The 51,488-nt window shown below is 56.2% G+C and carries 43 protein-coding genes, 1 tRNA gene and 1 riboswitch (1 of these 45 running past the window's edge); of the genes, 33 read left to right on the top strand and 11 right to left on the bottom strand.

Annotated elements, in window-relative coordinates; genetic code table 11:
* Both EH55_RS07145 and EH55_RS07150 read right to left on the bottom strand, forming a co-directional pair.
* A protein-coding gene (locus EH55_RS07145; RefSeq protein ID WP_051682729.1) for a DUF4405 domain-containing protein crosses the window boundary here: on the bottom strand, window positions 1-185 show its 5' portion. It extends 541 nt beyond the left edge of the window; only the first 185 of its 726 coding nucleotides appear in the window; the start codon lies at window positions 183-185; its stop codon lies off the left edge, out of view.
* Window positions 186-430: 245 nt separating this feature from the next.
* Window positions 431-1,783 carry an SH3 domain-containing protein gene (locus tag EH55_RS07150; RefSeq protein WP_037976135.1) on the bottom strand — a complete coding sequence of 451 codons (1,353 nt, stop codon included), beginning with the start codon at window positions 1,781-1,783 and terminating at the stop codon, window positions 431-433.
* Between the two features lie 139 nt (window positions 1,784-1,922).
* Between EH55_RS07150 and EH55_RS07155 the strand changes: the two genes are divergently transcribed.
* Genes EH55_RS07155 through EH55_RS07165 form a run of 3 tightly spaced genes read left to right on the top strand, consistent with a single transcriptional unit; the run spans window position 1,923 to window position 4,501 of the window.
* Window positions 1,923-2,795, top strand: coding sequence for a 50S ribosomal protein L11 methyltransferase (locus EH55_RS07155; protein WP_037976137.1), 873 nt, complete (start codon window positions 1,923-1,925; stop codon window positions 2,793-2,795).
* Complete coding sequence (locus tag EH55_RS07160; RefSeq protein WP_051682730.1) at window positions 2,770-3,495, top strand: RsmE family RNA methyltransferase; 726 nt, start codon at window positions 2,770-2,772, stop codon at window positions 3,493-3,495. Before EH55_RS07155 ends, EH55_RS07160 begins: the two co-directional genes overlap by 26 nt.
* Window positions 3,496-3,514: 19 nt before the next feature.
* A complete protein-coding gene (locus EH55_RS07165) occupies window positions 3,515-4,501 on the top strand; it encodes a DUF1848 domain-containing protein (RefSeq protein ID WP_201769355.1) in 987 nt (328 codons plus the stop codon).
* Between the two features lie 127 nt (window positions 4,502-4,628).
* On the opposite strand, the gene EH55_RS07170 is transcribed toward EH55_RS07165, so the two are convergent.
* Genes EH55_RS07170 through EH55_RS07180 form a run of 3 tightly spaced genes read right to left on the bottom strand, consistent with a single transcriptional unit; the run spans window position 4,629 to window position 7,862 of the window.
* A complete protein-coding gene (locus tag EH55_RS07170) occupies window positions 4,629-6,050 on the bottom strand; it encodes an FAD-binding oxidoreductase (protein ID WP_037976140.1) in 1,422 nt (473 codons plus the stop codon).
* A complete protein-coding gene (locus tag EH55_RS07175; RefSeq protein WP_037976141.1) occupies window positions 6,050-7,048 on the bottom strand; it encodes an electron transfer flavoprotein subunit alpha/FixB family protein in 999 nt (332 codons plus the stop codon). Before EH55_RS07175 ends, EH55_RS07170 begins: the two co-directional genes overlap by 1 nt.
* A 1-nt stretch (window position 7,049) precedes the next feature.
* A complete protein-coding gene (locus tag EH55_RS07180) occupies window positions 7,050-7,862 on the bottom strand; it encodes an electron transfer flavoprotein subunit beta/FixA family protein (protein WP_037976145.1) in 813 nt (270 codons plus the stop codon).
* 238 nt (window positions 7,863-8,100) lie between these two features.
* On the opposite strand from EH55_RS07180, the gene nrdR reads away from it, so the two are divergent.
* The 7 genes from nrdR (at window position 8,101) to EH55_RS07215 (ending at window position 13,844) form a co-directional block, all read left to right on the top strand.
* Entirely contained in the window at window positions 8,101-8,577 is a 477-nt protein-coding gene (nrdR, locus tag EH55_RS07185; RefSeq protein ID WP_037976147.1) for a transcriptional regulator NrdR, read from the top strand.
* Window positions 8,570-10,693, top strand: a complete 2,124-nt coding sequence (gene nrdD / locus EH55_RS07190; protein ID WP_081839483.1) for an anaerobic ribonucleoside-triphosphate reductase — start codon at window positions 8,570-8,572, stop codon at window positions 10,691-10,693. Before nrdR ends, nrdD begins: the two co-directional genes overlap by 8 nt.
* A 2-nt stretch (window positions 10,694-10,695) precedes the next feature.
* Window positions 10,696-11,382, top strand: coding sequence for an anaerobic ribonucleoside-triphosphate reductase activating protein (locus EH55_RS07195; RefSeq protein ID WP_037976152.1), 687 nt, complete (start codon window positions 10,696-10,698; stop codon window positions 11,380-11,382).
* A 149-nt stretch (window positions 11,383-11,531) separates the two neighbouring features.
* Window positions 11,532-11,607 (top strand) — tRNA-Asn (locus tag EH55_RS07200).
* A 75-nt stretch (window positions 11,608-11,682) separates the two neighbouring features.
* On the top strand, window positions 11,683-12,513 hold the full coding sequence (locus tag EH55_RS07205; RefSeq protein WP_037976154.1) for a mechanosensitive ion channel family protein: 831 nt from the start codon (window positions 11,683-11,685) through the stop codon (window positions 12,511-12,513).
* 27 nt (window positions 12,514-12,540) lie between these two features.
* On the top strand, window positions 12,541-13,455 hold the full coding sequence (locus EH55_RS07210; RefSeq protein WP_051682731.1) for an NAD(P)-dependent oxidoreductase: 915 nt from the start codon (window positions 12,541-12,543) through the stop codon (window positions 13,453-13,455).
* Window positions 13,456-13,490: 35 nt separating this feature from the next.
* Complete coding sequence (locus tag EH55_RS07215) at window positions 13,491-13,844, top strand: hypothetical protein (protein ID WP_037976157.1); 354 nt, start codon at window positions 13,491-13,493, stop codon at window positions 13,842-13,844.
* Window positions 13,845-13,906: 62 nt separating this feature from the next.
* Here the strand turns inward: EH55_RS07215 and EH55_RS07220 are convergent, their stop codons facing one another.
* The 5 genes from EH55_RS07220 to pepF all read right to left on the bottom strand — a co-directional run bounded on the left by EH55_RS07220 (window position 13,907) and on the right by pepF (window position 19,606).
* Window positions 13,907-14,473, bottom strand: coding sequence for a hypothetical protein (locus tag EH55_RS07220; RefSeq protein WP_037976159.1), 567 nt, complete (start codon window positions 14,471-14,473; stop codon window positions 13,907-13,909).
* Window positions 14,474-15,289 (bottom strand): AAA family ATPase, encoded by an 816-nt coding sequence (locus EH55_RS07225; RefSeq protein WP_037976162.1) that lies wholly within the window; start codon window positions 15,287-15,289, stop codon window positions 14,474-14,476.
* Complete coding sequence (locus EH55_RS07230) at window positions 15,286-16,761, bottom strand: hypothetical protein (RefSeq protein WP_141730515.1); 1,476 nt, start codon at window positions 16,759-16,761, stop codon at window positions 15,286-15,288. The genes EH55_RS07225 and EH55_RS07230 overlap by 4 nt, the downstream gene beginning before the upstream one ends.
* Before the next feature lie 77 nt (window positions 16,762-16,838).
* Window positions 16,839-17,780: an MBL fold metallo-hydrolase gene (locus tag EH55_RS07235; protein WP_037976165.1), complete on the bottom strand. Its 942-nt coding sequence runs from the start codon at window positions 17,778-17,780 to the stop codon at window positions 16,839-16,841.
* On the bottom strand, window positions 17,777-19,606 hold the full coding sequence (gene pepF / locus EH55_RS07240; RefSeq protein WP_051682732.1) for an oligoendopeptidase F: 1,830 nt from the start codon (window positions 19,604-19,606) through the stop codon (window positions 17,777-17,779). The genes EH55_RS07235 and pepF overlap by 4 nt, the downstream gene beginning before the upstream one ends.
* A 139-nt stretch (window positions 19,607-19,745) precedes the next feature.
* Between pepF and EH55_RS07245 the strand changes: the two genes are divergently transcribed.
* The gene (locus EH55_RS07245; protein ID WP_037976168.1) at window positions 19,746-20,939 is read left to right on the top strand and encodes a MalY/PatB family protein; all 1,194 of its coding nucleotides are present in this window, start codon (window positions 19,746-19,748) and stop codon (window positions 20,937-20,939) included.
* 3 nt (window positions 20,940-20,942) lie between these two features.
* Window positions 20,943-21,725 (top strand): fumarylacetoacetate hydrolase family protein, encoded by a 783-nt coding sequence (locus tag EH55_RS07250; protein ID WP_081839484.1) that lies wholly within the window; start codon window positions 20,943-20,945, stop codon window positions 21,723-21,725.
* A 330-nt stretch (window positions 21,726-22,055) separates the two neighbouring features.
* On the opposite strand, the gene EH55_RS07255 is transcribed toward EH55_RS07250, so the two are convergent.
* Window positions 22,056-22,769: a GntR family transcriptional regulator gene (locus tag EH55_RS07255; protein ID WP_037976169.1), complete on the bottom strand. Its 714-nt coding sequence runs from the start codon at window positions 22,767-22,769 to the stop codon at window positions 22,056-22,058.
* 643 nt (window positions 22,770-23,412) lie between these two features.
* Between EH55_RS07255 and EH55_RS07260 the strand changes: the two genes are divergently transcribed.
* From EH55_RS07260 to EH55_RS07360, 21 genes are all read left to right on the top strand, one after another.
* Window positions 23,413-24,396: a TRAP transporter substrate-binding protein gene (locus tag EH55_RS07260; RefSeq protein WP_037976173.1), complete on the top strand. Its 984-nt coding sequence runs from the start codon at window positions 23,413-23,415 to the stop codon at window positions 24,394-24,396.
* Window positions 24,397-24,470: 74 nt separating this feature from the next.
* Window positions 24,471-24,971: a TRAP transporter small permease gene (locus EH55_RS07265; protein WP_051682733.1), complete on the top strand. Its 501-nt coding sequence runs from the start codon at window positions 24,471-24,473 to the stop codon at window positions 24,969-24,971.
* Window positions 24,962-26,233 (top strand): TRAP transporter large permease, encoded by a 1,272-nt coding sequence (locus EH55_RS07270; RefSeq protein ID WP_037976176.1) that lies wholly within the window; start codon window positions 24,962-24,964, stop codon window positions 26,231-26,233. The genes EH55_RS07265 and EH55_RS07270 overlap by 10 nt, the downstream gene beginning before the upstream one ends.
* 7 nt (window positions 26,234-26,240) lie before the next feature.
* Window positions 26,241-27,497 (top strand): lactate racemase domain-containing protein, encoded by a 1,257-nt coding sequence (locus tag EH55_RS07275; protein ID WP_037976178.1) that lies wholly within the window; start codon window positions 26,241-26,243, stop codon window positions 27,495-27,497.
* Window positions 27,498-28,184: 687 nt separating this feature from the next.
* Window positions 28,185-28,919, top strand: coding sequence for an electron transfer flavoprotein subunit beta/FixA family protein (locus tag EH55_RS07280; RefSeq protein ID WP_236617096.1), 735 nt, complete (start codon window positions 28,185-28,187; stop codon window positions 28,917-28,919).
* Window positions 28,920-28,933: 14 nt separating this feature from the next.
* The gene (locus EH55_RS07285) at window positions 28,934-29,947 is read left to right on the top strand and encodes an electron transfer flavoprotein subunit alpha/FixB family protein (protein WP_037976181.1); all 1,014 of its coding nucleotides are present in this window, start codon (window positions 28,934-28,936) and stop codon (window positions 29,945-29,947) included.
* Window positions 29,944-31,380: an FAD-binding oxidoreductase gene (locus EH55_RS07290; protein WP_037976183.1), complete on the top strand. Its 1,437-nt coding sequence runs from the start codon at window positions 29,944-29,946 to the stop codon at window positions 31,378-31,380. Before EH55_RS07285 ends, EH55_RS07290 begins: the two co-directional genes overlap by 4 nt.
* A gap of 293 nt (window positions 31,381-31,673) precedes the next feature.
* Window positions 31,674-31,834: riboswitch (cobalamin riboswitch) on the top strand.
* 314 nt (window positions 31,835-32,148) lie between these two features.
* Window positions 32,149-34,476, top strand: coding sequence for a hydratase (locus EH55_RS07295; protein ID WP_037976186.1), 2,328 nt, complete (start codon window positions 32,149-32,151; stop codon window positions 34,474-34,476).
* Window positions 34,477-34,510: 34 nt separating this feature from the next.
* Window positions 34,511-35,716, top strand: a complete 1,206-nt coding sequence (locus tag EH55_RS07300; RefSeq protein ID WP_037976188.1) for an NADP-dependent isocitrate dehydrogenase — start codon at window positions 34,511-34,513, stop codon at window positions 35,714-35,716.
* A gap of 67 nt (window positions 35,717-35,783) precedes the next feature.
* Window positions 35,784-36,158 carry a citrate lyase ACP gene (locus EH55_RS07305; protein WP_081839485.1) on the top strand — a complete coding sequence of 125 codons (375 nt, stop codon included), beginning with the start codon at window positions 35,784-35,786 and terminating at the stop codon, window positions 36,156-36,158.
* A complete protein-coding gene (locus EH55_RS07310; protein WP_037976190.1) occupies window positions 36,158-37,036 on the top strand; it encodes an HpcH/HpaI aldolase/citrate lyase family protein in 879 nt (292 codons plus the stop codon). The genes EH55_RS07305 and EH55_RS07310 overlap by 1 nt, the downstream gene beginning before the upstream one ends.
* Window positions 37,037-37,040: 4 nt before the next feature.
* Window positions 37,041-38,603 carry a citrate lyase subunit alpha gene (gene citF, locus EH55_RS07315; RefSeq protein WP_037976193.1) on the top strand — a complete coding sequence of 521 codons (1,563 nt, stop codon included), beginning with the start codon at window positions 37,041-37,043 and terminating at the stop codon, window positions 38,601-38,603.
* A gap of 327 nt (window positions 38,604-38,930) precedes the next feature.
* Window positions 38,931-42,464, top strand: a complete 3,534-nt coding sequence (gene nifJ, locus EH55_RS07320; protein WP_037976195.1) for a pyruvate:ferredoxin (flavodoxin) oxidoreductase — start codon at window positions 38,931-38,933, stop codon at window positions 42,462-42,464.
* A gap of 10 nt (window positions 42,465-42,474) precedes the next feature.
* Window positions 42,475-44,019, top strand: coding sequence for a pyruvate carboxylase subunit B (locus EH55_RS07325; protein ID WP_081839486.1), 1,545 nt, complete (start codon window positions 42,475-42,477; stop codon window positions 44,017-44,019).
* Window positions 44,020-44,190: 171 nt separating this feature from the next.
* Window positions 44,191-44,847, top strand: coding sequence for a fructose-6-phosphate aldolase (gene fsa / locus EH55_RS07330; RefSeq protein WP_037976197.1), 657 nt, complete (start codon window positions 44,191-44,193; stop codon window positions 44,845-44,847).
* Between the two features lie 55 nt (window positions 44,848-44,902).
* A complete protein-coding gene (locus EH55_RS07335) occupies window positions 44,903-45,550 on the top strand; it encodes a lactate utilization protein (RefSeq protein WP_037976200.1) in 648 nt (215 codons plus the stop codon).
* Window positions 45,551-45,861: 311 nt separating this feature from the next.
* Complete coding sequence (locus tag EH55_RS07340; RefSeq protein ID WP_051682734.1) at window positions 45,862-46,521, top strand: response regulator; 660 nt, start codon at window positions 45,862-45,864, stop codon at window positions 46,519-46,521.
* On the top strand, window positions 46,514-47,731 hold the full coding sequence (locus tag EH55_RS13490) for a sensor histidine kinase (RefSeq protein ID WP_051682735.1): 1,218 nt from the start codon (window positions 46,514-46,516) through the stop codon (window positions 47,729-47,731). Before EH55_RS07340 ends, EH55_RS13490 begins: the two co-directional genes overlap by 8 nt.
* A 324-nt stretch (window positions 47,732-48,055) precedes the next feature.
* Window positions 48,056-48,697 (top strand): cobalamin B12-binding domain-containing protein, encoded by a 642-nt coding sequence (locus tag EH55_RS07350; protein ID WP_037976205.1) that lies wholly within the window; start codon window positions 48,056-48,058, stop codon window positions 48,695-48,697.
* 52 nt (window positions 48,698-48,749) lie between these two features.
* Complete coding sequence (locus tag EH55_RS07355) at window positions 48,750-50,249, top strand: trimethylamine methyltransferase family protein (RefSeq protein WP_037976207.1); 1,500 nt, start codon at window positions 48,750-48,752, stop codon at window positions 50,247-50,249.
* 353 nt (window positions 50,250-50,602) lie between these two features.
* On the top strand, window positions 50,603-51,488 hold an 886-nt coding region (locus EH55_RS07360), incomplete at its 3' end, for an IS256 family transposase (protein WP_037976210.1).

A 51,488-nucleotide genomic window follows, 5' to 3' on the forward strand; every position in this document is an offset into this window, starting at 1 on the left:
GCAGTCCATATGGTTCTGAGAAGCCCGTAACGTCCTTTGAACAGGGCACGGTACCATTGGCGATTGAGCCATTGGTGCAGCAGAAACAGGGCGAACATCGCCATCCCCAGCCGCTCGTGCGCTTCTTCTCCCGTCACCTGAAACGCCATCAGAAGCAGCAGCAGAAGCGTCATCAGCAGATCCACGATTCTCTTCGTCAGCAGCGTAGTTCACCTCCTATGAATAATGTTCCGGACGTCCGATCAAAGCAGAATTTCTAAATACTCAGCCGTATTCTATGGCCTTTAGCCGACTCCAAGTCAAGATAAAATGACAGATAAAAACAGGCTCCAATTCGAATTAGGAATCTGTTAGCGACACCGGCGACCAGAGCTGCCGCGCTGAAGTAAAAGGGGCGCTTGATATGCGCCTCAACGGTCCGTTCATATTTTTATCTGGCGTTGATGGGGACAACGTTCGCGATACTTTCTATCACGCGGCTGCCGTCCTTTCTCGTCATCTCCATATCAGTCACCGCGACGCAGTTTATCGTCCTCCTGCCCTCCGCTCCGCCCGAGCCGGAAGGGCCGAGGGCGTAGACGGAGTGGATGGCGTACGGCCTGCCTTTGACAGTGCCGAGCAGCAACATTACGTGCCCCGGCATCTGCAATATCGTTCCGGCCGGCGCCGACGCTAACAGCTTTTCCTTCTCCGCGGCGCTCATCTTCGACACGTCGATATGGGCGGGAACCCTCGCCTGAGCCGACGAGTTGCGCGGCAGCTCCACGCCGAAGGTGAGGTAGAGGTCGCGGACGAAGGCGCTGCAGTCGCGCGAAGAGAAGCTCCCGCCCCAGCCGTAGCGCTCGCCGAGCGTCTTGAAGGCCTGCCTTATCACGTTCACCTGGGTGCACGGCGGGAAGCCGCGCGAAAGGCCGGCGGAGAGCGGCAGCCGCTCCGTCGTAATCTTCAGAGAGCCGTCTTCGCTGCGCTGCGGCACGAGGAAGCAGCGGCTGAAGAGCGACGATACGCCGTCCTCCTCGTCGGTGTTGGCGGCCGGCAGCCTCGTCCCCATAAGAAATTCGCGGCGCCCCTTCTCGGGCTCCGAGCTCCTTATGTCGGAAAAGGCGCGACTCGCCGTTACAACGTAAAAGCCGCCGGAGAATATTTCGCGCAACGTCCTCTTGTCGGTCAACGCTACGTCATCTTTGCTTATCCAGCCCGAGCAGCTGGGCGTTTCAACGAAATAATATTTCCCATCCTTAGATTCGTGAAGCGCGGCGAGCGGCTCCCATATCTTGACCGTGCTCTCTGCGTTCATGTCGAAGAGGAGGTCGCCGGCGCTGCCGTAAAGGGGCCCCCCACAGGGATAGGCCTTTATCTCAGCGTTCCGCGCCGCTGTCGCGAAGCGGACGATAGTCGTTTCCTCGACGCTTTCGGCGTCGGCGTTCTTTTCGACGCGCCGCCAGAAGTCTTCTCCTGCCGGCTCGGAGCCGATGAAACGCGGCGAGTCCGGGCGCTTTGAGAAAGGCGCCATCTTCTTCAGCACGGCTTCGCGCGGCAGCATCTCGGCGTACTCCAGTATATCCGTACAATATGTGCCAGGCGTTTTTCTGATTTCCGCGCTAAGCCGCGCCGTCCCGTCCGCGTCGAGAAGCACGGCGCCCGCGTTCTTCGCGCGCTTTATCCAGTATTCGGCGTTCAGCATCTCTTCCGTCGTGCCGCAGAAATTTTTCGCGCCTTCGGCAAAGCAGCGCGGCGCCTGAAGCGTAGCGGCGAGCAGCAGCGCCGCGATAAATTTTTTCATTTAGCAAGCCCCCGCAGCGCGCGGCGCGTGCCGGCCGCGCAAATATATCTGATAGAATATCATAAAAGCTTATAATGGAGTAGAATAACGGCTGTGCGGGCGTGGCGCCCGCTAAAGAGCGTGAAAGGGGCTGGACGCCGTGCGGAACAACGACAACTATTGGTGGTATATAACGATAAAGGCCGACTCGTCGCAGGAGGACAACCTCTTCTCGATAGCGGACATTTCCGGAAGCATCGGCACCGAGATGCAGGAGCTGCCGGACGGCGCTTTGCGCCTTCGCGTCTACTACAGGAGCAGCGAGGAGATAGGCGCCTGGCGCGAGAGGCTGCTTGCCGTGATGAAGGTTTTCCCAGGCGTGGAAGTCGAGGACTGGGGAAAGATAGAGAATCAGCCTTGGAACGTCGCGGTCGAAGAGGCTTTCCCGCCTCTGCCGGTCGGCGGGCGCCTCGTCGTGCTCGCTCCGTGGCACAAGGGCTCCGAGCCGGCAGGCCGCGTCGCTCTTTACGTCAATCCGGGGAGCGCGTTCGGCACCGGCTATCACGAGAGCACTCAGATCGCCCTCGAACTGCTCGAAAAATATATCAGAGAGGGCTGCGTCACGGCCGACATAGGCACGGGCTCCGGCATCCTGACGATCGGCGCGTTGAAGATGGGCGCTAAGTTCGCCTACGCGCGCGATATAGACCCGACGGTCATCGAAGAGGCGCGCAAAAATTTCGAGCTGAATGAGCTCGACCCGCAGCAGATCGACCTCAAGACTGGCGATCTGCTGAAGGATTTCGGCCACAGAGCCGACATCCTGACGGCCAACATACTGCTCGACCCGCTGACTACGATGTTGGCGGACGTTCCCGCGGCTATCGGCGGAGAAGGAGTCGCGATATTCTCGGGGATGCTGGAAAGGGAAAAGCCCGTATTTCTCTCCGCGCTCGCGGAGGCGGGCATGAGACCCATCGAAGAGCTCGCAAAAGGAGGGTGGTGGGGTGTCGCTGCCAAGGCTCAGGCTTGAGGGGTGCCTCTTCGACGGCGAAGTCTGGCACGTCGGAGCGGAGGAAGCCCACCATCTGATTCGTGTGCGCAGATGCTACACCGGCTCGCTCGTCGAAGGGCTGCTGCGCGGCGAAAAGATAGAGCTGCGCCTCGAATGCGGCGGCGGCGAAGTGACGGCGCGCGAGCTGTCGAGGTGCGGTGAGGAAAAAATAATCCCGCGCGTCGAGCTGCTGCTGGGGCTTCTGAAAAACGACCAGCTCGACGACGCGCTGCGCTTCTGCGCCGAGACCTGCGCCGCCGAGATACATCTGCTCGTGTGCGAGAGGAGCGTTCCGCGCTACGAAGGTGCGCGGCTCGCCGAGAAGATGACGCGCTGGCGCAGGATACTCGACGAGGCTACGAAGCAGGCGGGCGCTGCGGCGCCGCCTCTTCTGCGCGAGCCTCGCGATTTTGAAAAATTCGATTTCGGCGCTCTGCCGAAGCAGCGCCTCGCCGCGATGCTTTCGCCGGATTCTAAGCCTCTGCGCCTTATAGAGATAGAAGAAAGCACCGTGCTTGCGATAGGCCCCGAAGGGGACTGGTCGCCGCGGGAGGGCGCGGAACTGATAGGAAACGGCTTCGTGCCGGTGACGCTCGGAAAAAGGATAATGCGCGCCAGCACCGCCGTCGCCGCCGGTTGCGCGGCGATGCAGATGCTTCATGGACAGAGGAGACGATGACGTTATCGCGCCGCAGTAATTGCCGTCTTACTTTCTATCCGCTATCTGTTTTATTCGGCGGCTGAAATGTTTATCAGCGCAAGCAGAAGAACCGACATATTACTCCGAATGGTTTTTCAACAGACTGAAAGCCGGCTTCGCTTTGGTGCGGAATCCAATGAACGCGAAGCAGATCAGCGAAATCAGCTTGACGCCCGACGTCGTCGACGGGTTTGTGTTTTGGACGAAAAACCCCGTGCCTATGTTGGACAAGCTTAAGCAGCTGGGAAACTACGGCTATCAAGATAGCTACTACTTTCAATTCACAGTGAATTCTTACGGCAAAGAAATCGAAAGAGGCGTGCCGTCAAAGAAAAACCGCGTAATTCCGGCATTCGCAGCCCTTTCTGATATGATAGGTCCGGAGAGGGTGATTTGGCGCTATGACCCGATTTTTGTAAACAAGACCTACAACGTCGAATACCATGTTAAATATTTTGAGGAACTTGCAAAGCGTTTATCGAAATATACTAAAAAGTGCACCTTCAGCTTTTTGGATTTTTACAGAAATACCGAGAGAAATATCTCGGGACTTGATATCGAGCCGTTCACGCCGGAGATTCAAGAAAATATCGCTGCAAGATTGGCCGAAATCGCGCGCCGATACAATTTGGCGATCGACGCCTGCGCTGAAGCCGTTGATTTAGAAAAATACGGCATTCAGCGCGCAAGATGCATCGACGACAGATTATTCGGCAAGCTGCTCAACCGCAGGCTGAACGTCAAAAAAGATGAAAACCGGCGCGCCTATTGCGGGTGCGCCGAGAGCGTCGATATAGGGGCCTACAACGGCTGTAAAAACGGATGCCTCTATTGTTACGCGAATTTTTCATCGAAGAGCGCGGCGAAAAATTTTTGCAGGCACGACCCCAATTCCCCGCTACTTTTCGGAGAGCTTGGAGAGGGCGAAATGCCTAAGAAGCGAAAGATGGAAAAACACTCCGCCGGACAGACGACGATCTTTTGAATGCGCCGCGCGGCGCCTCATTTATCTTTTATGTTTTTATCACACGGATTTGCTCAGTGCTGACGCCCTTCGCTTTTTTTACTGTGAGCGGCGTCAGCCGCGAACAGATCCGCGTGACGTTTTATCTTTATTGCAGCTTGAAGAACATCTTTCCGGGATTTAAAATGTTCTGCGGGTCGAAGGCTTTTTTTATCCCCCTCATTATCTCGAGCTCCGCGGGCGTTTTGTTTTCGGTCAACACCTTCTGCTTGACGTGGCCGACGCCGTGCTCTCCGCTGCCGACGCCGCCGAGCGATATCGCCTCGTTTATCAGCGCGCTGAAAAATTCCTCGGCGTAGGAGGCCCAGCGCTCCGGCGTCATACCCTCCGGCTTCAGAGGGATCGGGTGCAGGTTGCCGTCTCCGATGTGCGAGATGATGCCTATCTCGACGTTCCACTCGCCGCTTATCCTTTTGATGCGGCGCAGCATCTCGGGCACCGCCGAAAGGGGCACCATCAGGTCGCCGGAGGCGCAGGCGTAGGGGTCGCGCGCGCGCATCCCCTCGAGGCCGTTCTGCCTCACGTTCCACATCGCCGCGGAATCCGTGCGGCTCTCGGCGACGAAGACTTCGAAGGCGCCGCCCTCAAGGCAGATTTTACCGACGGTCTCGTAGCCCTCTTCGAGCTGCTCGTCCGTGTCGCCCTCTACCTGTATCAGAAGATAGCCCTCGCTGCGTTCCTGCTCGGGCAGCGCGCAGCCGAGATATTCGGTCGTGTATTTCACGAGGTTCCTGTCCATGAATTCGCAGGAGATTATGCGGCGTCCGGAGCCTATCACCTTCGCGACGCTCTCGACGAGCTTTTCGACGTCTGGGTAACAGGCTAAGAGGTTCACGACCTTGCCGGGCTTCGGTTCGAGGTTGACGATGAGCTTCGTGGCGATCGCAAGAGTTCCCTCGCTTCCTGCGAGCAGGTTCAAAAGGCTGTAGCCCCACGTGTCCTTGCGGAAGCGCCCGCCGAGATGCAAAATTTCGCCCGACGCGAGCACGACCTCCGCGCCGAGGACGTGGCGGCGCGTGCTGCCGTAGCGTATGACCTTGCCGCCGCCGGCGTTCGTCGCGAAGTTTCCGCCGATGAAGCTCGTCTCCGTGCTCATCGGATAGCCCGCGTACAAAAAACCTTCGGCCGCGGCGGCGCGGCAGAGGTCGTTCGTCACGACTCCCGGCTCGACGACTGCGACGCGGTTGATTTTATCTATCTCGAGGATTTTGTTCATTCGTTCGAGCGAGAGGACGACGCCGCCCGCGAGCGGCACGGCCCCGCCGTTCAGCCCGCTGCCCGCGCCGCGCGGCGTCACGGGTATGCGGTATTTGCTCGCGATCTTCATGACGGAGGAGACCTGCTCCGTGTTCCGCGGCCTGACGACGGCCTCGGGCATATGCCCCCATACGCGCCCCGCCTGGTCGTAAGCGTAGTTTTCCAGCGCGTCTGCGTCTATAATGGCGGCGGCGCGCCCGACCGCGGAGGCGAGCTCTTCGAAAATTTCTTTTGTCAGCGAGCCGTAGCCCATCACCGAAGGCCTTTGTATTTTTTCACGGCCTCGATGAGCCCGCCCAGCATCTCCATCGCGTCGCCCTGCACCGCCAGGTCCGCGACGCGGAAGATCGGCGCTTCGGGGTCCTGGTTCACCGCGACGATCGTCTCGGCCCCGCTCATTCCGGCGATGTGCTGCACGGCGCCGGAGATGCCGAACGCGAGGTAAAGGCGCGGCGTGACGGATTTGCCGGAGAGCCCGACCTGCGCGGAGTAGGGGGCCCAGCCGAGGTCGACCGCCATGCGCGACGCTCCGACGCTGCCGCCGAGCAGGCGAGCGAGCTCTTCGAGGCGCGCGAAGTTTTTCGCGTTCTTCATCCCCTTGCCGCCGGAGACGATGATCTCGGCTTCCTGCAGCGGCAGCCCGACGCTCTTTTCCGCTTCGAACTTTATGAATTTGACGAGGGATTCGAGCAGCTCTTTCTTCGGCGCAAATTCAATCGTTTCGCATTCGCGCGACGCGTCGGGCGAAAGGGGGCGCTTCGACTTCGGGCGCACCGTGCACATCTGCGGGTCGCGCCCCTTAGTCTTGATGTCCGCCATCACGTTGCCGCCTATCGCCGGGCGCGTCTGTATCAGCCGCTTCGATTCTCTGTCGATCGCCAGCTCCGTGCAGTCGGCGGTGAGGCCGCAGCCTATGCGCGAGCTGAGCATCGGCATGACGGTACGCCCCTGCGTCGTGGCGGAGGCGATGAGAATCGAAGGCTTGTATTTTTCTATCATCTCCGCGAGCGTCGCGGACGTTATGTCGGCTTTGAAATTTTCAAACTCCGGAGCGTCGGCGACGTAGACCTTGTCGGCCCCGTAAGCGGCGAGCGACGCCGACTGCTCCTTTATCCCGCTGCCGACGACCACGCTCGCGAGCGGCGCGCCGAGCGCGTCGGCAAGCTCTTTGCCCCACGCGAGGAGTTCGCGCGACACGGGATGTATCTTTCCTCCGCGGACTTCCGCGAGAGTCCAGACCTCGGCGCTCATTTCACACCGCCTCCGCTTTTTCAAGGCAGTTTTTATCTTCGAATATTTTCATTATCTCGCCTATCGCCGCGTCTATGCCGTCGGCCGCGGCTATTCTGCGGCCGCAGCGCGTCACCTTCGGGTAGGTGACGTTTACGACCTGGGTCGCCGAGCCTGTGAGCCCCGTCTCCTCGGCCGCCATCGAAATGTCGTCCGCCGTCAGAATCTCGACGTCCGCCTTCTTAGCGCGAAGCTTGCCGGAGAGCGTGCAGAGACGCGGGACGTTCATCTCCTTGACCGGGATGACCATCGCCGGGAGCTTAGCCTCGACGGTCTCGTGCCCGCCCTCCACCGCGCGGACGACGCGGACCTTTTCGCCGCTCAGCTCTTCGATCGCGCTCACGTAGGAGAGCACGCTCGCCCCGAGCAGTTCGGCGCAGGCCGGGCCTACCTGCCCTGTCTCCCCGTCCGTAGCGCGTTCGCCTGCGAGCAGCAGGTCGAAGGGGCCGGCCTTTTTTATCGCGCGCGCGAGCGTTCGCGCCGTCGCGAGGGTGTCGGCTCCGCCGAACTTTCTGTCCGATAGCAGCAGGCCGTCGTCCGCTCCCATCGCTATCGCATAGCGCACGGCCTTTTGAGCGGTCATCGGCCCCATGCTGATCGCGGTGATCGACGCATCTTGGCGCGCCTCTTTGATTCTCACCGCCGCCTCGACGGCGTGCAGGTCGAGCGGATTGAGCTCGGCATCTACGCCATCGCGTATCATAGTGCCCGTCTTTTCATCTATTTTGACGGTGTCCACGGCAGGCACCTGTTTCACAAGCACAGCAATTTTCAAAGTTCCTTCCTCCTTTTGAGGAAAATAAATACTTGCAGAAAGTAACGATATACTAAAGCGTGCCGCTGCGTCAAGTTTTTCGGGCATATTTTGCGGCGGCGGGACGGCGCGGGATGCGCGCGTTAATAAAAATATTTTTAAAAATGTTGGAAAAACTTCCCCGAGGGCTTCACACAACACTATATATAGTGTTATAATTTTTTTAGCACGGTACACGTAGCGGCTGGAGGAAACTGAGATGAAATGCCCCATTTGCGGCGCAGCTGAAACGAGAGTGATAGAGACACGCAGCTCTGACGAAGGGCGTGTCAACCGCCGGAGGCGCGAATGTCCCGAATGCTCCGCGCGTTTTACCACTTACGAGCGCCTGGAGGAAAAAGGCTATCTCTGGGTGGTCAAAAAGGACGGAAGGCGCGAGGCTTTCGACCGCGCGAAGATCATCAGGGGGCTCCAGCACGCCTGCGAGAAGCTTCCCGTGGCGCTTGAAACGCTCGAGGAAGCCGCCGACCGCATCGAGGAGCGCGTGCGCAGCACCGGACAGGGAGAAATCCCTACTGCTATGATAGGAGAGATGGCGGCTGAGGAACTGCGAGGAATCAATAAAGTCGCCTATGTGAGATTTGCGTCGGTCTACAAGGAGTTTACCGACATATCGAGCTTCACGCATGAAATAGCGCGGCTGTTGGATGACAAGGAGGCACACCGCAATGGTTGAGGATTTGAATACCCGCTTCGGAAAGCAGAAGCAATTATTTGAGAGCGGCGGCGAGTCTACGGATCTCGCGCTGATGGTCGACGCGCTCGCCCAAGAGGAGCGCTCGCCGTGGGACGCGGGGAGGATCCGCGACGCGCTCATCGTAGAAGCGGGGGTCGATCCCGCGACCGCCGAGAGCATCGCCATCGAGGTCGAGGAGGATCTGATGAAGTACGGGCGCAGCAAGGTCACGACTTCGATAATACGCGAAATGGTGAACGTAAAGCTGTTCCAGCGCGGTCTTGATTCGAAGCTGAAGGACCATTCGCGCATAGGCCTTCCGATTCACGACCTTGAGACGATGATGTTCAATAAAAACAAAGAGAACAGCAACACGAGCCACAACCCGGAGTCGATAAACCTATCGATCGCCGAGATGGTGCTGAAGGAGTACGCTTTGACGAAGGTCTTCTCAAAGGACGTCGCGGACGCCCACCTGAGCGGCGACATACACCTCCACGACCTCGGCATGGTGAACCGCCCCTACTGCTCCGGGCAGAGCGTCGCCTACGTCGCGCGCTACGGCCTGAACATCCCGTCGATCACGAGCGTTTCCAATCCCGCGAAGCACGCCGACGTGCTGCTCGCCCATATGCTGAAGATGACGTCGGTGCTTCAGAACCACTTCGCCGGCGCTATCGGCTGGGATGCGGTGAATATGTTCTTCGCCCCTTACACGGTCGGCTGGGATTACGGCCAGTATCTGCAGCTGGCCCAGCAGCTTATCTTTGAGTTCAACCAGCTCGCCGGAGGGCGCGGCGGGCAGGTCGCCTTCACAGACGTGAACCTCTACTACGAAATTCCGAATCACTTCCGCGAAGTCCCGGCGATCGGGCCTGGCGGGAAGTTCACCGGCAAGACCTACGCGGATTACGCGAAAGAAGCGAAGATGTTCCTGCGCGCGCTCTTCGACGTCTACATGAAGGGCGACAGCCGGGGGCAGCCCTTCTTCTTCCCGAAGCCGCTGCTCCACATCACCGATTACTTCTTCAAAGAAGAGGGCTGGGAGGAGTGCCTCGATCAGGCGTGCCGCCTCTCCTCGGAAAAGGGCAACACCTATTACGTCTTCGACCGCGGCGGGGTCGCCAAGCTCTCCGAATGCTGCCGCCTCTCCTTCGAGCTCACGCCGGAAGACCTCGACGAGGCGAAACACCCGTGGAAGATGCGCTACTGCGCGCTGCAGAACATCACGCTGAACCTGCCGCGCGCGGCTTACCGCGCGGGCGGCGACGACGAACTGCTCTTCGACATAATAGACGAGGAGATGGAGCTTGCCGCGAAGGCGCACCTGCAGAAGCGCGAGTTCATAAAGAACATATTGGAGCTCGGCGGGAAGGGGCCCCTTGCGGCGCTCTGCGTTTCGCACGACGACGAGCCGTACCTCAGGATGCGCAAGGCGAGCCACCTGATCGGCATACTCGGCCTGAACGAGATGGTGCAGGCGATGACGGGCTCTCAGCTCCACGAGAGCGACGAGGCCGCGGCGCTCGGCCGCGCGGCGGTACAGTACATGGACCTGAAATGCCAGCAGCTTTCCGAACGCTTAGGGCTGAAGTTCGTGCTCGAACAGACGCCAGCGGAGAGCACGGCGCTGCGCTTCGCGAAGCTCGACCTCCGCGCGTGGCCCGACGTCGCGAAAAAGTACGTCAAGGGCGATTTGACGACGGGCGAGATATACTACACGAACAGCACTCATCTGAATTACGGCCTTGCGCAGGACCCGATCGACAAGGTCATGCGCGAAGGCGAGCTGCACCCGATGATAAAGGCCGGCGCTATCACGCACGTATGGATGGGCGAACACAAGCCGGAGCCGAGTGCGCTTGCGTCGTTCGTCGTCAAGACCTTCAAATATTCGCAGAACGCGCAGGTGGCCTTCAGCCCCGAATTTACCATCTGCAACGAGTGCAGCCATATAGAGCGCGGCCTTTCCGGCCGCTGCGCGCTCTGCGGCTCGGAGGACGTCGACGGGATCACGCGCGTCACCGGCTACTTCACGCGCACGTCGTCGTGGAACGCCGGAAAGCGCGGAGAGCTGAAGGATCGCGCGCGCCGTCCCGTTACGATGGCGAAATAGGAATGGCCGGTTTAAGCGGAATAAAGGCGGGAGGCTATCTTCCCGCCTCTTTTTTGGACTGGGACGGCAAGGTCTCCGCGGTGATATTCTGCTGCGGGTGCAACTTCCGCTGCCCTTGGTGCCACAACGGGGAGCTCGTTAAATCCGAGCCGTCGCTCGATCTGGGGGAAATTTTTTCGGACATCGCGCGCCGAGCTAAATTTCTCGACGGAGTGGTGATAAGCGGCGGCGAGCCGTCGCTATGGAGCGGGCTCCTCCCGCTGCTTGAGAAGTTAAAAGAAGCCGGCCTGCCGGCGAAGATCGACACCAACGGAACGACGCCCTCGCTGTTGCGCGCGGTGACGAAGAAAAATCTCGCGCAGCATATCGCGATGGACGTCAAAGCGCCGCTCGACGCCGCTTCCTATTCGCGCTTAGCGGGCGTGCCGGTCGATATGGAAAAAATAATCGAATCGATAAAGCTGATAAAATCTTCGGCGCCCTCCTACGAATTTCGTACTACCTACGTTCCAGCGCTTCACTCGGACGGCGATCTGCTGAAGATGCGCGGGGAGCTTTCCGACGACGCGCACTGGGTCGTTCAGTGCTTCAAGCCGAACGGCTGCCTCGACGAAAAATTCCTCGGCGAGGAGCCCGCGAGCGCGGAGAAGCTTAAGGAGCTGCTGCCCGGCATAAAAATTCGCGGATAGCACGAAGGGCCGAGTTCCGCCCTCCGTCCGGCCGCGGCGCGGGACAAATAGGCGGATGCGCCGCTCGGAGCGCCGCCCGGCGCTTTTCAGGGCTTGTCAAAACAGTGATGCGTGGTATAATATCCTTTGTTGAGCGATTCAACGGTTATTCCTCGATGGCGCAATCGGCAGCGCGGGTGGCTGTTAACCACTAGGTTCGAGGTTCGAGTCCTCGTCGGGGAGCCAGCCAGTTTGCGGCATCGTGTGCGTTATGCGTGCGATGCCGCTTTTGTCCATATAGAAATCAAAGGAGACGAAGAAATGGAAATCAAACTCGAAACGCTTCCCGAACTGCTTCGGAGCGTGACGCTCGCGTCGCTGCTTCCGGCGCTTATCTACCTCGTAGCCGGGCTTATTATCGTGAAGATGGTGATGAGGGCCGTTGCCCGCCTACTTGAAAGGAGCTCCGTCGATAAGACGCTGCACAAATTTATCTTGACGCTTGCGAAGCTCGTCCTCTATTTCGTACTCTTCATGACGGTGGCGGGCGCGCTCGGCATACAGATAACTTCCTTCGTGGCCCTGCTCAGCGTCGCCGGCCTGGCCCTTTCGCTGTCGCTGCAGGGCGTCCTTTCGAACCTGGCCAGCGGAGTGATTTTGCTCTCCGTCAAGCCGTTCAAAGTCGGCGACTATATCGTCGCCGGCGGCGAAGACGGCATCGTCAGCGAGGTCGCCTTTATGTATACGAAGATGACGACCTTCGACAACAGGGTCATCTACATTCCGAACAGCCAGATATCTTCGTCGACGATAGAAAATTACAACGGCGAGGAGAAGCGCCGCGTCGACCTAACTTTCAACGTCGCGTACGGCTGCCGGCCGGCCGACGTGAAGGCCGCCGTCTCGGAAGCCGTTGCGCAGATCCCGAAGACGCTCGCGGATCCCGAACCCTTCGTGCGCATCTCGGCCTATAAGGAGTGCTGCGTAGAGTACACGCTGCGCGTCTGGTGCATGACCGCGGATTACTGGGACGTCTACTTCGACGCGCTGGAAATGATTCCGCAGAACTTTGCGAAGCACGGCGTCGAGGTCACGTACCCGCATTTGAACGTTCATCTGATGGGGAAGCCGGAGGCTTCTTCGGAAAAATAGCGCGCTTGCGCAGGGAGGTTTGACGCGATGGCTGACAAAAAAATTCTCGGTTTTGTGGGCACCGGAGTGATGGGCTCGTCTATGGCGGGGCATCTGCTGGACGCTGGTAACGAAGTGCATGTATACAACAGGAGCCGCGAGAAGGCGGAAGCCCTTATCGCCAAAGGGGCGATGTGGGAGGAGAGCCCAGCGGAACTCGCGCGGAAGTGCGACGTCGTCTTCACGATGGTCGGCTTCCCCGCCGACGTCGAAGAGATATATTTAGGGAGGGACGGCCTGCTGGCTGTTGCGAAAGAGGGGGAGCTCTTCGTCGATATGACGACGTCGAGCCCCAAGTTGGCGAAAAAGCTGTACACGATAGCGAAGGAGCGCAGGGCCGGTATGCTCGACGCGCCGGTCACGGGCGGCGACAGAGGGGCGCGGGAGGCGACGCTGACGATCTTCGTCGGAGGCGATAAAGTGGATTTCCAAACGGCTCTGCCTTACTTTCAAATAATGGGGCGCGTCGTCAAGCACATGGGCGGCGCCGGAAACGGGCAGAACGCGAAGCTCGCCAATCAGATCGTGATAACCGGTACCATGACCGGCATGTGCGAGGCGCTCGCCTTCGCCAAATCCTGCGGCCTCGACCTGGACGAATTCATCGAAGCCGCAGCCGGCGGCTCGGCCTCTACGTGGAGCCTCAAAAATTACGGGCCGCGAATCCTTAAGGGAGATTTTGCGCCGGGCTTCTTCATCAAGCACTTCATAAAGGATATGAAGCTCGCAGAAGAAGCGGCCGACGAAATGGGGCTCGACCTGCCGGCCCTTTCCGTGACGCGCGGGCTTTACGAGGAAGTCGCCGGCGGCGGCTACGCCGACAGCGGGACGCAGGCGCTCTACTGCCTCTACGATCCGCAGGAGGATCGGGCTCCACATAATCCACACAAATCTGCTGTATAATAGCTTCAGTTGGGAAGACGAAAGGGGCGTTGCAGATGAAACTCGGTAAGACGGCTATCGCAATTTTCTCAGCGCTTGCGCTGCTGGCGGCTGGCGCCGCTTTCGCGCAGCCGCCGACGGACGTAAATCTCGCCTGGGACGCCGCGTCGAGCACGCTTTCCGTAACGGCGAAGCATCCCGTGAACGACGGGACGAAGCATTACATCATGGCGATGTACGTAAGCGGCGGCGGCAAGCAGCTTCTGGCGAAGGAGTACGGCTCGCAGCAATCGGCCGAAACTTTTTCGGACAGCGTGAAGCTGGACGGCGCGGCCCCCGGCATGAAGATCAAGGTGGAGCTCGTATGCAACATCATGGGCAACGCTGAAAAGGAGATAACGCTGAAATAGCGCGATAGTTTCGCATAAAAAGCGCCGCGGCCGGATTAACATGGCAGCGGCGCTTTTCGTCATTATTTTTTTACGCTTTCTTCAAGCAGCTCGTAATCCTTAGAGTTTATCGCAGCGGCGTCCGCCGAATGTTCGATGAGCAGCGCGATTATCTCGTCCACCTCATGCGTCATCGCTTTTTTGTGTATTTTTTTGAGCAGAGACGCGGGGGCGCGCTCCGCTATCTCGCACGACGCTTCGCCGGTCTTCGAGTGCCATTTCGTGTAAATTTCGACGAGCCACGCGCCTTCTGGCGATATGTCGCGGAAGCGCGCCATCCCCGACCTGTCGCCGGGGACGCTATCTATCTCGACGCCGTTCCGCGTGCATTCGACCATGAAGTCGCGGAATACCTCGTCCTCTTTGAGTTGGAAGAGCGTCTCGGCCCTGTCGAGCGCGAAGGCGAAGCGGCTCTCCATGAAGGCCTGCGCGAAGCTCCAGATGTCGAGGCGCCGGCGGCAGGCGTAGGTGAAGACCGTCGTCAGGTATTCGCGGCGGATCTGCTCCATGCTCTTTTTTGCAAGCTCAGTTTCGAGCTTCTTCGCCTCGGCGTCGTAGTCCGCGTAAATTTTCAGCGTGGATTTCAGCATTTACCCCGCGCCCCTTTCGCTCATCTTAAGCGCCGCCGCGGCGCGCGCGTCGGCCGCCGTTATCTCCTTCGCGTGCTCCTGCGGCGGCAGCTCTATCTGGGCCGCCGATATTTCGTAGTGCAGCAGCTCGAGCGAACGGGCCGGCTCGGCCCGTTCGGGGGAACAGAGCGCCGCGAGGCGCGCCGTCTCCTCTATCGCCTCTTTCGTGAAGAGCGTCTCGGGGTAGCGCACGCGGGCCACGTGTTCGAGTATCTCAAGCAGCCGCGCGCGACCCGGCTCCTTCAGCTCTATCGACTGGAAGCGCCTTTCCATCGCGCGGTCGCGCGCGATGTAGGCGCGGAATTCTTCAGAGGTGGTGGATATCAGCATGCTGATACCGCCGCTCGTTATATACGGCTTCAGCGTGTTCATCAGATTCGAAGGGCCGCCGCTTTCGCTGAGCCGGTGCGCCTCGTCGAGGTAGATTATTATGCTGTGGCGCTCGGCCTCGTCGAGTATGTGCTTGAAGCGCAGGTCGCGCTTCCTGCGGTCCTGGCTTATGAGGTCTAAGTTCAGCTCGACGACGCGCCGCCCGGAGAGGCGCCTGTAGCGCCCCTCTTCTATCAGGGCGGCCAGCTTCCTGACCGCCGCCGTCTTGCCGCAGCCCGCCGCGCCAGTCAGCGCGACGTTGTTCTGCTCCTCTGAGGCCAAGGCGACGGCGATTCTCTCAAGCGCGGAAGCGTCTTCCAATATCTGTTCGACGCCCCCGCTCCTGCCGTTCAGAAGGCGCCCATATTTTGCGCAGAGGGGCGGCAGTTTGCCGCTGAAGACGCTCACAGCGTCTCACCTTCTTCGAGCAGGGATTCGAGAGTCAGCTTTTCGCGGCGCTTGGCGCCCTCCGTTATCCACAGCTTTGAGCCGCCGCGGCTGCGGCGCAGCCTGGCGCGCTTCCTGACGCGCTGGCGCTCCGGCTTTTCTTCGAGCGACGCGTAGCTTATCCGCCCGTCGCGCTCGATCGCGCGTATCTCGCCGTCGAGGTCCTCGGGGCGGTAGATGACGTCGGCCTCGGAGACGTAGGCGTCGAACGCTTTGCATAAGCGCTCCTCCTCGCTCGCGTGCCATATCCTCTGCGCGCTCGAAGAGTAAAGCGTGTCGAGCAGCCTATCCTCTTCGCTCCTGCTTTCGAGGGAGAGGCGCGAGAAGTTGTCGTAGCCGAAGGTGAAGGAGAGGCGCTCCCAATTCTGGCGGAACTTGTCCAGGTAGTTGAACATGCCCCAGCGGTCGATCTCGGGTATCAGCACGACGGCGGGGCGCTTCGCGCTGCGCGCCGCGGCGCCGGCGGCGGCCGTGAGGAGCGGGGCGAAGCCGCGGTCGGCCGCTGCGTTGCCGCTCGACGCGACGAAGAGCGGCCTGCCTGCCGGCGCCCTCAGATAGTCGCCGAGCTTCAGAGTCTCGTTGCCCGCGAAGAGCGCCGCGTTGTCGACCATCATCAGCACGAGCGCGCGGAAGTCAGCCGTGCTCGCGTCGGCCTGCATCTTTATGCAGCGCTGGGTGTTCGTGTTCTCGCCGTTCGTCGTCAGCAGGCCGGCGAAGGGCGCCGGCGCGTCGCGCTCCGCGTTTTTCTGGAAGCGCAGTTCGCGCGACAAAATATATTTCGCAAGGGCGAACTCCCTCGTCAGCGGACGCCCTTCGCTCTCGGCTTCCGCGACGCGGTATTTGACCGGCAGAAGGTCGCTCTCGCCGCCTATCGTCTTGGTCATCAACGTCTCTATATATCTGTGCTGGCGGCAGAGGAGGCTGAAAAAGTTCAGCCGCGAAAGTGCGGCGGAGACTCCCTCTTCCCCCTCGCCTCCGCGCGAGGAGGCGATGTTCTGCACGACGTTTTTAGCGGTCTCAAGCATGTAGGCGAGCATCCTGTCCGTCACGAGCTTGCCGAGGTCGTCGAAAAATTTATCGTTCGCGTCGCGCGAGCGTATCTCCTGATAGAGGGCCTGCCTCACGGCGTAGGCGATGTTTTCGCTCGATATGCCTATGTCTTCGTTTGACACGAAGGGCTCGATCACGTCGGGAATTACCGAGCCCTCGCTCGAGAAGTCGGCGAGCAGTGCCTCTCCTGCGAAGCTTTCGTAGAGCCGTCCGCCGTGGTCGAAGACGATCAGCGCGGTATCGGGGCAGAGTCCGGGCCATTCGTCGACGGCGGCGGCGACAGTGGCCATCTTGCCCTCGCCGCCGCCGAGCAGCAGCGTGTCGCGCCCGCAAAGCGTTTCGGCTGTGAATTTTCCTATCTCCACCATCGCGATCCCCCGCATTTCCCGGCGGCCCCTTACGGGCCCTTAGCTCAAATCAAAGGATAGCACAGCGCGGCGTTTTTGCAAACGGCGCGGGCTCAGCCTTCATCGCGCGCGTGCGCCGTTTTGTACCAGAAGGCGAGCCCCTGCGCGTTTAGCGCGACGTCTAACGGAGCGGAAGCCTCCGGCGTGCCGGCGGGCAACGCCGTCCCGCGCTCAGACGCCATCTCTTCGTAGAGCCGTGAGAGCCCGACGCGGATCTTCCCTTCGTCTCCGCCCGCTGCGATCGCGATATCGACGTATTTTTTTATTCCCTCTTTGAGCAGCGCGGCGTTGCCCTCTATTTCGCCGATCTCGCCGAAATGCGTCAGGAAGACGCGCGCCGGCTGAAGCGACAAGATTCTATCTATCGTGGAGGCCATCGCCTCCGGCGCGAACTGTACCGGCGACGTCGAAGGGAAGGCCCAGCGGCGGCCGCCGCGGTCCTTCATCCAAGGGTAGGAGATGCCGAACGCGTCGCCGGCGAATAAAGCCCGCGCCCCTTCCTCGAAGAATATCATCTGGTGCTCGGCGTGCCCCGGGGCATTGAGGCAGAACAGCGTCATGCCGCCGAAGCTCAGTCTTTCGCCGTCGGCCGGCGTGAGCATGCGTTCCCGCGGCACGGGCACGAGTTCGCCGTAGAGGCGCTCCGTCTCGGCGCCGCCGTATACCGAACGGACGCTCTCCATCAGCTTGGAGGGGTCCGCCATGTGGCGCGCGCCGCGCGGATGTAGCACGAGCCTCGCGTTCGGGAACTCGCGCATGTAGCTGCCGGCGCCGCCGGCGTGGTCGAGGTGTACGTGCGTGACGCATACGAAGTCCACGTCGCCGCGCCCGACTCCGAGACTCTCCATCGCGGCGAGCGTATAGCCGAGCGAAGCGTTGTTGGCCGTCTCGATCAGCGCCGCCCTGCCCTGCGACAGCAGCAGGCAGACCGAGTCGACTCCGTCGCCCTCGTAATGCGCGTCGATGCAGTATATGCCGCCTCCGCAGTCCGTCATATCAGCGCCTCCATTTCGTCGAGCGTCTCCTCAAATTCCCTGACGACGGCTTCTACCGGCGCCGGCGTGCTCATGTCGACGCCGGCGCCCTTCAGCAGCTCTATCGGATGATCCGAGCCGCCCTTCGTCAGGAACGAGAGATACTTCTTCGCCGCCGGTTCCCCCCTTTCGAGTATTCCGCGCGCGAGCGCGGTAGCGGCGGAAAATCCGGTCGAATACTGGTATACGTAGAAGGGCGTGTAAAAGTGCGGGATCCTCGCCCACTCCATCTTCAGCTGTTCGTTTATCACGACGCCGCCGCCGTAATACTTCCTGTTCAGCGCATACCACAGCTCCTTCAACCCCTCCGGCGTCGTGTCCCCTCCCTTGGCCGCGCGCTCGTGCGCCTCGCGTTCGAAGGCCGCGAACATCGTCTGGCGGTAGACGGTCGTCCTTATGTTTTCCAGCCTGCGGTTCAGAAGGTAGAGGCGGCGGCGCCTTTCCTTCGTCTCGGCGAGCAGCCCGGAGAGGAATAGCACTTCGTTCGTCGTAGAGGCGACCTCGGCTGTGAAGATGCAGTAGCCGGCGGTCGCGTAGGGCTGGCTCTTATGCGAGTAGTAGCTGTGCATCGAGTGTCCCATCTCGTGGACGAGCGTCATCACATCGTTTAAATTGTTCGTATAGTTCATGAAAATATAGGGATGCGTGGCGTAGCTCCCCCACGAATAGGCGCCGCTGCGCTTGCCCCTGTTCGGGAAGACGTCGACCCAGCCCTCTGCGAGCCCTCTGCGCGTCTGAGCGACATACTCTTCGCCGAGCGGTGCGAGGAAGCGGAACATCATCTTTTTAGCGTCGCTCCACGCTATATCCTTGAAGGGGTCGGCGACTAAAGGCACGTAGAGGTCGAACATCTGAAGCTCCCTGACGCGCAGCGCCCGCCTGCGGAGCTCCATGTAGCGGTACATCGGCGCGAGATTTTTTTCTATCGTATCGATGAGATTGTCGTAGACGGAGAGCGGGATGTCGTCCGCGTCGAGCGCCTCGGCCAGGGGCGATGCGTATTTGCGGCACGCGGCGTAGAACTTCGCGCCTTTAAGCATCCCGTCGAAGGTCGCGCCGAGGGTGTTCTTCATCGCGCAAAAGGGAGAATAGAGCGACTCGAAGGCCGCTTTGCGCACGGCGCGCCTGCGCGAGCGCAGATACGCCACCGCGCGCTCTTCGGACATCTCGACCCTTTTGCCCTTTTCATCCTTTATCGCCGGGAAGGCCATGTCGGCGTTCGTAAGCATGGAGAAAGCGTTCTCCGCGGCGCCCGCCATGTCGCCGGCGCGCGCGATTATCATCTCCTCCGCTTCGGAGAGGACGTGCTCGCGCCTGCGGAGCAGCTCGCGCAGCCCGAAGGAGTATTCCGAAAGCTCCGGGGCCTTTGAGAATTCTTCGAGCCTTTCCTTAGGCATCGAAAGAAGCTCGGGCGTGACGTAGCTCGACGCGGCCGCGAACTCGACGGAGAGCGCCGATATTCTGTTCGCGGGCCCCTGGCGCTTAGAGTCGGCGGTGTCCTCGTGGCTCCTCATGTTCGCGTAGACGAAGAGCTTCTCCAGCGTTATAGAAAGCTCGTCGCGCAGCTTGAACAATTCCTTCACGCGCGCCGTAGAGCGCGCGAGCGTACCGCGGAACTCCGCCAGCTCAGGCAGGCGCGCCTTGAGCGCGGAAAATTCCTCCTCCCACTTCTCCTGAGTCGGGTAAATATCCTCTAAGCGCCATTTATATTCTTCGGGGATCCCCGCGCGCTCCGGCAGGGCAGCGCTCTTTCCCAGTCCAAGCTCTTTTTTGTTTTCTTTATCCAAAATTTTTCCTCCCGACGGCTGATTTATTTGATTTTATTGCCCTATTCTACATCAATTCGCACTTGCATATACAGATTTAAAAGTGCAAAATAATATTGTACGAATGCAGGGCCGCGCTCCGCGGCATCGGAGGTTTGCTATGATTTACGATTTTGATTCTTATTTTGACAGAAGGAACACGAACTGCGAGAAGTGGGACGATCTTAAGTCTACATTCGGGCGCGACGACATTTTAGCGATGTGGGTGGCCGACATGGATTTCCCGGCGCCCCAGCCGGTGCTGGACGCTATATGCGCCAAGGCGCGCGAGGGCGCGCTCGGCTATCCGAATATCCCTGATTCGCTGCGCGATGCGGTGCGCGGCTGGGAGCGCGAGCGTTACGGCTGGGATTTCCCGCGCGAAGCCGTCTGCTGGGCGCAGGGGGTGGTCGCGGGTCTTTCGTTCGCGACGGAGGCCTTTACAAAGCCGGGCGACGGGATGATCATCCAGACGCCCGTCTATCCTCCCTTCTACAGGACGGTGCGCGAAGCGGGGCGCAACATCGTCAAAAATCCGCTGAAATACCGAAACGGTCGCTATGTTATGGATTTCGAAGGGCTCGAAGCGCTCGTCTCCCCGACGTGCCGCGTTCTGATACTCTGCAGCCCGCATAACCCCGTGGCGCGCGTATGGACGAGGGAAGAGCTTGAAAGACTGGCCGATATAGCGAAGCGCAAAAACATGATAATCGTCTCCGACGAGATTCATCAGGACCTCGTCTACAGCGACGCGAAACACACCTGCCTGGCCTCGCTGCCAGGCATGGAGGAGCGCACCGTCACCTTCGTCGCCCCGAGCAAGACCTTCAACATCGCCGGCATGAAGGCCTCCGCGGCGATAATCCCGGACGAATACCTGCGCGGCCGCTATGTCTCCGTGCTCGAAAGATTCCATTTGAATTCGCTGAATATCCTCGGCATCGCGGCGATGGAAGCGGCGTACAGCAAATGCGGTGGCTGGTACGAGGAGCTCGTCGCCTATCTCGAGGGCAACCGCGACTTCGCGGAAAAATTCGTCAAAGAGAAAATGCCTAAAGCCCATATGGATCATCCGGAAGGTACCTACATCTTCTGGATAGACTTCCGCGGCTACGGCTTCGACGACAGATCGCTGACGGATTTCCTCGTCAACGACGCGAAGGTCGCGCTCGACCCCGGCTCGTGGTTCGGCGAAGAAGGGAACGGCTTCGCGCGCATAAACGTCGGTACGCGACGCGCGCTGCTCGCCGAGGGGCTCGAACGTATCGCGGCCGCATTGGAAAAAAGAGAAAATAAAAAGAAAAAGGGGAAATAAAACGTGGCGAAAAAAGAAACTCCGATGCGCTACTGCCGATTCATGGCTGACGGGCGGGCCTACAGCGGCATTCTGCGCGGAAACTCCGTGGATATAGTGGAGGGCGAGCCCTTCTCGGGAATCACGTCGATGATACGACTCAGCTTCCCGATCGACCGCGTGAAATTCCTGCCGCCTTTCGCACCAAAAAAACTTTGGTGCGTCGGCCGCAACTACGTCGGGCACGTGAAAGAGCTCAACCATGACGTACCGGAAGAGCCGCTGATTTTCCTGAAGGCCACCTCGGCGGTCACCGGCACCAACGACTTCATCAGGATACCTTCGTGGGCCGGAGCGATTCACTACGAAGGAGAGCTCGCGGTCATAATAGGAAAGGGAGGCAGAAACATTTCCGAAGAGGACGCCTACGACCACGTGCTCGGCTACACGATAATGAACGACGTCACCGCTCGCGCGATGCAGGGCAAAGACGGACAGTGGACGCGCTCCAAGAGCTTCGACACATTCGCGCCGCTCGGCCCGGCGATACTGATCGCGAAACGGTTGCCGAAAGAGACGCGCGTCGTTACGCGCCTGAACGGGCGTGTCGTGCAGGACGGCGCTATAGAGCAGATGATATTCCCCATCCCGCGCCTTATCTCCCACATCAGCCGCTTCGCGACGCTCGAAGAGGGCGACGTTATCTCCACGGGCACGCCGCAGGGCGTCGGGGAGATTCGCGTCGGAGACCTGATCGAGGTCGAGATCGAGCCGATAGGAACGCTGAAAAACATCTGTGCGGAATAACGCCTCAAAGACTTTATACTACATCAACTATACAAGAGCAACGAAAAGGTGTATCCGATAGTCATGACAGTATATTCTAAAGGGCTTGGAGAACGCGCTGTAAAATACATACTTGACGGACGCTCCTTGTATAATTGACGAAGTAGATCACACGGATTTGTCCGCGGCTGACGCCGCTCACGAAAAAAAAGGCGAAGGGCGTTGCTCTTGAGCAAATCCGCGTGACGAAAACATAAAAAACAAACGAGGCGCTCATTTTTCGTCCTACGTTATCGCATACAAGTCGAATGACTATAAAGGCGGCGGACCTTTAGGACCGCCGCCTCTTCGCTATTTCGCCTTCGCCGCGCGCCTTTTGTTTCGCCGCTTTTGCCGAGGAAGAGCTTCGGCGACGCTTTCGCGCCGCTCCTCTCTGCGTTTGACGCTCTCTAAGATGCGCCTTTCGACGTTGTCGAGATGAGCCTTCATCGCGGCCGCAGCGCTGTCAGGCATTTTGAGCTTTATCGCTTGCAGTATGCCGCGGTGCTCCTTGAGCGCCTCGCTGATAACGTCGCCGAGCGTGTCGCTCAGCGCGAGGAAGAGCGACACCTTGTAGCCGAGCTGCCCGATAAAATCGTAAAAGACGCCGTTGCCGGACATCTGCCCGAGATAATTATGGAACATCCTGTCGATCGACGAGACGAGGACGCTGTCGTGCATCTTCATGGCCTCTTCCTCGTCCCATATGAAATGCTCGAGGCGTTCCATGTCTTCGGGAGCAGCGCGCAGCGCGGCCTTCTGGACCGAAGCGATCTCGACGAGCTTTCTCGCTTCGAGCGTGTCGATCAGTTCGCTTTCGGATATCTGCGGTATGCGAAGCGTCCTGTCCCTGCCCTTTACAAGGTAGCCCTCGGCCGTCAGCTGCGTGAGCGCCTTTCTCAGCGGAGTCCTGCTGACCCGCAGCTCTTCGGAAAGATATTCCTCCCTAAGCGCCGTGCCGGGTGGAAGTTCCCCGCGCAGTATCCTGTTTCTCAGCGTGTAATAAATGTCATCGGCTAAACTCATGCAATTATTATACAATACTAAGCCGGGTAAAAATCGTGCTAAAAAATTTTATCTTCCGTATATGGAGAAGCTCAAGGCTTGCCTGCTCGGCCCTAACATAAATACAAAAATTTCTGCACCGGATTTTTTAGCGTTCAAACGACCCGCTTAGGGCAAGGCCAAGCGGATCGGCAATGTTCCCGCCCCTCTTCCGAATCATCGTCACCCTTTCGGGATACATTGTTACCTCATCCTAATTTGGGATTTGTTTGAGTAAGACAGCCCCTTTCATTTCCCGCAGATATATTAAAAAAATATATTTATTATATGCTTAATGATTTTATATACGTTTATAAATAAAAATCATCGAGATATTATTGCAAAAATAGTTAGTGTTTGTATCCAATAAAAATAGTGGCTAAAAATCGCATATTTACCAATATATTTCAGGTAATTTTGCAAGAAATATTTTATATTATCAGTATCCAATAGTATTGATTTTTGGAACAGGATATGATATTATGCGTTTGCAATGAAGTTTTAGATAATGAGAATGTCTTTGAATAATTTATTTTTGGATACAGTGATAGAAGTTTCCTGTCGTTGATTTTTTGTATCTTGCATAGCACCATACAAAAAATAATAATTAAAGGAGGAACTTTTTATGAAGAAATTTCTGGCCCTTGTTCTAATCGCGGCGGCGGTCGCTTTTTTGCCTTCGCACGCGTCGGCTGTGACGAAGATGAAGCTTGCCTACGTCGTCCCTGAAGCGCAGTCGACCCACGTGGCGGCAGCCAAGTTCTTCAAGCCGTATGTCGAGCAGCACACGGACGGCGAAATAATCGTCGAGTTATATCCCAACGGACAGCTCGGCGGCGACAGGCAGGTCATCGAAGCGGTCGGCCTGGGAACTATTCACATGACCATACCGGCGGTGGCCGTGCTCTCCGGCTTCGATCCGCATTTTCAGGTCTTCGACCTGCCGTTTCTTTTCAAAAGCAGGCAGGAAGCTTACGACGCCCTCGATGGAGAGTTGGGGACGAAGCTGAACGAACTCCTGCCGCCCTTGGGCATTAAAAATCTTGCCTACGCTGAAAACGGCTTCCGCATGATAACGAACAACAGGGGGCCCGTCACTAAACCGGCCGATCTAAAGGGGCTGAAGATCCGCACGATGGAGAACCCTATCCATATGGCCACCTTCAGAGCGTTGGGGGCGAACCCGACGCCGATGAGCTTCGGCGAGCTATATACTGCCTTGCAGCAAAAAACGGTGGATGCCGAGGAAAATCCGATACCTCTCATCTATACGTCAAAATTTTACGAGGTGCAGAAGTACTGTTCGCTCTCGGGGCACGTCTACGCGGCGACGGCGCTGCTCGTGAACGACGACTGGTTCAATAGCCTCCCCGAAAAACACCAGAAGGTGTTGCAGGATGCGGCGAAAATTTACCGGACCGAACAGCGCAAGATATCCGCACAGCAGGATAAGGAGATGATCGAGTCGCTGAAGAAAAACGGTATGATAGTAAACGAGATCACCCCAAGCGAGAAAAAGGCCTTCTCCGCGGCCACAGCGGTGGTATATAAAGAATTTGCCGACATGGTCAAAGGCGGCCAGGAGCTTATTGACCTGGCAAAAAAATAAACGAACGCCGGAACGTACGGGAAAAGCGCTGCGAGATTGCTTTTCCCGTACGTTGGGTTTTGGAGGTGCAATCGGTGCTGAAAAAGCTGTGGGACAATTTGGAGGAGTATATTCTTGTTTACAGCATGATGTTCTCCGTGGCTCTCGTATTTATTCAGGTGATAATGCGTTACGTTTTCAGCAACTCTCTCTCGTGGAGCGAGGAGCTGGCGCGTTATCTTTTCCTATGGCAGATATGGCTGGGCGCCAGCTATGCGGTGAAGGAACACAGGCATCTGCGCATCGAAGTAGTGCAGGATCTGATAAAGACGAGAAAAGGGAAGGTGTGCTTCGAGCTCTTCGCCATGCTACTGTGGCTGGGATTCAGCCTCTTTATGGTCTATGAAGGGGGCACTTTGACGAAGCTGCTCTTACAGCGCGGACAGGTTTCTCCCGCTATGCGTATTCCCATGGCCTACGCGTATGCCTCGGTGCCGGTGGGCTGTGCGCTTATGTCCGCCCGCCTCTGCGCAGAGATAGCGAAGAATATCCGTAGTGTGTTCGGCGAAAACGGAGGCGCCTCCAGATGGAGATAGCGGTACTTTTTGGCAGCATGACACTTTTGCTGGCCCTTTCCCTCCCCATTGGCATCTCTTTGGGTATGGCCACGGCCATCACTTTGGCATATACGAATTCCGTGCCGCTCATTATGATAGCGCAAAACGCCTTTGCCGCTCTGGATTCCTTCCCGCTGCTCGCCATCCCGTTTTTCATGCTCGCCGGTGCACTGATGAGCTACGGCGGGATATCTAAAAGGCTTGTCGCTCTTGCAGAAGCAATGGTAGGCGCAGTGCTCGGCGGACTGGCGATGGTCACTGTCACGGCCTGCATGTTCTTTGCGGCGATATCCGGCTCGGGACCGGCCACCGTTTCTGCGATAGGGTCGTTTATGATTCCCGCCATGAGGGCAAAGATGTACGACGACGATTTCGCGGCCGCTTTGACCGCCGCGGCGGGCTCTATCGGCGTCGTGATACCGCCTTCCATACCTTTTGTAATCTATGGGGTCATTTCGGGGGCGTCCGTAGGGGAGCTTTTTATTGCGGGTATTCTGCCCGGCATAATAATAGGTTTCTCACTGATGGCGGTTTCATATCGCGTCGCAAAAAAACGGCGCTACCCGATCTCACAGAACAGGATTCCGCTGGGGCGGGCCTTTAAAGAAGCCTTCTGGGCCCTGCTCGTACCGCTCATCATTCTTGGTGGAATATACGGCGGCATTTTTACGCCGACGGAGGCCGCCGTCGTGGCTTCGGTATACGCGCTAATAATAGGCAAGTTCATATACGGGGACCTTGATTTTAAAACGACTTACGACGCCTTTAAGGATGCGGTGCTGGTAAACGGCGCGACGACATTTATGATAGGCCTCTCCATGTCCTTCGCGGCGTTTCTGGCGATGGAGCAGGTGCCCGCAAAAATATGCGACTGGATGTTGTCTCTGTCTTCAAGCCCTGTCGTGATACTGCTCGTTATAAACATACTGCTGCTGATTGTCGGCTGTTTTGTGGACAACATATCGTCGATGATAATTTTGACGCCGATTCTGCTGCCGATAGTGACAAAGATCGGCGTTGATCCCGTGCATTTCGGGTTGGTGATGACGGTCGCCCTCGCTACTGGCTTCGTAACGCCTCCTTACGGTGCGAACCTATTTGTGGCGTCTGCCGTGTCGGGCGTGAGCATGGTCAGGCTTTCGAAGGCCGTAATGCAGATGATCGCAGCGATGGTGCTCTGCCTGTTGCTGTTCACCTATGTGCCCTACATAAGCATGGCGTTGGTGTGGGCGCTGAGGTGATACACGGGTGAGAGGCGTCGGCAATAAGCGGCGGATATTGATTGCAGGCGCCGGGGGAGCTCTTGACGGGGCAAATATACCCGGGAGCGTACGTGTGGCTATTGCTGAACCACAGTCCTTCGTGCCGGTCGCCGACGTAAGGGCCCTGACGCTGCAAAGGCTGAAAGGCTGCGCCGCTGCAATTCCGGCTCGCACGGCCGAAGGCGGAGTCCTTATCCTCTGCGACGATATCACCCGCCCGACCCCGACGTCGGAGATAATCCCTGTACTCTCCGATTTCCTGCAGGAGATAGGCGTTGCCAAAGATAGACAGTTAGTCCTGTTCGCCACCGGTACCCACAAGGCAATGAACGATAAAGAGGCGAAAAAAAAGATAGGGGAAGCATATGGATGGATAAAATGGTTAAGTCACAGCCGCGATACTGAGCTTTTGAGAGTGGGATTTACAGACGGCGGAATACCGGTGGACGTAAACCCGCTCGTCAAAGAATATGCGTACGTCATAGGCGTTGGCGCTGTTTTCCCACACCGTTACTGTGGATGGTCCGGCGGCGGGAAAATCGTCCTCCCCGGCGTCAGCGGAGCGAGGTCGGTTTCAGCAACGCACTGGATGCCGTACCATGATGCCTCGATAACGCTTGGGAGCAGGGATAACCTGGCCATGAGAGAGATAGCTTCCGCAGCCAGGATATCTGGTCTTTCATTTCTTATCCAGGTGGTCTGTACAGGGGACGGACGGGTAAAAGACATCGTGACCGGCCTGCCGGATGCCGCTCACAGACAGGCGATTGAGATCGCGTCGCAGTGTATGACTGTCTCTGTCCCGGAATCAGATATAGTTGTCGCTGAAGCATGGCCCGAAGACGCAGACCTATGGCAGGCCGGAAAGGCCCTGTACGCCGCGGAAAACATAGTCAGGGAGGGAGGCGAGATAATATTGGCCGCCGCTCTGCCTGAGGGGTTAGGGCCGCACCGCCTCTACGCCGAACTGATGAACAGCGATCCCTCGGAGATACTTTCTCATCGAAGCGGCGGTGAAAGCGCCTCAGTAGCCGCGGCGGCGGCCTTCATAACGGCGCGGGTCAGGGAAAAAGCGAAAATTACGATAGTTACTAATTCGCCTCATTCTATCGACATAACAAATACGACGGGCGTCAGAACATATGAAACGTTGCAGGAGGCCATGGACGGGGCCGTTTCGTGCAAGGCCGGGACCGTCGCGGTTTTGCGCCAGGCGCCTTTGATGTTGCCGGTAAGGAAGTAATGGCCCGGCGGTCGCGCGGATGACGAAGAATTTGGCGAATACAGTATATTTTGCCTTGGAACACGAAATGTTTCTGGATGAGCTTATATCCCGTTTCCCTCTGAGACAAGAATGTCTGCTGGAATCCCAGAGTAATCCTGACGTCTTTGCGCAAGGCTGCTGACGTTGCTTTTTGCGGGAGGGCTCCTCGCAAATGGAAAGGGTGCGGCGCTGCGTTTATCATATATCTCTGCATAGATAATAAGCATCGGCATCGCGCCGGCATTTTCTCCGCCGTCTTTTCGCTGGATTAATTTCGCCCGCATGGCACAGATGTTGCTGTATGAAGGCAAGACTGGAATTTTCTTAAATGACAAAAACTTTAGCGGTTGTGTCCAAAAATGATTATTTAGATATATTATCTTTATTTAAGGTTTTATTACTAATACAAAAATTAATATAATTGGATACTGATAATCTAAAATATTTTATCCAAAATTATACGGAATTTATTGGCAAATATGCGATTTTAAGTTATTATTTTTTTGGATACAAATAATAGAGTTTTTTTGTAAAAACATCTTAATAGTTTTTATTTATAAACATATATAAATTTATTGAGTTTATAATTAAATATTTTTAATAGAGGTGATGAAGGTGAAAACGGCAGTTTTAATCAAACAAGTCCCGGATTCGGACGAGGTTAAAATGGACCCAGAAAAGGGGACTATGATCCGTGATGGGGCTGGCAATATAGTAAACCCGCTCGACCTCAACGCTCTTGAGGCCGCGCTGTCTCTGCGCGGCGAACATGGCGGATCCGTGACGGCCGTTTCGATGGGTCCACCGCAGGCTGATATTGCGCTTCGTGAGGTTCTTGCGCTCGGCGCGGACGAAGCATACCTCCTTTCCGACCGTTTCTTCGCCGGCGCCGACAGCTGGGGCACCTCGCTTACCCTGGCAATGGCGCTTGGCAGGTTAGGCCCGTTTGACCTCGTCCTTGCCGGCGGGAAGGCCACCGACGGAGAGACCGGACAGGTCGGTCCGGAAGTTGCGGCTATTATGGGGCTGCCCTGTTCGACCTATGTCAGTTCGCTGTCATGTGACGGAAAATATGCGTTTGTTAGGCGCACGGTCGAAGATGGGATCGAAACGCAAAAAATCAAACTTCCCTGTCTTATTACAGTACTCAACGATATGAACGAACCGGCAATGCCGACCCTGCGCGGCAAGAAAAAAGCGAGGCGTGCCGCCATAGGAGTCTTCGGCGCCGCCGAGCTGGGGCTTGCGAAGGAAGATGTCGGACTCGCCGGTTCTCCGACAAGAGTGGTCAGGATAAATCATCCAAAGATAGCTCGCCGTACGGAATTTTACCGCGGCAGAGAGCTGGACGCGGGCTTTGAACGCGTAGTCGAAGTGCTGCGCGAGCTCGCTTTGCTTTAGGAGGGGGTTGCAGCATGCGCAGAGGTTCGGTAAGTGTCGGCGGTGTGATGGTATGCGGTGAGGTGCGCCGCGGAAGGATACATTCGGTTACGATGGAATTGGCAGGAAAGGGCAGGGAACTTGCGGATAAGAAAGATACACAGGTATCTTGCCTGCTTTTTTTTAACGAGCTGCTCGACGATCCGGCCGACCTTTTTTACTACGGCGTCAACCGTGTGCTGGCGGTGCGTCATGAATCGCTGAAGTACTTCAACCAGGAGATCGCCGCCAAGCTGCTGGCGCATATTGTCGGGATATATCTTCCTGAGATAGTGCTGGCTCCCGCCACTACGGCGGGACGTACTTACCTGCCGGCGGCCGCGGCTATGCTCCATACCGGGTTGACCGCGGACTGTACCGGACTGGATATAGACGAAGAGAGCGGCCTTTTGCTGCAGACAAGGCCGGCGATAGGCGGCAATGTAATGGCGACGATAAAGACGCCCGACTATGTGCCGCAGATGTCGACTGTTCGGCCTAAGACATTCAGAATCCCTCCGCGAATGGAACGCGGCGGCGAGATAGTATATCCCGAAGTGCCGACCGATATTTTCGAAAGCCGAATAGAAGTGATGTCGGTGGAATACAGCGACGACGGCGATAGCAACATACAGGATAAAGATGTCATTATATCGGGGGGCAAGGGACTCAAACGTGCGGAAAATTTCGCTATTGTACGCAGGCTGGCCGAGCTGCTTGACGGCGGGGTCGGCGCGTCCAGGCCGACGGTGGAGGCCAAATGGATAGGCTATCCGCACCAGGTCGGACTCTCGGGCAAGATAGTCTCGCCCAAATTCTACCTGGCCGCGGGCATCTCCGGCGCCGTTCAGCACCTTGCCGGTATGCAGACGGCGCAGAAGATCGTAGCCATAAACAAGGATCCAGACGCCCCGATATTCCGGGTTGCGGACATAGCTCTCTGCGGCGATGCGGCAGATATTTTACCGCGCCTTACGAAGCGCATAACGGAGGAGATGGGACAGCGATGAAAGCGAATTTTTCTTATTCCCAGGTCACTGAAAAGACGATCGAAGACCTGATCTCCGTATTTGGCGGCTCCGGTGTCTCAGTAGATAAAGAAAAGGTGGCGGCATATTCCAAAGACGAAGTCGCCGTGCATTTGTGGGACAAAAATTACGAAGCGGAAGTCGTCTGTTTCGCCGAGAACGCCGAGCAAATATCGGCACTGATGAAATATGCGAACCGACACCGCATCCCCGTGACGCCACGCGGCGCCGGCACAGGACTTTCAGGCGGCGCCGTCCCGGCGTATCGTGGAATAGAACTCTCGCTGGAACGGATGAACAGAATACTCGAATTAGACGCGGCGAACCTCACGATGACCGTCGAACCCGGCGTCGTCACCGCAGAGATAAACAAGACGGCAGCCGCCGCCAACCTGATGTATGCTGGCGACCCGTGCAGCGGAGACGCTTCCTTTATCGGCGGCAATGTCGCGGAAAACGCTGGCGGCAACAAGGTTGTGAAATACGGCGCTACCGGCAACCACGTCTTAGGCATGGAAGTGGTGCTGCCCGACGGCTCTATTTCCTGGTTCGGCGGCAAAAGACGCAAAGACGTTACCGGCTATGACTTCGTCCATCTCATGACAGGCTCGGAAGGTACTCTTGGGATCATCACTAAAATAATACTACGCCTGCTGCCGAGTTATTCATTCGCAGCGGACCTGCTTGTTCCCTTCGATAGCGTGAAAAGGGCTATCGACGCAGTGCCTGCCGTGATAACGAAGGGGAAGACGATTCCATGTTCCATTGAATTTATGGACAAGTGCTCCATGATGCTGACGGAACAATACCTCAGGACGAAATTTCCATTTTCTCACGAAGCGGAGGCCCACCTTATTTTGCAGTTCGAAGGCAACGACCGTGAATCTTTAGCTGACGAGATAGAGAAAATAGGCGATATCTGCATGGAAGAAGGAGCCCTGGAAGTCTTTGTCGCCGACAATAGGACGACGAGGGATAAGCTGTGGAAGGGGCGCAAAAGCGCCGCCGAGGCTGTGTGGTCGTATGCTCCGACACAGATCGCAAACGAAGATATAGTGATACCGGCGAGCGAGATCGCCGTTTTTATGGAAGGGCTGGAGAAAATCAGCCGTGCCGACAGCGTAAAGTATGCCGCTTACGGTCATGTCGGAGACGGGAACATGCACGTAACTCTCTACGTTGAAGAGGAAAATAAAAACTGGCGCGAGATCATCGAGAAGGCACGCCGAGATATGTACGACATGGTCAAAAGGCTGGGAGGCACTCTGACTGGCGAGCACGGAGTCGGCCTCAAGCGTCTTATGTACGCGCCGCAGTTCCTTGACGCGGCGCAGGTCGAGCTGATCCGCCGGGTGAAGCTCGCGTTCGATCCAAACAACATACTCAATCCGGGCAAGATAGTACCCTGGACTTAGCCTCCTGTACTGAGAAACGTTCCCAAGGGCGTGTAAAAACGTCGAAACGCCGGTGTCAGCGAAAGAGTGGCTTCGGCGCTTTTTATTTTCCCTTTTCACAGCCTAAGCGTGCTTTTTCTTATCATTTGCGGCCAGTTGACGTTTTATGCTAATGTTTTATATAAAAATATATAATTTTCAGAATGAAACAATAATTTATCATACTGTAATCCTCTTGTTATCAAAAAAAGAAATTTTGCTCGAATTTTAATAAAAAGCTTGACATTTATAAAATAAGAGGATATATTCGATTTAATAGAACAAGCGGCGCGAAAGCAAGGGAATTTGGTTAAAAACCAAAGCGGCCCCGCCACTGTAGCCACGACGAAATCGCGATATCACTGGACGGCCTCTGGGAAGATGCGATAGTAGGATGAATGGGAGCCAGGAGACCTGTTCGCGCTGCCGGGGGAATAGATCTGCGCGGGCGGATTATGTTTCGTGTATCATCGTCTTAGAATGTGCGGTGAACGTTGTTGCTGTCTGCGCGGAATCTTGGTTTATGCAGGCGGCTTTTTTATTCCCAGCCCCTGCGGCAGATGGCGTATTATATCTTGACAATAAAATGATTTTACTAATAAATGTTAAGATGTTATATTTACTTTAGTACATTTAATGAAGCAGGGAGGCGGGAAAAAGATTCATCTCAGTGTGCGTCGTTTAAAACGTTGGTTAGGCGTCATGCGGATAGCATGACTAATGCTGAAAATATGAGGGAGGATGAATGATTTGATTAAATTGTTCGGGAAAGGCGCCTGGCTTTTAAAGGGAGCGGTTCTGGTGGAGGACGCCGATAAGAAGAGCGTTCCGCAGCTCAGCGAAGAGCTTCGCGCCGCGGGGCTTGAGCTGCCGGAGAAGCCGTCCTTCGATAAGAAGAGCGCCGCGCGCGGAACGATAGCGGCCAAGATCATCGCGGAACACAACGCCTCCGGCACAGAGGATGATTACAGGCTTCGTTTCGACAGCCTTGCGTCGCACGATATCACCTACGTCGGCATAATACAGACGGCGCTTGCAAGCGGCATGAAAAAATTTCCCGTGCCGTACGTCATGACGAACTGTCATAATTCGCTATGCGCAGTCGGAGGGACGATCAACGAGGACGATCATCTTTTCGGGCTCTCCGCCGCGAAAAAGTTCGGTGGGGAATTCGTGCCGGCGCATCTTGCCGTCATCCATTCATATGTCAGAGAGATGATGTCGGGCTGCGGCAGGATGATTCTCGGCTCTGACAGCCATACCCGCTACGGCGCGCTTGGAACGATGGGCGTAGGGGAAGGCGGCCCGGAGCTTGTAAAGCAGCTTGTGGGGCGCACCTATGATTTGCCGCGCGCCGACGTCGCCGCGGTTTATCTTACAGGCGCGCCGAAACCGGGCGTCGGACCTCAGGATGTGGCGCTGGCGATAATAGGCGCGGTTTTCAAAAACGGTTTTGTGAAGAACAAGGTCATGGAGTTCGTCGGCCCGGGTGTTTCAAAGCTTCCCGTCGATTTCCGCTGCGGCGTCGACGTGATGACGACGGAGACGGCCTGCTGGAGTTCCGTGTGGCGCACGGATGAAAAGGTAGAGGAGTATTTCAACATACACGGCCGTCCGGACGCCTATAAGAGGCTCGATCCCGACGACGCAGCGTGGTATGACGCGGCTATTGTGGTGGAGCTCGACAAGATCAAGCCGATGGTAGCGCTTCCCTTCCATCCGAGCTGCGTCTACACGATAGACGAGCTCAGCGCGAATCCGCATGAGATATTGAAAAAGGTAGAGGAAGACGCGCGCCGTAAGCTGGAGAATCCGGAGCTTGACCTCGGCCTCACGGAAAAGATAGACGAGAACGGAAAGATTCACGTGGACCAGGGGATAATAGCCGGCTGCTCCGGCGGCACCTTCGACAATGTCGTCGCGGCGGCTCAGATCATGAAAGGGCGCAGCACGGGCAGCGGCGAGTTCGCGCTGAGCATCTATCCCGGAAGCCAGCCGGCCATGCTGGCGCTTACCAACAACGGCTCGATAGCCGACCTTATCGAGGCCGGCGCGGTAGTGAAGACCGCTTTCTGCGGTCCCTGCTTCGGCGCAGGGGACACGCCGGCGAACCGCGGCTTTTCCATCCGCCACACGACGAGGAATTTCCCGAACCGCGAAGGCTCCAAGCCGGGGGAGGGGCAGATATCGTCCGTAGCTCTGATGGACGCGCGCTCTATAGCCGCGACCGCGGCAAACGGCGGCGTGCTGACGTCGGCCGAGCGTTACGGGGAGCTCCTTCATGAGATGCCTTACAGCTTCTGCGGCGATATATATAAGAAGAAGGTCTTCCATGGCTACGGCAAGGGCGACGACGATGTTGAGCTGATATACGGGCCGAACATCAAGCCGTGGCCGAAGGTCTGGCCGCTTGCGGAGAATCTGCTTCTTATGATGGCGTCAGTGATAACGGACCCGGTAACGACTACGGACGAGCTGATACCGTCAGGAGAGACGTCTTCGCTGCGCTCAAATCCGATAAAGCTGGCGCAGTTCGCGCTTTCGCGTAAGGATCCGCTTTACGTGAAGCGCGCCAAAGAAGCCGAGCAGCTCGATATCGCGCGCAGGGAAGCGGTTGAAAAGGGAAAGCCCCTGCCCTGCGAAGTTAAGAAGCTCTTCGAGATTGCCGGCGTTTCCGGCGCGGCCGGGGAGACGATGATAGGCAGCCTGATATTCGCGGTCAAACCCGGCGACGGCTCGGCGCGCGAACAGGCGGCATCTTCTCAGAAGGTGCTCGGCGGGCAGGCGAATATCGCCGAGGAGTACGCGACGAAGCGCTACCGCAGCAACCTTATCAACTGGGGCATGATACCGTTCATCGCGGACAAAGGCGACAGGGATAAATTCGAGACGGAACAGTGGGTATTCATACCGGGGATCCGCAAAGCCGTCGCAGGCGGCGAAGATAAAGTCGAGGCGCAGCTGATCGGCAAAGACGGCGCGAAGAAAAAGATAACGCTCGCGATGCCGGGGCTCAGCGAGGACGACCGTGCGGTGATTCTTGCAGGCTGCCTGATGAATCACTACGCGAACGAATAAAAATCGGAAAACAAAAACAAAGGAGAAGAAGAGCATGTCGAAAATACGGATGACTACACCGATCGTTGAAATGGACGGAGACGAGATGACGCGGGTCCTGTGGAAGCAGATAAAGGATACGCTTATTCTGCCCTATGTTGAGCTGAAGACGGAATATTACGATCTCTGCCTGAAATCCCGCGATGAGACGGACGACCAGATAACGGTCGACGCCGCCGAGGCGACGAAGAAGTACGGAGTAGCTGTGAAGTGCGCGACTATAACCCCGAACGCGCAGCGCGTCGAGGAGTATAAGCTGAAAAAGCAGTGGAAGAGCCCGAACGGGACGATAAGGGCAATCCTCGACGGTACGGTATTCCGCACGCCCATCATGGTAAAGGGCATCCACCCCACCGTGAGGACGTGGAAGAACCCCATCACCATAGCCCGTCACGCCTACGGCGACATATACAAGGATGTCGAGATGAATATCCCGTGCGCCGGAACCCTGAAGATGGTTTTCGAGCCCGCCGACGGAGATAAAGACAAGCGGCAGGAAGAGACTGTTTTCACATATAAGGGTCCCGGCGTGGCCATGGGGATGCACAACCTTGAAAAGTCCATATCGAGCTTTGCCCGCTCCTGCTTCAAGTACGCGCTGGATACCAAACAGGATCTCTGGTTTTCGACCAAGGACACTATCTCCAAGAAGTACGACCAGACGTTCAAGCTGATATTTGAAAACATCTTTGCCAAAGAGTACAAGGCCGACTTTGAAAAGGCGGGGATAACCTATTTCTATACCCTTATCGACGACGCGGTGGCGAGGGTCGTCCGCTCAGAGGGCGGCTTTATCTGGGCATGCAAGAACTACGACGGCGACGTAATGTCCGACATGGTCGCGACGGCCTTCGGCAGCCTTGCGATGATGACTTCGGTGCTCGTCTCCCCCGACGGCATATACGAGTACGAAGCGGCGCACGGTACGGTGACGCGCCACTACTATCAATATCTCGAAGGGAAGAAGACCTCGACTAACCCGATGGCCACGATCTTCGCGTGGAGCGGCGCGCTCAGAAAGCGCGGAGAACTGGACGGCAACGAAGAATTGCAAAAATTTGCCGGCCGGCTTGAGAAGGCCGCAATCGAGACGATAGAGGCGGGCGAAATGACCAAAGACATATTCTCCATCTCTGAGGCCCCGAATAAAAAATCCCTGACGACGGAGGAATTCCTCGGAGCGATAGCAAAAAGGCTATAATGCGGGAGGAAAGTGAACGCTGCCTTACGGCTGACACTATATTGCAGATGAAAGGTGGTTTACAACTATGATAATTGTTCGCGCCGCCGGCGCTGGAACGCTGGAATCTTCGGACTGCCATGTTACGGTCTCTCCATCGGAGGCTACGGAAGTGGAATATCGCGGCGCAAATAGCGTGATTTTTGCGAAGAGGACGAATAGGCTCGTCGACGAAATATTGAGGGAAAACAACGTCAAGGGCGTGAAAATAGCGATTCAGGACCAGGGCGCCATCGAAATAACGATCAGGGCGCGCCTTGAGACGGCGCTTGCGCGTGCGTCTGAAGAGGAACGCCCGGCGCCGGTATGTCCGGAATCGGCGGCGAATTCGGATTTGGGCAGCGCCGCCCTTGCTTCGTGGTGGAAATATGCTACAAACGAGAGCCCAAAGGAGGCGAAGTGATGAAGCCAAGCCGCTCGATGTTATACATACCGGGGGATTCTCCCGGAATGATTCAGCACTCGCCGATCTTCGGGGCCGACAGCATACTGCTTGACCTCGAGGATGCGGTGGCGCTTACGGAGAAAGACGCCGCGCGGAGGATGGTCGCCACGTTCCTGCAGAGATTTGATTTTAAAGACCTCTTCGTGACGGTCAGGATAAACGGCGCCGACACGGAGTTCTTTGAAAAAGACCTTGAAGAGATAATCCCCTGCGCTCCCGCCGCGGTGCGCCTGCCTAAGTGCAACGGCCCTCAGGACGTGCTGGAGGCCGACGATAGGATCACGGAGATAGAACTTAAAAACGGCATGCGCACTGGAGCGGTGAAGATCCACGCGATGATAGAGACGGCGCTCGGCCTTGAGATGGCGTATGCCATCGCCTCCGTCTCTCCGCGTGTTACGGCTCTGACCATCGGAGGACAGGATTTCACCGCCGATATGGGGGTACAGAAGACGAAAGAAGGGCGGGAGCTCTTCTACGCCAGATGCAGGGTCTCAGCGGCGGCACATGCGGCCGGCATCGATTCCTATGACACGGTATGGGCCGACCTTCAGGACAATGAAGGGCTCTTCCGCGAGACCAAAGAGATAGTCGGGCTCGGCTTCACAGGCAAGGCCTGCATACATCCGAGCCAGGTGGCTGTGATACACAAGGCCTTCGTGCCGGGCGAAAAAGAGCTGCGCAAAGCGTGTCGCGTGGTAGAAGCCGCAGAAAAGGCGAAGCGCGAAGGCAGGGGGGTCGTCTCCGTCGACGGCAAAATGGTCGACGCTCCAGTAGTCGCCAGGTCGAAACATCTGCTGGATCTCGCGGAGCTTTACGGAATAAAGGTGGGATAAGTCGATGAAAAGTGTATTGAATTCTCTTAAAAGACTGGTTCCTTTGGAAATACCCGGAGTCGGCGCCTTTGAGCCATACAGCGCGCCGTTTTCAGCGATAACCGGGCTTCAGGGCAAAACGCGGGCGGCTCTGCCTTTGAAGGCGGCCGCGCCGTGCAGAGATAAAGTTGCTTCCTCGTTGCGCAGAGCCATCGAACAATCCGGATTGACCGACGGCATGACTATTTCCTTCCACCATCATCTGCGCAACGGGGACGCCGTAATTCCCATGGTGCTCAAAGAGCTGGAGGAAATGGGCTTCAAAAACCTAACCTTCGCGCCGAGCTCGATACCCGACGCCCACGACTGCGTCGCCGACTATATTAAAAGCGGGCTGATCGGGAAACTCTACACTTCCGGCGTACGCGGAAAGCTGGGAAAGCTTCTCTCCAGCGGCGAAACGAACATTCCCGTCGTCATACGCAGCCACGGCGGGCGCGCGCGTGCGATCGAAGAGGGGTCGATAAAAATAGACGTCGCTTTTCTCGCCGCGCCGGCCTGCGACTGCCTCGGCAACATCAGCGGCTGTTACGGCCCCTCCGCCTGCGGTTCCCTCGGCTACTCGATAATCGACGCGAGAAACGCCGCCCATGTGATAGCCGTCACCGACAACCTCGTTGAATACCCACTCTCGCCGAAAATATCCATACCGCAGTACCTTGTCGACCAGGTCGTCGTAGTCGATAGCATAGGCGACCCGTCGAAGATCGCGACCGGCGCGGCGCGCATCACGCGCAACCCAGTAGACCTCCGCATAGCCGAGGATTCCTTTAAGCTGATGAAGGCTTCCGGCATAGTCGAGCCCGGCTTTTCCTTCCAGATGGGAGTCGGCGGGGCGAGCCTCGCCGTCGCTGTGTATCTTGAAGAATATATGACGGAGAAGGGCATAACGGGCAGCTTCGGGCTCGGCGGTGTCGGCGGCTATATGGCGTCGATGCACGACAAAGGCCTATTCAGGACGGTATTCGACGTGCAGTCGTTTGATGCCGTCGTTACCAAATCGATGGCGGCGAACCCGAGCCACATCGAGATAGACGCGTCATGGTACGCTAATCCCTTCAACGCAGGCGCGCTCGTCAACAATCTCGACTGCGTGATACTCGCGGCGCTGGAAGTCGACACGGAGTTCAACGTCAACGTGCTCACCGGCAACGACGGCGTGCTGCGCGGCGCCTCCGGAGGACATCAAGACACCGCGGCGGGGGCCAAGCTCTCTATAGTCGTTTGCCCGTCGTTCAGAGGAGGAGTGCCATCAATCAAGGAGAAGGTCACTACGATAACGACCCCCGGCGAAACGGTGGACGCGATAGTCACAGAGCGCGGCATCTGCATAAACAGCCGCAGGCCGGAGCTGCTCGAAGCCGCCTCCAAAGCGGGGCTCCATGTGAGCGATATAAGCTCTTTGAAAAAAGAGGTGGAGAAACTTACCGGCGTGCCGGAGACTATAGAATTCGACTATGAGAGGCCTCTTGCCGCCGTCGAATATAGGGACGGAACGCTTATAGACGCGGTATACGCCGCGAAATAATTGTTGTGAAGCCGGGCGGCCGCAAGGAACGGGAAAAACCGCTCCAGCTGTCGTCCGGCCGTCGTTTTTAAAAATTTTTTGAATCTTCTCAAGTTGATGAGATTATAAGATTTTTTGTGGAATCTCTTCGATTTGCTGTTTATATTTTATAATATATAAGATATTATAAGGGCGTTGCGCCCCGGACGCAGTTTTTTCATTTACAGGCCTGCGTTTGTGTATGGCGTTTTTTTACGCGATGTGCAATAATATCGCGGTTGACAATTAAGGCAAATATCTCTAAATGTAGGGGATCAGAGCTAAGTTAAGTGTGGGAGGTAAAGCGAAATGAGAGAGAAAACGATGGTAACGCTGGACGGCAACGAGGCGGTGGCGCACGTAGCGCACGCTGTGAACGAAGTAATATCCATCTACCCGATAACGCCGTCGTCGCCGATGGGCGAATGGTCTGATCAGTGGTCCGCGGAAGGGCGCCCCAACATCTGGGGCACGGTGCCCCTTGTGGCGGAAATGCAGAGCGAAGCCGGCGCGTCCGGCGCGTACCATGGAGCTCTCCAGGCGGGGGCGCTTGGCACCACCTTCACCGCGTCGCAGGGGCTGCTGCTCATGATCCCCAACATGTACAAAATAGCGGGTGAGCTCACGAGCACCGTAATGCACGTGACGGCAAGGAGCCTGGCGACGCACGCGCTTTCCATCTTCGGAGACCACTCCGACGTAATGGCCGTGCGCAACACGGGCTGGGCCATGCTCAGCTCCGCCACCGTCCAGGAAGCTACGGACAACGCGCTCATAGCGCAGATGGCCACGCTCGAAGGCAGGGTGCCGGTGCTTCACTTCTTCGACGGCTTCCGTACGAGCCACGAAGAAATGAAAATAGAAGAAATATCCTACGACACGATGCGCGCCTGCATAGACGACGAGCTCGTGCGCGAACACAGATACAACAGGCTTTCGCCCGACGCTCCCTTCGTCCGCGGCACGGCGCAGAACCCGGACGTCTTCTTCCAGACAAGAGAGGGAGCCAACGCCTACTACGCGGCCATGCCCGACATCTTCCAGGGCGCGATGGACAAATTCGCCAAACTCACTGGGCGCCGCTACCACCTCTTCGACTACTTCGGAGCGGAAGACGCCGAACGCGTAATAGTCATAATGGGCAGCGGAGCCGCCGTGGCCCATGAGACAGTCGAACATATGAGCAAATGCGGAGAAAAAGTCGGAGTGCTCACAGTCCGCCTCTTCCGCCCCTTCGACGTCAAGCGCTTCAAAAACGCGCTGCCCGCGACGGTCAAAAAAATAGCGGTCCTCGACCGCTCCAAAGACCCGGCGGCCATAAGCGAGCCGCTCTGCGCGGATGTCAAAGAAGCGCTCAACGGCAGCGGCATAACGGTCGTCGGAGGACGCTACGGCCTCTCCTCCAAAGACTTCACCCCCGCCATGGTCAAGGGAGTATTCGACGAACTCAAAAAACTCCAGCCTAAAGACAGCTTCACGATAGGCATAGAAGACGACGTAACATACACGAGCCTGCCCTACGATCCGTCATACGACACAGAAAACCCCAAAACGATCCGCTGCCTCTTCTACGGGCTCGGCTCGGACGGCACTGTGGGAGCCAACAAAAACTCCATAAAAATAATAGGGCAGGAAACGGAGCTTTACGCGCAGGGCTACTACAGCTACGACTCCAAAAAATCCGGAGGGATAACGGTAAGCCACCTGCGCTTCGGCCCCGACCCCATATACGCCAGCTACCTCATCAACAAAGCCAACTTCACGGCCTGCCACGTATACAGCTTCGTCGAAAAATTAGACATACTCAAAAACGCGGCCGAAGGGGGCACCTTCCTGCTGAACAGCCCCTTCGGCCCCGACGAGATATGGGACAAGCTCCCCTACAGCTATCAGAAACATATAATAGACAAAAAACTCAAATTCTACGTGATAGACGCGGTAAAAATCGCCAAAGAGACAGGCATGGGCTCCCGCACCAACACGATAATGCAGACCTGCTTCTTCGCGATAAGCGGCATACTGCCCCAGGACAAAGCGATAGAAGCCATCAAAAACTCGATAATCAAAAGCTACATAAGAAAAGGGCAGGCCATAGTAGACAAAAATATAAACGCGGTGAACGAGACGCTGGACAACCTCCACCAGGTCAAAGTGCCCGGCGAAGCCACGAGCGCCTTCGATATAAACCCGCCCGTGGCGGACGACGCTCCCGAATTCGTCAAAAACGTCTTGGGCCCCATGATGGCCCTCGAAGGAGACAGCCTCCCGGTGTCCGCCCTCCCTGAAGACGGCACATACCCGAGCGGCACCACCCAATACGAAAAACGCAACATAGCGATAGACATCCCCGTATGGAACCCCGACGCCTGCATCCAGTGCGGCAAATGCGTCCTCGTATGCCCGCACGCGGCCATACGCTCAAAAGTCTACGACGGGCGGCTGCTCGAAGACGCGCCGGAAACCTTCAAAGCGACGGAGGCCAAATGGAAAAACTTCCAGGGGCAAAGCTTCACCCTACAGACGGCGCCCGAAGACTGCACAGGCTGCGGCCTCTGCGTCCACAACTGCCCCGTCAACAAAACGAAGACGGAAGAAAAAGACAAAGCGCTCGCGATGAAAACCCAGATGCCCTTAAGGCAGACGGAAAAGGCCAACTGGGACTACTTCCTCTCCCTCCCCGAGGCGGACAGGACCAAACTCGACACCGCCACAGTAAAAGACGTCCAGCTACTGAGGCCGCTCTTTGAATTCTCCGGCGCCTGCGCCGGCTGTGGAGAGACCCCCTACCTCAAGCTCCTCTCCCAGCTCTTCGGAGAGAGGGCGATAATAGCCAACGCGACAGGCTGCTCATCCATATACGGTGGCAACCTGCCGACCACCCCGTGGGCGGTGAGCGACAGAGGCAAAGGGCCGGCGTGGAGCAACTCGCTCTTTGAAGACGCGGCGGAATTCGGCCTCGGCTTCCGTCTCACGATAGACAAACACAAACAGTACGCCGAAGAACTCATAACCAAAATGGCCCCCGAACTCGGAGAAGAAAAAGTAAAACAAATACTTGAAGCTCCGCAGCGCACGACCGAACAGATCCACGACGTAGAAGGCAAAATAGCCGAAATAAAAACCTACCTGGCGCACAACTGGAGCCCCGAGGGAGAAGAACTTGAAAGCGTAATAGACAACCTTGCGAGAAAATCCGTGTGGGCCATAGGAGGAGACGGCTGGGCCTACGACATAGGCTACGGAGGGCTCGACCACGTAATAGCGTCGGGCAAAAACGTAAACATCCTCGTCCTCGACACGGAAGTCTACTCCAACACCGGCGGACAGGCGTCCAAATCCACGCCGAGGGGGGCGGTAGCTAAATTTGCTGCGGCAGGCAAGCGCATGGGCAAAAAAGACCTTGCGATGATGGCCATGAGCTACGGCGACGTATACGTGGGAAGAGTGGCCATAGGGGCCAACGACGCGCATACAGTCAAAGTATTCGAAGAGGCCGAAGCCTACGACGGGCCGTCCATAATAATAGCCTACTGCCACTGCATAGCGCACGGCATAGACATGGTAAAGGGGCTCGACCAGCAGAAAAAAGCCGTGGAAAGCGGCCACTGGATACTCATGAGATACAACCCGGAACTTGCTGCGGCAGGTAAAAACCCTCTCATCATAGACTCCAAAGAGCCGACGCTGCCGCTTGAAGAGTACGTCTACAACGAAGTTAGATACAAGAGCTTGAAGGCCACGGCTCCGGAAGAGGCCGCGCTCCTCCTCGAAGAAGAAAAGAAATCTTTAAAAGACAGATGGCGTCTTTACAAATATCTCGCCGATATGAAAATGGAAGGATAGATGACAAAGAATGTCCGAAGTTGAAATCAAAAAAAAGATTAAGGCAGAAAACGGCATGGTAATAGCGACTAAGGTCACTACCGGCGCGTCGGAAGAGGCGAAGACGGCCCCGCGCATCGCGGTGGAGGAGAACAAAAAGCCCGAAGCGCCGACGCCTAAGCCCAAACGCCGCGCCGGCATAACGGAGACCGCGTTCCGCGACGCCCACCAGTCGATCATGGCGACGCGCCTCCGCACCGACGACATGCTGCCGATCTGCGAGGCGATGGACGAGGTAGGCTATCATTCGATAGAGATGTGGGGAGGGGCCACCTTCGACGCCGCGATGCGCTTTTTAGGCGAGGACCCGTGGGAGAGGCTGCGCAAAATCAAGAAACGCCTCAGAAAGACTAAGACGCAGATGCTGATGCGCGGGCAGAACATAGTCGGCTACCGCCATTATTCCGACGAAGTCGTGCGCGAGTTCGTCAAGCGCGCGATAGGCAACGGCGTCGACATCGTCCGCGTCTTCGACGCGCTGAACGACCTGCGCAACATGGAGATAGCGGCGGACGCCGTCAAGAGAGAAGGCGGAGAGCTGCAGATGACTATCTCCTATACGATATCGCCGGTGCACACGCTCAACCTCTTTGCAAAGCAGGCGCGCGACATGGCCGATATGGGGGCCGACTCGATATGCATCAAGGACATGGCGGGGCTTCTCTCCCCCGTAGCGGCTTCGGCTCTCGTAAAGGCGATAAAGAAAAGGGTAGACCTGCCCGTGCAGATTCACAGCCACTACACGAGCGGCATGGCGGCCATGAGCTATCTGGCCGCGCTCGAAGCCGGCGCCGACGTCGTCGACTGCGCTATCTCCCCCTTCGCTATGGGCACGAGCCAGCCCGCAACGGAGACGATAGTTGCGGCCCTCGCCGGCGGCCCGCTCGACACAGAGCTGTCGCTCGAGAAACTGCTGCCTGTCGCGAAACACTATCAAGCGCTTCACGAGAAATACAAGGACATCATCATGGGCGTCTCCGGCGTCAACGTCAACATACTCCTTTATCAGATACCGGGCGGAATGTATTCCAACCTTCAGAGTCAGCTTAAAGAGGGTGGATGCCTTGAAAAGTTCGCTGAGGTCATGGAAGAGGTGCCGCGCGTGCGCAAGGAGATGGGCTATCCGCCTCTTGTGACGCCGACGAGCCAGATAGTCGGAACGCAAGCCGCGATGAACGTGATAACGGGCAAGCGCTGGAAGATGGTCCCGCACGAAGTCCAGCAGTACTTCCGCGGCTACTACGGCAAGACGCCGGCGCCGGTAGACCCCGAGATTCAGAAGCTGGTGCTCGGCGACGAAAAGCCTATCACCTGCCGCCCGGGCGAAAAGATTCCGCCCGAGATTGAAGCGGCGAAAAAAGAAATAGGCGTATGGTGTACGCAGCCGGAGGACTTGCTCTCCTACATACTCTTCCCGCAGGTCGCGAAAGACTTCCTTCCGAACAAATTCTCAAGGGAAAACCTTGTGAACATCGGCCAGGACGAGCAGGATGCGCCGGAAGCTTACGAAATATAGAGGCATTTTCCGATAAAGAGAGGGGCGGCCTGTGCGGCTGCCCTTTTCGCTGTCATGCGCCTCTATATATCCGAGCGAGAGAATTATGAGCTATCCGGACCGGAGATGCTAAAAATTACGTCAATCTGCTATAATTAATGAATAAAAATCCATGAAGGGGAGGCCTTCGCCATGAAATTTTTTCTCGATACGGCGAACATAGACGAGATAAAGGCGGCGTGTTCGTGGGGGGTCATCAGCGGAGTCACGACGAATCCGACCCTCGTCTCGAAAGAGGGCGGCATCGACTTTTACGCCCGCGTGCGCGAGATAGCGGAGGCCGTAAACGGCCCGGTCAGCGCCGAAGCGGTCTCGCTCGAGAGAGACCGGCTCGTCGCCGAGGCGATCGAGCTTGCGAAGATACACCCGCAGGTGGTGGTAAAAGTGCCGATGTGTCCAGACGGCCTCGGCGCCGTCAAAGAGCTCGCCGCGCGCGGCATAAAGACTAACGCGACGCTCATCTTCAGCGTCAACCAGGCTTTGCTTGCGGCCGCAGCGGGTGCGGCCTACGTCAGCCCCTTCGTAGGCCGCCTGGACGACATCGGCGAGGATGGGCTCGCCCTCGTCCGCGATATCGCGGAAATCTTCGCCGGCTACGGCATCGGCAGCCAAATCATCGCCGCGAGCCTACGCCATCCTGCGCACGTGCGCGAGTGCGCCAGAGCCGGCGCCGACATAGCCACCGTCCCCTTCAAGGTGTTGAAGATGATGTTTGAACATCCGCTCACGGCGAAGGGGATAGCGCAGTTCAACGCCGACTGGGAAAAATACCGGGGCAGGCTTGCTTAAAGGGGCGGCGGTAGACGCTGCAAAAAACTGCAATTAGTTTAAGAGGGTGAGAGGTATGGACATATCCGAAGCGAAGAAGAAAAGCAACAAACAGCTTGGCGAGACCGTCTGTAAGGCGCTCGCCGCGCGCGGGTTCCGCGCCCAGTATGCGGACGACGGGGAGGCTGCCTGTGAGCGCGTGCTCGAAATGATAGCAGACGGCGCCTCGGTCGGCATTCCCGGAACGGTTACCGTGCGCGAACTCGGCCTGCCGGAGCGGCTCGAAGAAAAGGGCTGCCGCATCAGCGAGCACTGGCTGCCCGGCATGACCCCGGAGGAGCGGAGGGCGGCGATGATCGGCGAGCTGAGCGCGGACTGGTTCCTGACCAGCGCGAACGCGCTCGCGATGGACGGCACGATCGTTAACGTCGACGGCACCGGCAACCGCACAGCGGGGATGTCGTGGGGGCCCGGCAAGGTCATTTATATCATCGGCGTCAACAAGATCACGCCGGATGTCCACTCGGCGCTGAAACGCGCACGCAATGTCGCGACGCCGCCGAACGCGCTGCGCCTGGCGCGCAGGACGCCCTGCGCCGTCACCGGCCGCTGCTCCGACTGCGATAGCGAAGACAGGCTGTGCCGTATCGTAATGCTGTTGGAACGCGCGCCGATCGGGCGCGAGTGCCATGTGATAATAGTCGGCGAGGAGCTCGGATATTAGCGGCGGCGTCAGCGCGCTTTAAAAGAGCTAAAGCCGTAAACGAGAAAGCCTTCCGCAGGAAAACGCGGAAGGCCTTTATATTTTTATACCATCAGCGCGTGGGCGATATCAAGACAGCCTGACCTTCAGTGAGTAAAATATCATAAAGTCGCCGTTTGTTATTATACTCTAATTGTTCATGTGTGATAAAATTATTATGAAGAATATTTTTTATTATAAATATTAAATATAGGTTTTATTTTTTATATTATATTTTGCTGATATAAATAAAACTTGAGTTTGCATCTTGGTATTAGAAGGAGGAGATGAGCTTGAAAAAGAAAATTGTTATCGTTGACGACCATAGGTTGTTTCTCGAGGGTATGGACGGCATTTTGGCTTCCGTTGAAGACTTCGCCATCGTTGGGAGAGCTTATAGCGCAGAAAGTGCGATTGGCGTTATAAGAATGGCGCGCCCGCATCTTGTTATTCTTGATATTACTATGCCTGATATGAACGGTATTGACGTTACCAAGATAATCAAGCTGGATCTGCCGGATACGAAGGTGCTTATCCTGACGATGCATCTGCACCGCCGCATGATAATAGAGGCATTGAAGGCCGGTGCGGATGGCTATCTTCTGAAGGATTCCGACTCCAAAGAGGTCATAGATGCTGTAAAGATTGTTCTTTCTGGCCTAATATACCTAAGTCCGCCCGTAAGTACTCTTATCGTCAGGGACTATATAAGGAAACTTGACATGCCGATCCCCGACTCCGCACATCTTAACGACCTTTCGGTACGAGAGAGGGAAGTGCTCTCGCTGATATCGGAAGGGGCCGATACCAGAATGATATGCCAAAGGCTCTGCATCAGCCGCAACACAGTTGATTCGCACAGGCGCAGCCTTATGCAGAAGCTCGGATGCGAAAACCTCACAGACCTTATGAGATTTGCCATAAGAGAGGGGGCCGTTAATCTCGATGAATGACAGCGGGATGGATGCCGTACTCAGAGCCATATTCAGCAGTATCTTCGACCAGGTCGCAATTTACTGTATCGTCGAAAACGACGAAGGAGAGCCGGTCGATTTCGTGCTTGAAAATGTCAACGATGCCTATATTACTACGAATGGTCTCACGCGTGATGCGATAATAGGGCGTCTCTATTCTGAAATATGGGCGAACGAGATGGAGCGGGGCTTTTGGAATCTCATGATTAAAGTTGCGCGCGCCGGATGCGGCAGAAGTGTCTCTCGACATGAGCCGCGTTCAAACTATTTTGAGGGCACCTGCACATCCATTCCCGGTATATATTACCAAATGTTCGCCTTTATGCCCTACCCAGGCAAACTCGTGGTCATTCTCAAGGACAAGAGCGAGTGGTATCGCCTCACATTCTCACTCAAGGAAAAAGAACGGTTGCTGCTCAAATACAGAGAAGACCTTCGCAGCCTTACGGCGAGGTTGACCCTGGCCGAGGAGAGGACGCGCCGCTCTATTGCCACCGTACTACACGACAGAATCGGCTATTCGATGGTCACAATGGTAAGGGCGTTGCGCAGGCTTTACGAAATGTGCAAGGATAGCGACCTGCGGCGAGAAGTAGATGAAGTTGCTGCGGAAATGGAGAAGCTGGTAAAAGAGGTGCGTTCCTTTACATTTGAGATAAGCCCTACGCTGCTCTACGATGTAGGGCTTGAGGCGGCGCTCGAATCTTTGGGCGAGGATTTCTTCTCTAAGCAGGGCATAAGATATGAGTTTCAGTCGTCGGGGAAGGAAGGCAAACTCCCTGAAGATACTAAGATACTGCTCTTCCAGATGGTGCGCGAGCTTTTTGTCAACATTGCGAAGCACGCGAAGGCTTCCTCCGTTGTTGTGCGTATTCGGCGCGGAGCTAAAAAGTATCAGGTTGTGGTGGAGGACGACGGTATAGGTTTTCACACTCCGGTGGAAAAGGATTTTAGAAACTTTTCCGGCATGGGGCTCTTTAGTATCAGAGAAAGGCTGAAATCGGTAGGCGGTCAGTTCAGTATCGTCTCCGCGCCGGACGAAGGGACTATAGTCAGCATTGTGGCCCCGATTTCCGTCGAGCATGCGGTGCTGACTTCTCCAAAAGAAGACGATACGAGGATGGAGTCTATTATCAAAAGCCGTCTGGATCACGTTATAGACATACATGGCGGTAGACGTGCATTTTAATTTATTCATATGTATATATAGTTATGATATTTTAAAGGATTTGCCCAATCACTTTCACGTTTTGTTCAATATACATATATTAGTTCCTGCATTTATAATTTTTATTGTAATTAAGGATAGGCGTTTATGAATTATATAAAATTGTTTTAATTTTAGCCGGCATAATTCGGAGAATATATACAAATTTTAGACGTCTTGTATATATGTTCGATTGCGGCTTTTGCATCAGGCGTTGCCTGCTGATGCGACTGTTGTTTTATTGTCAAAAATAAGTGCTTGCGCGATGCAGTGCGCGCAGAGGCGAAGTCAGGAGGAGTAATTGCAATGAAAGAGGAGCTTTTTGATGAAATTATGGAGGCTGTCATAGACGGGGAGAAAAGCAAAGTTGTATCCCTTGTCAACAAGGCGGTCGCGGAAGGAATCGGTGCCGGAGAAATATTGAATAAGGCGCTTATCGCCGGCATGAACGAGGTGGGGGTACTCTTCAAAGAGGGAGAAATGTTTGTCCCGGAGGTGCTTGTGGCTTCCAACGCGTTGCAGGCCGGTATAGACATAATTAAGCCGCAGCTTGTGGCCGATGATGTTAAATCCATCGGGAGGATTGTCACGGTGACCGTAGAGGGGGATTTGCACGATATCGGGATAAAACTATGCGGGCTTATGCTTGAAGGCGCCGGTTTTGAAGTTATCAACATAGGCGTGGACCGCCCGGCCAGAGAGATCGTAGACAAGATTAAGGAATTTGAGCCGGCGATTATAGGGATGTCCGCTATGCTGACTACGACGATGGCGAATATGAAAGAGGTCATCGACATACTCAAAGAAGAAGGGCTTTACGACAAGGTCAAAGTTATGATAGGAGGCGCCCCTACATCGCCGTCCTTTGCGGAAAAGATAGACGCAAACTATTCCGCCGACGCCAGCGAATGCGTCAGCGTGGCCAAAAAACTTGTGGGTGCGGTCTGAATGCCGTCAAATTTTTGAGACTGATAAAAAAGAATGTTGAGGGAGAGTAACTATGTCTAAATTCCGGAGAGCGAACAAAGAAGTTGAAAAAAAGATATACGAGGGAAAACTCTACCGTCCTTTGACGGAGGAGCAAATGCAGATGATCCACGAAGCATCCCTTAAGATATTCGAGGAGATAGGCGTATGTATTAAATACGCGCCGGCGCGCGAATACTGGAGGAAGGCCGGTGCGGTCGTGGACGATGTAACGGGAGTCTGCAAGGTTGGCCGCGAGATAGTCGAGGAGTGTATCAAGCGCGCCCCCGGTGAATTTACGCAATACGGGCGCGTAGCGAAGAATAATGTCCAACAGGGGCCATACCGTTTCTATGGAGGTCCGTCGGCTGAGGCCGTAGGAGTTTGGGATTTTGAGACTGGCGAACACCGAGCCCCTAACATCTATGACCTGGCCGCCGGGATTCGCCTCTGCGACGCCCTAGAGAACTGCGACCTGATTCAAAGTTGCTGCTTTCCGAGCGAATTGAGCAAGGACGCTCCGGATCTCAACAGATACTTCATAATGACGAAGAACAGCTCAAAACATATCTGTACCGGGCCTTACCATCCTGGAAGCGTTCCCAAACTTTATAAAATGGCTAATATTATCCTCGGCAAAGAAGACGCATTTAGAGAACGGCCTTTTATCACACTGGTCTGTGGTGTTATCAGCCCGTTTATAATGGATGCGAAGTGGACGGAAACTCTCCTTCTGGGAATCGACTATGGGTTTCCAATCGCCTCGCCGACGGCCTCTACTGTCGGCACGACATGCCCTGGCACGCTCGCAGCGCAGCTTGTGCTTAGCAACGTTGAGGCGCTCATGACGGTGATAACAACGCAGCTTAAAAAGCCCGGCCATCCATGTTTTTATTCCGCGGTCCCGATGACAGTTGACCACAGGGATGGGGCTTTCTGTTTCGCTTCTGTCGAAGGCTGGATGCAGAACTGCGCAATCAACCAATTGGCGCAGTGGTACGATATACCGAATTATTCGATTTGCGGTATGTGCGATTCAAAAGTCATGGATACGCAGCTTGGCATAGAGATGGGCATGGGGATAGTACTGGGTGCGATGTCAGGTTCAAACAACATGCACGGCTCGTTCGGGTTGCTCGAAGGCGGACTTACTCTTTGTCTCGAGAATTTTGTAGTCGCAAATGAGGTTGTTGGCATGTCGAAACGTGTCCTCCAGGGGATAGAGGTCGACGCAGAGCGCCTTGCCCTTGATTCCTTCCGTAATGTCGGCATTGGCGGCGTATTTCTTGACGACCCGCTCACGACGAAATACACGAGAAGCGAATTCTATTATCCAAAACTTGCTGACAGGAAAACTTTCGCGTCGTGGGATGCTGCCGGACGTCCGGCCTATAACGAAAAAGCGAGGAAGATGACTATGGATATTCTCATGAACCATAAGACCGACCAGATCGACCCAGAGGCTGAAGCGGAGATTCGCGCTATGTTCCCAGAGATACTGCCGGATGCGGGTAAAACATGGCTTGAAAAATAAGCGATATTTGCGTTGCGCGTCGTGATGACGTCCTTATATCGAACCAACACGGCGCGCCTGCTTTTTTAACGCAATATGTGCACTATTTTTTAGTTGGAAGGAGTGTTGTAAATGCAAGAAAACAAAGAAGATAATGTAGTCTTTTATGGTTCTATAGCCCTAACTCTCGTGCTCGTCGTATTTGGCCTGCTAAATAATGAACTTTTCGGTCGCACAATGACATATACTTTTGACTGGATATGTAAGTATTTTAACTGGTAGAGAGTATAACAAATTCTGTGTAAACTCCATAGAGAAGAAAGCAAGCCTCCTGGATTGGTGTTAAGATAAATTCAATCCAGGAGGATATTTTTATGGCAAGACAGAGAAAACTGACACCGGAAAGAAAAGCGCTTATTCAGAGTCTCCTTTCCCACTACAAACCGGAAGACGCCCAGGACGTACAGGCTATGCTGAGGGATCTTCTCGGAGATACGATCCAGCAGATGCTGGAAGCCGAGATGGATGACCATCTCGGTTACAGCAAATATGACTACAAGAACAAGCATACAGATGACAGCCGCAACGGCTACAGCCCTAAAACAGTCACCTCTTCGGCCGGAGATATCCCGATCGACGTCCCCAGAGACCGCAAGGGTGACTTCGAACCGCAGTCAGTCAAAAAGAACCAGACCGATATCTCAAATATAGAGGATCAGGTCCTGTCCATGTATGCAAAAGGCATGACGACCCGGGATATCTCGGCTCACCTGCAGTCTATCTACGGTGTGGATGCCTCTGCTGAAATGATTTCGCGAATGACGGATCGAATTCTGCCGATTGCCAAAGAATGGCAGAACCGGCCGCTGGCCAAAAAGTATGCAGTCGTCTTTATGGACGCCGTGCATTTCAATGTGAGGCAGGACGGCCGAACCGTCAAGAAAGCCGTTTATGTTGCTATTGGGACAAGACTGGACGGGCATCGTGAAGTCCTTGGCCTGTGGGTCGGCGGAAATGAGAGCGCCAAGTACTGGGTCGGTGTCCTTAACGAGATCCGTAATCGCGGTACCGAAGATATTTTCATTATCTCCGTCGACGGCCTGACAGGCTTTGCAGATGCGATAAGCGCCGTATATCCCAAGGCCGAAGTCCAGCGCTGCATCGTCCATCAGATCCGTTACACGACAAAATTCGTCTCTTACAAGGACATTAAGGCTTTTATGAATGATTTGAAGGGTGTCTATCAGGCTCCTACACTGA

The organism is Synergistes jonesii (genome assembly GCF_000712295.1).
GTDB lineage: Bacteria > Synergistota > Synergistia > Synergistales > Synergistaceae > Synergistes > Synergistes jonesii.

Bases quoted from the DNA above. Each gene is read 5' to 3' on its own strand.
- EH55_RS07150 (WP_037976135.1), bottom strand. From the start codon at position 1,783: ATGAAAAAATTTATCGCGGCGCTGCTGCTCGCCGCTACGCTTCAGGCG.
- EH55_RS07170 (WP_037976140.1), bottom strand. From the start codon at position 6,050: ATGGGCTACGGCTCGCTGACAAAAGAAATTTTCGAAGAGCTCGCCTCC.
- EH55_RS07175 (WP_037976141.1), bottom strand. From the start codon at position 7,048: ATGAGCGCCGAGGTCTGGACTCTCGCGGAAGTCCGCGGAGGAAAGATA.
- nrdR (WP_037976147.1), top strand. From the start codon at position 8,101: ATGAAATGCCCCATTTGCGGCGCAGCTGAAACGAGAGTGATAGAGACA.
- nrdD (WP_081839483.1), top strand. From the start codon at position 8,570: ATGGTTGAGGATTTGAATACCCGCTTCGGAAAGCAGAAGCAATTATTT.
- EH55_RS07195 (WP_037976152.1), top strand. From the start codon at position 10,696: ATGGCCGGTTTAAGCGGAATAAAGGCGGGAGGCTATCTTCCCGCCTCT.
- EH55_RS07205 (WP_037976154.1), top strand. From the start codon at position 11,683: ATGGAAATCAAACTCGAAACGCTTCCCGAACTGCTTCGGAGCGTGACG.
- EH55_RS07210 (WP_051682731.1), top strand. From the start codon at position 12,541: ATGGCTGACAAAAAAATTCTCGGTTTTGTGGGCACCGGAGTGATGGGC.
- EH55_RS07215 (WP_037976157.1), top strand. From the start codon at position 13,491: ATGAAACTCGGTAAGACGGCTATCGCAATTTTCTCAGCGCTTGCGCTG.
- EH55_RS07220 (WP_037976159.1), bottom strand. From the start codon at position 14,473: ATGCTGAAATCCACGCTGAAAATTTACGCGGACTACGACGCCGAGGCG.
- EH55_RS07230 (WP_141730515.1), bottom strand. From the start codon at position 16,761: ATGCGGGGGATCGCGATGGTGGAGATAGGAAAATTCACAGCCGAAACG.
- EH55_RS07235 (WP_037976165.1), bottom strand. From the start codon at position 17,780: ATGACGGACTGCGGAGGCGGCATATACTGCATCGACGCGCATTACGAG.
- EH55_RS07245 (WP_037976168.1), top strand. From the start codon at position 19,746: ATGATTTACGATTTTGATTCTTATTTTGACAGAAGGAACACGAACTGC.
- EH55_RS07255 (WP_037976169.1), bottom strand. From the start codon at position 22,769: ATGAGTTTAGCCGATGACATTTATTACACGCTGAGAAACAGGATACTG.
- EH55_RS07260 (WP_037976173.1), top strand. From the start codon at position 23,413: ATGAAGAAATTTCTGGCCCTTGTTCTAATCGCGGCGGCGGTCGCTTTT.
- EH55_RS07270 (WP_037976176.1), top strand. From the start codon at position 24,962: ATGGAGATAGCGGTACTTTTTGGCAGCATGACACTTTTGCTGGCCCTT.
- EH55_RS07280 (WP_236617096.1), top strand. From the start codon at position 28,185: ATGGACCCAGAAAAGGGGACTATGATCCGTGATGGGGCTGGCAATATA.
- EH55_RS07285 (WP_037976181.1), top strand. From the start codon at position 28,934: ATGCGCAGAGGTTCGGTAAGTGTCGGCGGTGTGATGGTATGCGGTGAG.
- EH55_RS07290 (WP_037976183.1), top strand. From the start codon at position 29,944: ATGAAAGCGAATTTTTCTTATTCCCAGGTCACTGAAAAGACGATCGAA.
- EH55_RS07300 (WP_037976188.1), top strand. From the start codon at position 34,511: ATGTCGAAAATACGGATGACTACACCGATCGTTGAAATGGACGGAGAC.
- EH55_RS07305 (WP_081839485.1), top strand. From the start codon at position 35,784: ATGATAATTGTTCGCGCCGCCGGCGCTGGAACGCTGGAATCTTCGGAC.
- EH55_RS07310 (WP_037976190.1), top strand. From the start codon at position 36,158: ATGAAGCCAAGCCGCTCGATGTTATACATACCGGGGGATTCTCCCGGA.
- citF (WP_037976193.1), top strand. From the start codon at position 37,041: ATGAAAAGTGTATTGAATTCTCTTAAAAGACTGGTTCCTTTGGAAATA.
- nifJ (WP_037976195.1), top strand. From the start codon at position 38,931: ATGAGAGAGAAAACGATGGTAACGCTGGACGGCAACGAGGCGGTGGCG.
- EH55_RS07325 (WP_081839486.1), top strand. From the start codon at position 42,475: ATGTCCGAAGTTGAAATCAAAAAAAAGATTAAGGCAGAAAACGGCATG.
- fsa (WP_037976197.1), top strand. From the start codon at position 44,191: ATGAAATTTTTTCTCGATACGGCGAACATAGACGAGATAAAGGCGGCG.
- EH55_RS07335 (WP_037976200.1), top strand. From the start codon at position 44,903: ATGGACATATCCGAAGCGAAGAAGAAAAGCAACAAACAGCTTGGCGAG.
- EH55_RS13490 (WP_051682735.1), top strand. From the start codon at position 46,514: ATGAATGACAGCGGGATGGATGCCGTACTCAGAGCCATATTCAGCAGT.
- EH55_RS07350 (WP_037976205.1), top strand. From the start codon at position 48,056: ATGAAAGAGGAGCTTTTTGATGAAATTATGGAGGCTGTCATAGACGGG.
- EH55_RS07355 (WP_037976207.1), top strand. From the start codon at position 48,750: ATGTCTAAATTCCGGAGAGCGAACAAAGAAGTTGAAAAAAAGATATAC.